The sequence below is a fragment of the Azospirillum melinis genome (genome assembly GCF_013340935.1).
In the GTDB taxonomy this organism is placed as follows: domain Bacteria; phylum Pseudomonadota; class Alphaproteobacteria; order Azospirillales; family Azospirillaceae; genus Azospirillum; species Azospirillum melinis.
Genome location: NZ_WHOS01000018.1, coordinates 57,672 through 112,420 on the forward strand (window position 1 = coordinate 57,672; position 54,749 = coordinate 112,420).

Annotated in this window: 59 protein-coding genes and 2 tRNA genes (2 of these 61 cut by a window edge); 24 read left to right on the forward strand and 37 right to left on the reverse strand. The window is 67.4% G+C overall.

Annotated elements, in window-relative coordinates:
* The 4 genes from GBZ48_RS15585 to GBZ48_RS15600 all read right to left on the reverse strand — a co-directional run.
* On the reverse strand, positions 1-546 hold the 5' portion of the coding sequence (locus GBZ48_RS15585) for a DUF6683 family protein (protein WP_174471863.1). 174 nt of this gene lie to the left of the window's left edge; the window shows 546 of its 720 coding nt (coding positions 1-546); its start codon is at positions 544-546; the stop codon falls past the left edge of the window.
* Between the two features lie 104 nt (positions 547-650).
* Positions 651-905: a hypothetical protein gene (locus GBZ48_RS15590; RefSeq protein ID WP_174471864.1), complete on the reverse strand. Its 255-nt coding sequence runs from the start codon at positions 903-905 to the stop codon at positions 651-653.
* 17 nt (positions 906-922) lie between these two features.
* On the reverse strand, positions 923-2,104 hold the full coding sequence (locus tag GBZ48_RS15595) for a zinc-dependent alcohol dehydrogenase (RefSeq protein WP_174471865.1): 1,182 nt from the start codon (positions 2,102-2,104) through the stop codon (positions 923-925).
* On the reverse strand, positions 2,101-2,961 hold the full coding sequence (locus GBZ48_RS15600) for an SRPBCC family protein (RefSeq protein WP_174471866.1): 861 nt from the start codon (positions 2,959-2,961) through the stop codon (positions 2,101-2,103). Before GBZ48_RS15600 ends, GBZ48_RS15595 begins: the two co-directional genes overlap by 4 nt.
* 151 nt (positions 2,962-3,112) lie before the next feature.
* Between GBZ48_RS15600 and GBZ48_RS15605 the strand changes: the two genes are divergently transcribed.
* Positions 3,113-3,763, forward strand: a complete 651-nt coding sequence (locus GBZ48_RS15605) for an alpha/beta hydrolase (RefSeq protein WP_211105765.1) — start codon at positions 3,113-3,115, stop codon at positions 3,761-3,763.
* Positions 3,764-3,844: 81 nt separating this feature from the next.
* On the opposite strand, the gene GBZ48_RS15610 is transcribed toward GBZ48_RS15605, so the two are convergent.
* From GBZ48_RS15610 to GBZ48_RS15650, 7 genes are all read right to left on the reverse strand, one after another.
* A complete protein-coding gene (locus GBZ48_RS15610; protein ID WP_174471867.1) occupies positions 3,845-4,795 on the reverse strand; it encodes an anti-sigma factor family protein in 951 nt (316 codons plus the stop codon).
* Positions 4,795-5,304: a sigma-70 family RNA polymerase sigma factor gene (locus GBZ48_RS15615; RefSeq protein WP_042703142.1), complete on the reverse strand. Its 510-nt coding sequence runs from the start codon at positions 5,302-5,304 to the stop codon at positions 4,795-4,797. Before GBZ48_RS15615 ends, GBZ48_RS15610 begins: the two co-directional genes overlap by 1 nt.
* Positions 5,305-5,566: 262 nt before the next feature.
* Positions 5,567-7,240: a tetratricopeptide repeat protein gene (locus tag GBZ48_RS15620; RefSeq protein ID WP_174471868.1), complete on the reverse strand. Its 1,674-nt coding sequence runs from the start codon at positions 7,238-7,240 to the stop codon at positions 5,567-5,569.
* 53 nt (positions 7,241-7,293) lie between these two features.
* Positions 7,294-7,369: transfer RNA gene (locus GBZ48_RS15625), tRNA-Ile, on the reverse strand.
* A gap of 144 nt (positions 7,370-7,513) precedes the next feature.
* Positions 7,514-9,544 (reverse strand): RNA polymerase sigma factor RpoD, encoded by a 2,031-nt coding sequence (gene rpoD / locus GBZ48_RS15630; protein WP_174471869.1) that lies wholly within the window; start codon positions 9,542-9,544, stop codon positions 7,514-7,516.
* 199 nt (positions 9,545-9,743) lie between these two features.
* Positions 9,744-12,593, reverse strand: a complete 2,850-nt coding sequence (gene dnaG, locus GBZ48_RS36280) for a DNA primase (RefSeq protein ID WP_246307214.1) — start codon at positions 12,591-12,593, stop codon at positions 9,744-9,746.
* 223 nt (positions 12,594-12,816) lie between these two features.
* Positions 12,817-13,281, reverse strand: a complete 465-nt coding sequence (locus GBZ48_RS15650; RefSeq protein WP_174471870.1) for a GatB/YqeY domain-containing protein — start codon at positions 13,279-13,281, stop codon at positions 12,817-12,819.
* A gap of 366 nt (positions 13,282-13,647) precedes the next feature.
* Here GBZ48_RS15650 and carA point away from each other — a divergent pair, with 366 nt between their 5' ends.
* Positions 13,648-14,820: a glutamine-hydrolyzing carbamoyl-phosphate synthase small subunit gene (gene carA / locus GBZ48_RS15655; protein ID WP_109095485.1), complete on the forward strand. Its 1,173-nt coding sequence runs from the start codon at positions 13,648-13,650 to the stop codon at positions 14,818-14,820.
* 61 nt (positions 14,821-14,881) lie between these two features.
* On the opposite strand, the gene GBZ48_RS15660 is transcribed toward carA, so the two are convergent.
* On the reverse strand, positions 14,882-15,205 hold the full coding sequence (locus tag GBZ48_RS15660) for a hypothetical protein (protein WP_174471871.1): 324 nt from the start codon (positions 15,203-15,205) through the stop codon (positions 14,882-14,884).
* Between the two features lie 5 nt (positions 15,206-15,210).
* Between GBZ48_RS15660 and GBZ48_RS15665 the strand changes: the two genes are divergently transcribed.
* Positions 15,211-15,570: an HNH endonuclease gene (locus tag GBZ48_RS15665; protein ID WP_246307215.1), complete on the forward strand. Its 360-nt coding sequence runs from the start codon at positions 15,211-15,213 to the stop codon at positions 15,568-15,570.
* 9 nt (positions 15,571-15,579) lie between these two features.
* Here the strand turns inward: GBZ48_RS15665 and GBZ48_RS15670 are convergent, their stop codons facing one another.
* Positions 15,580-16,302, reverse strand: a complete 723-nt coding sequence (locus tag GBZ48_RS15670) for a hypothetical protein (protein WP_174471872.1) — start codon at positions 16,300-16,302, stop codon at positions 15,580-15,582.
* Positions 16,303-16,397: 95 nt separating this feature from the next.
* Positions 16,398-17,642, reverse strand: coding sequence for a phosphoglycerate dehydrogenase (gene serA, locus GBZ48_RS15675; RefSeq protein WP_174471873.1), 1,245 nt, complete (start codon positions 17,640-17,642; stop codon positions 16,398-16,400).
* Positions 17,643-17,866: 224 nt separating this feature from the next.
* Here serA and arsC point away from each other — a divergent pair, with 224 nt between their 5' ends.
* From arsC to GBZ48_RS15690, 3 genes are all read left to right on the forward strand, one after another.
* Positions 17,867-18,208, forward strand: a complete 342-nt coding sequence (gene arsC / locus GBZ48_RS15680) for an arsenate reductase (glutaredoxin) (RefSeq protein WP_174471874.1) — start codon at positions 17,867-17,869, stop codon at positions 18,206-18,208.
* 68 nt (positions 18,209-18,276) lie between these two features.
* Entirely contained in the window at positions 18,277-19,209 is a 933-nt protein-coding gene (prmB, locus tag GBZ48_RS15685; protein WP_174471875.1) for a 50S ribosomal protein L3 N(5)-glutamine methyltransferase, read from the forward strand.
* Between the two features lie 147 nt (positions 19,210-19,356).
* On the forward strand, positions 19,357-20,337 hold the full coding sequence (locus GBZ48_RS15690; protein WP_174471876.1) for an alpha/beta fold hydrolase: 981 nt from the start codon (positions 19,357-19,359) through the stop codon (positions 20,335-20,337).
* On the opposite strand, the gene GBZ48_RS15695 is transcribed toward GBZ48_RS15690, so the two are convergent.
* The 12 genes from GBZ48_RS15695 to GBZ48_RS15750 form a co-directional block, all read right to left on the reverse strand.
* Positions 20,328-20,930, reverse strand: a complete 603-nt coding sequence (locus tag GBZ48_RS15695) for a GNAT family N-acetyltransferase (RefSeq protein ID WP_174471877.1) — start codon at positions 20,928-20,930, stop codon at positions 20,328-20,330. The two genes, GBZ48_RS15690 and GBZ48_RS15695, sit on opposite strands and share 10 nt — an antisense overlap.
* Before the next feature lie 72 nt (positions 20,931-21,002).
* Positions 21,003-21,461 carry a MarR family winged helix-turn-helix transcriptional regulator gene (locus tag GBZ48_RS15700; protein WP_174471878.1) on the reverse strand — a complete coding sequence of 153 codons (459 nt, stop codon included), beginning with the start codon at positions 21,459-21,461 and terminating at the stop codon, positions 21,003-21,005.
* Between the two features lie 155 nt (positions 21,462-21,616).
* Entirely contained in the window at positions 21,617-22,036 is a 420-nt protein-coding gene (locus GBZ48_RS15705; RefSeq protein WP_174471879.1) for an organic hydroperoxide resistance protein, read from the reverse strand.
* A gap of 261 nt (positions 22,037-22,297) precedes the next feature.
* A complete protein-coding gene (locus GBZ48_RS15710; protein ID WP_098740197.1) occupies positions 22,298-22,528 on the reverse strand; it encodes a hypothetical protein in 231 nt (76 codons plus the stop codon).
* A 278-nt stretch (positions 22,529-22,806) separates the two neighbouring features.
* Positions 22,807-22,883 (reverse strand) — tRNA-Pro (locus GBZ48_RS15715).
* 94 nt (positions 22,884-22,977) lie between these two features.
* A complete protein-coding gene (locus GBZ48_RS15720; RefSeq protein WP_174471880.1) occupies positions 22,978-23,454 on the reverse strand; it encodes a MerR family transcriptional regulator in 477 nt (158 codons plus the stop codon).
* 103 nt (positions 23,455-23,557) lie between these two features.
* The gene (locus GBZ48_RS15725; RefSeq protein WP_098740199.1) at positions 23,558-23,890 is read right to left on the reverse strand and encodes an integration host factor subunit alpha; all 333 of its coding nucleotides are present in this window, start codon (positions 23,888-23,890) and stop codon (positions 23,558-23,560) included.
* 157 nt (positions 23,891-24,047) lie between these two features.
* Positions 24,048-25,019, reverse strand: coding sequence for a beta-ketoacyl-ACP synthase III (locus GBZ48_RS15730; protein ID WP_281362422.1), 972 nt, complete (start codon positions 25,017-25,019; stop codon positions 24,048-24,050).
* Between the two features lie 3 nt (positions 25,020-25,022).
* Complete coding sequence (plsX, locus tag GBZ48_RS15735) at positions 25,023-26,075, reverse strand: phosphate acyltransferase PlsX (RefSeq protein WP_109051773.1); 1,053 nt, start codon at positions 26,073-26,075, stop codon at positions 25,023-25,025.
* An 82-nt stretch (positions 26,076-26,157) separates the two neighbouring features.
* The gene (gene rpmF / locus GBZ48_RS15740; protein WP_085088893.1) at positions 26,158-26,346 is read right to left on the reverse strand and encodes a 50S ribosomal protein L32; all 189 of its coding nucleotides are present in this window, start codon (positions 26,344-26,346) and stop codon (positions 26,158-26,160) included.
* A 190-nt stretch (positions 26,347-26,536) separates the two neighbouring features.
* Complete coding sequence (locus GBZ48_RS15745) at positions 26,537-27,124, reverse strand: YceD family protein (RefSeq protein ID WP_174471882.1); 588 nt, start codon at positions 27,122-27,124, stop codon at positions 26,537-26,539.
* 167 nt (positions 27,125-27,291) lie between these two features.
* Positions 27,292-27,885 carry a ubiquinol-cytochrome C chaperone family protein gene (locus GBZ48_RS15750; protein WP_343049557.1) on the reverse strand — a complete coding sequence of 198 codons (594 nt, stop codon included), beginning with the start codon at positions 27,883-27,885 and terminating at the stop codon, positions 27,292-27,294.
* 132 nt (positions 27,886-28,017) lie between these two features.
* Here GBZ48_RS15750 and GBZ48_RS15755 point away from each other — a divergent pair, with 132 nt between their 5' ends.
* The 9 genes from GBZ48_RS15755 to GBZ48_RS15795 all read left to right on the forward strand — a co-directional run bounded on the left by GBZ48_RS15755 (position 28,018) and on the right by GBZ48_RS15795 (position 36,669).
* Entirely contained in the window at positions 28,018-28,512 is a 495-nt protein-coding gene (locus GBZ48_RS15755; RefSeq protein WP_109051776.1) for an outer membrane protein assembly factor BamE, read from the forward strand.
* A 65-nt stretch (positions 28,513-28,577) separates the two neighbouring features.
* Positions 28,578-29,693 carry a bifunctional diaminohydroxyphosphoribosylaminopyrimidine deaminase/5-amino-6-(5-phosphoribosylamino)uracil reductase RibD gene (gene ribD, locus GBZ48_RS15760; protein ID WP_174471912.1) on the forward strand — a complete coding sequence of 372 codons (1,116 nt, stop codon included), beginning with the start codon at positions 28,578-28,580 and terminating at the stop codon, positions 29,691-29,693.
* A gap of 78 nt (positions 29,694-29,771) precedes the next feature.
* Positions 29,772-30,359 carry a riboflavin synthase gene (locus tag GBZ48_RS15765; protein ID WP_098740206.1) on the forward strand — a complete coding sequence of 196 codons (588 nt, stop codon included), beginning with the start codon at positions 29,772-29,774 and terminating at the stop codon, positions 30,357-30,359.
* Positions 30,356-31,495, forward strand: coding sequence for a 3,4-dihydroxy-2-butanone-4-phosphate synthase (gene ribB / locus GBZ48_RS15770; RefSeq protein ID WP_174471883.1), 1,140 nt, complete (start codon positions 30,356-30,358; stop codon positions 31,493-31,495). Before GBZ48_RS15765 ends, ribB begins: the two co-directional genes overlap by 4 nt.
* A 21-nt stretch (positions 31,496-31,516) precedes the next feature.
* Positions 31,517-31,981 carry a 6,7-dimethyl-8-ribityllumazine synthase gene (ribH, locus tag GBZ48_RS15775; protein WP_098740208.1) on the forward strand — a complete coding sequence of 155 codons (465 nt, stop codon included), beginning with the start codon at positions 31,517-31,519 and terminating at the stop codon, positions 31,979-31,981.
* A 35-nt stretch (positions 31,982-32,016) separates the two neighbouring features.
* Positions 32,017-32,604 (forward strand): transcription antitermination factor NusB, encoded by a 588-nt coding sequence (nusB, locus tag GBZ48_RS15780; RefSeq protein ID WP_174471884.1) that lies wholly within the window; start codon positions 32,017-32,019, stop codon positions 32,602-32,604.
* A 174-nt stretch (positions 32,605-32,778) separates the two neighbouring features.
* Positions 32,779-33,771 (forward strand): thiamine-phosphate kinase, encoded by a 993-nt coding sequence (gene thiL / locus GBZ48_RS15785; protein ID WP_174471885.1) that lies wholly within the window; start codon positions 32,779-32,781, stop codon positions 33,769-33,771.
* 91 nt (positions 33,772-33,862) lie between these two features.
* On the forward strand, positions 33,863-34,321 hold the full coding sequence (locus tag GBZ48_RS15790; protein ID WP_174471886.1) for a hypothetical protein: 459 nt from the start codon (positions 33,863-33,865) through the stop codon (positions 34,319-34,321).
* 245 nt (positions 34,322-34,566) lie between these two features.
* Positions 34,567-36,669 carry a sodium-translocating pyrophosphatase gene (locus tag GBZ48_RS15795; protein WP_174471887.1) on the forward strand — a complete coding sequence of 701 codons (2,103 nt, stop codon included), beginning with the start codon at positions 34,567-34,569 and terminating at the stop codon, positions 36,667-36,669.
* A gap of 70 nt (positions 36,670-36,739) precedes the next feature.
* Here the strand turns inward: GBZ48_RS15795 and nrdR are convergent, their stop codons facing one another.
* The 3 genes from nrdR to rpiB form a co-directional block, all read right to left on the reverse strand.
* The gene (gene nrdR / locus GBZ48_RS15800; protein WP_098740213.1) at positions 36,740-37,207 is read right to left on the reverse strand and encodes a transcriptional regulator NrdR; all 468 of its coding nucleotides are present in this window, start codon (positions 37,205-37,207) and stop codon (positions 36,740-36,742) included.
* A gap of 32 nt (positions 37,208-37,239) precedes the next feature.
* Positions 37,240-38,541, reverse strand: coding sequence for a serine hydroxymethyltransferase (gene glyA / locus GBZ48_RS15805; protein WP_098740214.1), 1,302 nt, complete (start codon positions 38,539-38,541; stop codon positions 37,240-37,242).
* Between the two features lie 147 nt (positions 38,542-38,688).
* Positions 38,689-39,126, reverse strand: coding sequence for a ribose 5-phosphate isomerase B (gene rpiB, locus GBZ48_RS15810; protein ID WP_174471888.1), 438 nt, complete (start codon positions 39,124-39,126; stop codon positions 38,689-38,691).
* Between the two features lie 585 nt (positions 39,127-39,711).
* On the opposite strand from rpiB, the gene GBZ48_RS15815 reads away from it, so the two are divergent.
* Positions 39,712-40,155, forward strand: coding sequence for a Ros/MucR family transcriptional regulator (locus tag GBZ48_RS15815; protein WP_014247241.1), 444 nt, complete (start codon positions 39,712-39,714; stop codon positions 40,153-40,155).
* Between the two features lie 128 nt (positions 40,156-40,283).
* Here the strand turns inward: GBZ48_RS15815 and GBZ48_RS15820 are convergent, their stop codons facing one another.
* Both GBZ48_RS15820 and GBZ48_RS15825 read right to left on the reverse strand, forming a co-directional pair.
* Positions 40,284-40,766 (reverse strand): hypothetical protein, encoded by a 483-nt coding sequence (locus GBZ48_RS15820; RefSeq protein WP_174471913.1) that lies wholly within the window; start codon positions 40,764-40,766, stop codon positions 40,284-40,286.
* Positions 40,767-41,222: 456 nt separating this feature from the next.
* Positions 41,223-41,453: a DUF6898 family protein gene (locus GBZ48_RS15825; protein WP_174471889.1), complete on the reverse strand. Its 231-nt coding sequence runs from the start codon at positions 41,451-41,453 to the stop codon at positions 41,223-41,225.
* A 169-nt stretch (positions 41,454-41,622) separates the two neighbouring features.
* On the opposite strand from GBZ48_RS15825, the gene GBZ48_RS15830 reads away from it, so the two are divergent.
* The 5 genes from GBZ48_RS15830 (at position 41,623) to GBZ48_RS15850 (ending at position 45,724) form a co-directional block, all read left to right on the forward strand.
* Positions 41,623-42,135, forward strand: coding sequence for a YciE/YciF ferroxidase family protein (locus tag GBZ48_RS15830; RefSeq protein WP_174471890.1), 513 nt, complete (start codon positions 41,623-41,625; stop codon positions 42,133-42,135).
* A gap of 126 nt (positions 42,136-42,261) precedes the next feature.
* On the forward strand, positions 42,262-42,681 hold the full coding sequence (locus GBZ48_RS15835) for a hypothetical protein (protein ID WP_098740218.1): 420 nt from the start codon (positions 42,262-42,264) through the stop codon (positions 42,679-42,681).
* A gap of 81 nt (positions 42,682-42,762) precedes the next feature.
* Positions 42,763-43,173 carry a hypothetical protein gene (locus GBZ48_RS15840; protein ID WP_174471891.1) on the forward strand — a complete coding sequence of 137 codons (411 nt, stop codon included), beginning with the start codon at positions 42,763-42,765 and terminating at the stop codon, positions 43,171-43,173.
* A 7-nt stretch (positions 43,174-43,180) separates the two neighbouring features.
* A complete protein-coding gene (locus GBZ48_RS15845) occupies positions 43,181-43,663 on the forward strand; it encodes a GNAT family N-acetyltransferase (RefSeq protein WP_343049558.1) in 483 nt (160 codons plus the stop codon).
* Between the two features lie 375 nt (positions 43,664-44,038).
* On the forward strand, positions 44,039-45,724 hold the full coding sequence (locus GBZ48_RS15850) for a methyl-accepting chemotaxis protein (protein ID WP_174471892.1): 1,686 nt from the start codon (positions 44,039-44,041) through the stop codon (positions 45,722-45,724).
* 39 nt (positions 45,725-45,763) lie between these two features.
* Here the strand turns inward: GBZ48_RS15850 and GBZ48_RS15855 are convergent, their stop codons facing one another.
* The 5 genes from GBZ48_RS15855 to pdxH form a co-directional block, all read right to left on the reverse strand.
* Entirely contained in the window at positions 45,764-46,585 is an 822-nt protein-coding gene (locus tag GBZ48_RS15855; RefSeq protein ID WP_174471893.1) for a universal stress protein, read from the reverse strand.
* Positions 46,586-46,805: 220 nt separating this feature from the next.
* Positions 46,806-47,918, reverse strand: coding sequence for a hydrogenase formation protein HypD (hypD, locus tag GBZ48_RS15860; RefSeq protein ID WP_174471894.1), 1,113 nt, complete (start codon positions 47,916-47,918; stop codon positions 46,806-46,808).
* Between the two features lie 106 nt (positions 47,919-48,024).
* The gene (locus tag GBZ48_RS15865) at positions 48,025-49,416 is read right to left on the reverse strand and encodes a methyl-accepting chemotaxis protein (protein ID WP_174471895.1); all 1,392 of its coding nucleotides are present in this window, start codon (positions 49,414-49,416) and stop codon (positions 48,025-48,027) included.
* A gap of 245 nt (positions 49,417-49,661) precedes the next feature.
* A complete protein-coding gene (locus tag GBZ48_RS15870) occupies positions 49,662-50,585 on the reverse strand; it encodes a cation diffusion facilitator family transporter (protein WP_174471896.1) in 924 nt (307 codons plus the stop codon).
* Between the two features lie 98 nt (positions 50,586-50,683).
* Complete coding sequence (gene pdxH, locus GBZ48_RS15875) at positions 50,684-51,316, reverse strand: pyridoxamine 5'-phosphate oxidase (RefSeq protein ID WP_174471897.1); 633 nt, start codon at positions 51,314-51,316, stop codon at positions 50,684-50,686.
* 195 nt (positions 51,317-51,511) lie between these two features.
* On the opposite strand from pdxH, the gene GBZ48_RS15880 reads away from it, so the two are divergent.
* Together GBZ48_RS15880 and GBZ48_RS15885 are read left to right on the forward strand one after the other, a co-directional pair.
* The gene (locus tag GBZ48_RS15880) at positions 51,512-51,985 is read left to right on the forward strand and encodes an RT0821/Lpp0805 family surface protein (RefSeq protein WP_109095404.1); all 474 of its coding nucleotides are present in this window, start codon (positions 51,512-51,514) and stop codon (positions 51,983-51,985) included.
* Positions 51,986-52,036: 51 nt separating this feature from the next.
* A complete protein-coding gene (locus GBZ48_RS15885) occupies positions 52,037-53,002 on the forward strand; it encodes a DnaJ C-terminal domain-containing protein (protein WP_174471898.1) in 966 nt (321 codons plus the stop codon).
* Between the two features lie 70 nt (positions 53,003-53,072).
* Here the strand turns inward: GBZ48_RS15885 and GBZ48_RS15890 are convergent, their stop codons facing one another.
* Positions 53,073-54,443, reverse strand: a complete 1,371-nt coding sequence (locus tag GBZ48_RS15890; RefSeq protein WP_211105767.1) for a YihY family inner membrane protein — start codon at positions 54,441-54,443, stop codon at positions 53,073-53,075.
* A gap of 118 nt (positions 54,444-54,561) precedes the next feature.
* Here GBZ48_RS15890 and fabI point away from each other — a divergent pair, with 118 nt between their 5' ends.
* Positions 54,562-54,749: the 5' portion of an enoyl-ACP reductase FabI gene (gene fabI, locus GBZ48_RS15895; RefSeq protein WP_281362424.1), read on the forward strand. It continues 661 nt past the right edge of the window; the window shows 188 of its 849 coding nt (coding positions 1-188); its start codon is at positions 54,562-54,564; its stop codon lies beyond the right edge, outside the window.

Here is a 54,749-nt window from a genome sequence, read left to right on the forward strand (position 1 = left end):
CTCGGCCAGTTCCTGCTTCCCGGCATCGGACGCCCGGGCGGGGCCGCCGGCACCGTTCAGCGCCCTTGCGGCCTGGGCGCGGACGGCGGCGTACATGTCGCGGCCCAGCGTGTCGTTGTCGCCGCGCGTCGCCTGCCACGCGGTGATCCACCACAGCGCATAGACATCCGCGAGATTGTCGGTCCGCAGGCCGACAGGGGCAATCGCCGCCCCGATCCGCTCGATGATGTCGCCGTCGGCGAACAGCCGTTGCAGATCGGCGGCGCCGTTCGGATCGGCCGCCCGCGTCTTTTCGACGAAAGCGGCAAGATTGGCGCTGCGCCGTGCCTTCGACGGCGTGAAGCCCAGCCGCGAGACATCCGGCGGCGTGCTGCGCCGTTCCTGCTCGTTTCTCAGTTCGCGCAGATGGGTGCCGAGGATGTCGGTCTGGGCAATCGACGGCACGAGGGTGCTCCACGCCCAGCCGTCGATGATCGACTGCTGGGCGGCCGCGACGCTGCCGCCCAGCGCGACGGCCAGAACGACCGCGCTCAGAAACCTCCGCATCCCGCACTCCCGACCCGATGCACGAAAGGGGAGAGCGGACGACAGACCGCTCTCCCAGGGAAGACTTTCCATGGGATTATCGCATCCGGAGTATGCCGCAGCGCTCAAACCCGCTCGCCGAAGCTCCGTGCGGCGGCGTCGATCACCAGCGGGTGGGCGCGGAGCGCGATCAGCGCCGCCTCGACCTTGTCGTCGGTGACCTCCAGCGTCACCACCACGTCGGAGCGGTCGCCGCGCTCGGCGTCCCGCTCCTCCCGGCCCCGCTGCACGACATTGCCGAAGCGGTCGCGCAGGCTGCCGACGATCTCGGCCTCCACGCCCCGGCCGCGCTCCGCCGGATAGGCATAGACCAGTTCCATGTGTCTCTCCCTTCGCTTCAACCCTGCGGCGCGAAGACGACGCGCATGCAGTCGTCGGCCTTCTCCTTGAACATGCGGTAGGCCTGCGGGCCGTCGTCCAGCGGCAACCGGTGCGTCATCAGGTAGGAGGGGTCCAGCTCGCCGTTGCGGATGTGCCCGAACAGCCGCTCGGCATAGCGCTGGCCGTTCTGCTGGCCCATGCGGAAGGTCAGGCCCTTGTTCATCGCCGCCCCCATCGGGAACTTGTCGATCAGCCCGCCATAGACGCCGACGATGGACAGGGTGCCGCCCTTGCGGCAGCTCTCGATCATCTGGCGCAGCACCGCCGGCCGGTCGGTCTGCAGGCCCACCGCCTGCTTGGCCCGGTCATAGAAATCCTCCACCGCGTTCGACCCGCTGTCGGCCTCCATGCCGACGGCGTCGATGCAGACGTCGGGACCGCGCCCGCCGGTCATCGCCTGAAGCGCGTCGAAGATGTCGACGCGGCTGTAATCCAGCGTCTCCGCCCCCGCCTTCATCTGGGCGGCGCGCAGCCGGTCGGGTACGCGGTCGATGCCGATCACCCGCTCCGCCCCCAGCAGGCTGGCGCTGCGCATCGCCATCTGGCCGACACCGCCGCAACCCCACACCGCCACCACGTCGCCCGGCTTGATGCCCGCCATGTCGGCGGCCATGTAGCCGGTCGGCACGGCGTCGGACACGAAGACCGCCTTCTCGTCGCTCACCCCCTCCGGCACGCGGAAGGCGTTGAAGTCGGCATAGGGCACGCGGATGTATTCGGCATGGCTGCCGGCGTAGCCGCCGAAGGCATGGCTGTAACCGAAGATGCCGGCGCCGCAATGGCCGTAGGCGGTGCGGGCATGCTCCGGGTTCGGGTTGGAGTTGTCGCACAGCGAGCTTTCGCCGTGCCGGCAGTGACCGCAATGGCCGCAGCCGATGATCGACACCGTGATGACCCGGTCGCCACGGTTGAGATAGCGGACCTCCGGCCCCTTCTCGACGATCTCGCCCAGGAACTCGTGGCCGATGATGTCGCCGGGCCGCATGGTCGGCACATAGCCGTCGATCAGATGCAGGTCCGACCCGCAGACCGACGACAGCGCCACCTTGACGATCACGTCATGCGGATTGACCAGCACCGGGTCGGGCACCCGTTCCACCCGCAGGTCGTTGGTTCCGTTCCAGCAGAGCGCCTTCATTCCGTCGCCTCCCGGAAGGGGCCGGAGGTTCCGCCGCGCGGCTGCCGTTCGATGGTGGACAGTTCGCCCGTCTCCACCCGCTGCTTCAGCCGGCGCAGCGCCTCCTCCGCCTGTCCCGCCGGCGTGACGCCCAGCAGCGCCGCCACCTCGGTCGCCGGCACGCGGTAGACCAGCGTCAGCCGCACCTCCGTCCCGCGGTCGCCGGGCGCCGGGCTCAGCATCAGCGAGGCGCGGTGCGGCAGGGCCGTCTCGCCCACCGTATGCCAGGTCAACAGCCGGTCCTCGTCGACGCGGTCCAGCACGCAGCGCCAGTTCGGCACCTCGCCTGCGGACTCCCCGGCGGCCCCCTTGGCGGCCCCCTTGGCGGCCTGGGTCGCGGATTTGGCGATCCAGCGGCTTTCGGTCGCCGACAGCACGTCGACCCGCTCCAACTGCGGCATCAGCTTCGGCAGGTTGGCGAAGTTGCGCCAGAAGCGGAAGATCGTCCCGGCGTCCGACGCGATGGTGACCACCGCCTGCGTGCGTTCCGGCGTCAGCGACCGGCGGCGGGTGGCCGGACCCTGGTGGCGCCATGCGCCAGGGTCCGGTGCCGTGCCGAGCGACCGCTCGCCGAAGGGCCGCAGCCCGAGGGCACCGGCGGCGAACAGGCCGGCGCCGCCGAGCGCCATCACCGCCCCGCCCCAGCCCGACCGCTGCAATCCCAGAACGCCGAGTGCCGTACCGCCGACCATGGCAAGCCAGCGGCCGCCGGTCGCGGCACCGCCCGGTCCCGCGCCCGCAAGGCCGGAACCCAGGCCCGAGAGGAGAGAGTCCGGCTGCGGCCAGCGGCCCCGCCCGGTCAAACTGTTCGACGCCATCGCCGCTCCTTTCCCGTCTGTGCAAAGACTATGGACAGAGAACAGCCGGGTTGCGGCTTCGTTGCCTCACCTGTCGCCTCACCTGCTGTGGTAAGCGGCAACCGCAGGGCGTCTGCGCTGTTAGTCTCCACAGCACAGATCGGATGGGAGGATGGCCGTGCCTCTTCTGGACGCCACCATGGGCATCGTCGACGCCGAGGGCTTTCGGCCGGTGACACTGGAAACCGACCGCGGCCCTGTCCAGGCCCGCTTCTACCCGGCGCCGGACGGCGAATTGGCGGTGCTGTGGATCGGTGGGGTCGGCGGCGGGTTCGACACCCCGGCGCGCGGGCTCTATCCGCGCCTGGCCGCGGATTTCACCGCCGACGGCGTCGCCTCGCTGCGCCTGCGCTTCCGCGATCCGCGCGACCTGGAGGAGGCGGTGCACGACGCGCTGTGCGGGCTCAGCTTCCTGGGCCGGCAGGGCATCCACCATGTGGCGCTGGTCGGCCATTCCTTCGGCGGCGCGGTGGCGATCCAGGCGGCGGCGTCTAACCGGGGTGCGGTCTGCACCGTGGTGACGCTGGCGACCCAGGGCTACGGCACCGATCCGGTCGGTGACCTGTCCTGCCCCATCCTGCTGATCCATGGCGAGGCGGACGAGATTCTGCCGGCCAGCTGCTCCATCCACGTCCACCGCAAGGCGGGCGAGCCGAAGAAGCTGGTTCTGGTCCCCGGCACCGGCCACGCGATGGAGGAGGCGTCGGAGGCGGTCTGCCGCGAGGTGCGCGACTGGCTGAAGACCTACCTGCTGGAGCGATAAGGTTAGCTGGAACGTAAGGTCTGCTGGAACGACAAGGGGCGCCACCAGCGCCCCTCCCCTCGATCTGCTTGGGAAATTCCCTCAGCTTTCCTTGGCCTTGTGCGTGTCGCTGATCGGCTGCACGCCCGCCGGCTGGTCTTGCTGCTGCTGTTGGGGCTGCTGTTGTTGCTGCTGCTGCTCCGGCGGGGCCTCACGCCGCGGCGGGCCGGCCTTCACGTCCTGATAGACCGCCTTGGCGATCTCCAGCAGCTCCTCCTTCGACAGACGGCCGGCCAGGGCGTAGGCCAGCGGCCCTTCGACCCAGTAGAAGGTCGCCACGTCGCCGTTCTGGGTGAAGCTGAAGTTGGACTGGTTGCCGCTCTGCGGAGCGCCGACGAACAGGGTGATCCGCTTGTTGCCGTCGTTGGCGTACATGTACTGCGCGCCGGCGCCGAGGTCGGTCGGCAGCGAGCGGCCGCCGATCAGGCGATAGCCGACGCGGCCCAGATCCGGCCCGAACACGTCGCGGCCCATCCGCTTCGACAGCCAGCCGTTCAGCTCGTCCTGATTGTCGGCGCCGAGCTCCACCTGGAAGCGTTCGTCCGAGGTGTAGAAGCGGTGCGCCTGGGTGGCTTCCTGGGCGAAGGTGGCGAGCGTCTGGCGCTGCTGGGCGACGGGAGCGCCGACCTGCTGGTCGACCCCGCGGCCCATCCAGCCGCCGGCGGCACCGGCGACCACCAGCATCACCGCCGCGGCGAAACGCACCAGCGGACGGGCATGCCAGGCCGGGCGGTTGTCGTTGAAGGCGACGCGCCCCTTCAGCCGGTCGGACAGTTCCTGGACCTTGTCGCTCGGCGGCTCGCGCAGGACGGTGTCGAACATCTCGTGCAGCAGCGTCGCCTGGGCGCGGTAATCCTCCGCCCGGCGTGCCGCCTCCGGATCCTCGGCCAGCCATCGCTCCACCGCCAGACGGCGGTTGCCGTCCAGCTGCCCGTCGACATAGGCGTGGAGTTCGTCCTCCGTGACCCGTCCCAGTCCCTGATGCGCGTTCATCACTTCACCCGCCGGAGGGTAACGCCACCCTCGTTCGCCAGTTTCGCCCGCACCGCCTCGCGCGCCCTGGACAGGCGCGACATGACGGTCCCGATCGGCACGCCGAGCATGTCGGCGACCTCGTCGTATTTCAGGCCCTCCAGCGCCACCAGAAGCAGCACCTTGCGCTGTTCCTCCGGCAACTCGTCGACCGCGCGCATCATCTCGCGCAGCTCGACACGCTCTTCCTGCCGGGGCGGGCTGACCAGCTTGGATTCGACGTCGTCGACATCGACCTCCTGCGGCCGGGCAGCCTTGGAACGGACCTGATTGACGTGGACGTTGTGCAGGATGGTGAAAAGCCATGCCCGCAGGTTCGTCCCCGCCTGGAAGCTGTCGGCACGCGCCACCGCGCGCGTCAGCGCCTCCTGCACCAGATCCTCCGCATCCGCGCTGTTGCGCATCAGCGCACGCGCGTAGCGCCGCAAGGACGCGATGTGGACTTCCAGATCGACCCCGAATTTGCTCAACCGCGCACCCGATCCTTAACCGATCACGCCACGGCTCACGCCATGGCCTTCCCCTTCTGCCGACAAGGCGGACGGGGACGACGAGGGCGCCGCAACTCCAGAGGCCGGGCCGGCTCTTTCGACCCTGCGGCCGAATGGGAGACCCGATGCATATGGGTGCGAACGCGCGCCGCGCATCCTTTATTCCAGACTTTATGAGGCTTGCAGCAAAATTTGTGCGGTACCGCCACGCTTGTGCCGAAAAGGCTTCAGATCGGCCCCGTCAGTTGCCGGCCAGGGCAATCCGCCGCTCCGCCAGCGCCGCCAGATCGGCCCGCAGCCGCTCCACCGGACCCGACCAGTCGCCGGGAGCCGTCTGGCGGTAGAGCCGTGCCGTCGGATACCAGGGCGACTCCTCCCGCCCGCGCAGCCAGCGCCATTCCGACCCGGCATGCAGCAGCACCGACACCGGCCGCCCCAGCGCGCCGGCCAGATGGGCCATGAAGGTGCAGGAGCTGATCACCACATCCAGCTCGCCCAGGGCCGCCGCGGTGTTGTCCATGCCCTGCAACGAGCAGCCCCAATCGACGGTGCCGGCGGGCAGCGGGAATTTGGCCATGTCGTCGCGCCCCTGCCCGAACTGGAGCACCACCGCCGTCGCTCCCGGAATGCCGAACAGCGGCAGCAGCGGCTCCAGCCGGGGCGAGCGGACGCGGTCATAGCGGAAATGCACGGAACCGGCCCAGACGATGCCGATCTTCAGCCCCTCCAGACCCGCGGCCCTCCCGGCCCAAAGATCCTTCGCCGCCTGCGAGGCGTGGAGATAGGGGATGTCCGCGGGAATGCTGTCCAGCCCGGTCCCCATCCGATGGACCAGGCTCATCACATGGGCATGCATGTCGTAGGGCGGCAACTCGTCGTCATAGCCGAAGGCGGCGTCGACGATCCCCGAGGACCGCAGCAGCCCCAGCAGGCTTTCCTGGCCGCAGAACAGCACCCGCATCCCCTGCGCCCGCAGGATCGGCGCATAGCGGATGAACTGGATCGCATCGCCTATGCCACGGTCGGCATGGATCAGCAGGGTCGCCCCCGGCCGGATGCTGCCGTCCCAGTCCGGCCGGTCGAAACGCCGCGGCGGCTGGAACAGCGGCAGCCGCAGTCTTTCCTCATAGAGCGCCGCCCCCTCGCGCAGGCGCCCCATCAGCATCAGCGCGCTGCCTTGCCCGACCGCAGCCTCCGCCAGGGCCGGGTCGAGGCGACGGGCATGGGCGAAGGCCGCCGCCGACGCTTCCGCCCGATGCCGTTGCAGATGCGCGAATCCGAGATTGCTCCAGCTTGCCGGATCGGCCGGATCGAGCGCCAGCGCCCGGCAGAGCGCCGGCTGCGCCTCCTCGATCCGCCCCGCCTCGACCAGTTCCGTCCCTGCCGCGGCCCAGGCCGGCGCCGTGCCGCGAAGCCGTGCCAACCGGGCCAGTTCCGCCGCCGCCGCCGGCATGACCCGCCGGCGCAGGGTTTCCGCCAGATTGTTCAGGCTGCGCGCATGGTCGGGCGCCAGCAGCAGCGCCGCCCGGTAAAGCGGCAGCGCCGCCCCCGCATCGCCGCTCCCCAGGCGCAGATCGGCAAGATCGCAGAGCAGATCGGGAGCCAGCGCGCCGGCGAGCGCCGCCCGATGGAGGACAGCCGCCGCCTCGTCCGCCCGGCCCAGCCGCTTCAGGCAGGCCGCGAGGTTGCGGGCATAGGCGGGATTGCCCGGCGCGCTGCACAGCGACCGCCGGAACGGCGCCAGCGCCCCCACCGCATCGCCGCTGCCAATGGCCGCGACGCCGAGGATGCTCCAGCCATCGCCGCGCCCCGGATCGAGCGCCAGCGCCTGCCGCAGCGCCTTGCGCGCCACGGCCGGTTCCCGCCGCTGCAACGCCGCCGCCGCCGATTGAATGAGTTGGAGAACGTCGCCCACGAATATGCCCCCGCCATGCCCCCGATCAGAGTGTTGGGTCGGTCGGGGAGGCGTGGTGGGCCCGGCCGGATTTGAACCGACGACAACACCGTTATGAGCGGCGCGTTCTAACCGCTGAACTACAGGCCCTACCGCGGGGCGCACTTTGCGACAAAGCCTTGGGGAAATGCAACCCCTCGTTCATCGTTCCGACGCGGAAACCCGAAAACGAAAACGGGGGCCGAAAGGCCCCCGCTCCGTCTCGAAAAGCAACCGTCCGATCAGGTATCCCAATCAAGTGTCGAGGAAGCTGCGCAGCTTGCGCGACCGCGACGGGTGCTTCAGCTTGCGCAGCGCCTTCGCCTCGATCTGGCGGATACGCTCGCGGGTCACGTTGAACTGCTGGCCGACCTCTTCCAGCGTGTGGTCGGTGTTCATGCCGATGCCGAAGCGCATGCGCAGCACACGCTCCTCGCGCGGCGTCAGCGAGGCCAGGACGCGCGTCGTCGTCTCGCGCAGGTTCGCCTGGATGGCGGCGTCCAGCGGCAGGACGGCGTTCTTGTCCTCGATGAAATCACCGAGATGCGAATCTTCCTCGTCGCCGATCGGCGTCTCGAGGGAGATCGGCTCCTTGGCGATCTTCAGGACCTTGCGGACCTTCTCCAGCGGCATCATCAGACGCTCCGCCAGCTCTTCCGGGGTCGGCTCTCGGCCGATCTCGTGCAGCATCTGGCGGCTGGTGCGGACCAGCTTGTTGATCGTCTCGATCATGTGGACCGGGATGCGGATGGTCCGCGCCTGGTCCGCGATGGAGCGGGTGATGGCCTGACGAATCCACCAAGTGGCGTAGGTCGAGAATTTGTAGCCGCGCCGGTACTCGAACTTGTCCACCGCCTTCATCAGGCCGATGTTGCCCTCTTGGATCAGGTCCAGGAACTGCAGGCCGCGGTTCGTGTACTTCTTGGCGATGGAGATGACGAGACGCAGGTTGGCCTCGACCATCTCCTTCTTGGCGCGGCTCGCCTCCTTCTCGCCCTTCTGGACGGTGGAGACGATGCGGCGGAACTCGTTGATCGGCAGACGCGCTTCCTCGGCGACGTTCGAGATCGACTCGCGCGTCTTGCGGATTTCGCCGTCATACTTCTCAGCGAACTTGCCCCAGGTCTTGGGGTTCAGGCCGCGGATGCGCTCCAGCCAGTTCGGGTCCAGCTCGTGACCGAAATACTGGTTCAGGAAGTCTTCGCGCTTCACCCGGCACTCGGTGGCCATGCGCAGCAGGCGGCCTTCGAAGCCCGTCAGCTTGCGGTTCAGGCCATAGAGCTGCTCGACCAGCTGCTCGATGCGCTGGTTGTTCAGGCGGACGGTGTTCATCAGCTCGACCATTTCGAGCTTCAGCTTGTCGTACTTCTTGTCCGTCTGCTTGCCGACGTCCTCGCCGCGCTGCATCGCGCCCATGCGGGCCTCGTGCAGCTTGTGCAGCTTGTCGTAAGTCGCCTTGATGTTCTCGAAGGTCTCGATGACCTGCGGCTTCAGCGCGGCTTCCATCGCGGACAGCGACAGGCTGTTCTCGCCCTCTTCGCCTTCCTCGCCCTCTTCGCCCTCGCCTTCGGCGCGCGGCGCGCGCGGCTCGTCGCCTTCCTCTTCGGCCGGCGCATCGGCACCGCCGGCGGCGGCGGGAGCGGCGGCGGTGCCGGCAGTTCCGGCGGCGCCAGTGGCCTCAACCACTTCAGCCAGCCCTTCCGGCAACTCCTCACCATCCGGGCCGCCGCCATAGGTGGCGTCCAGATCGATGATGTCGCGCAGCAGCATCTTCCCTTCCATCAGGGAATCATGCCACTCCAGGATGGCGCGGATGGTCAGGGGCGATTCGCAGATCGCGCCGATCATCATCTCGCGGCCGGCTTCGATCCGCTTGGCGATGGCGATTTCGCCTTCGCGCGACAGCAGCTCCACCGAACCCATCTCGCGCAGGTACATGCGCACGGGGTCGTCGGTGCGGCCGATGTCGTCGTCGTCGAGGTTGCCAGACGAGCGGCCTTCGCCTTCGCCCGCACCCTCGCCGCTGTTCTCCGAATCCTGCTCTTCCGATTCGACGATGTTGATGCCCATCTCGGACAGCATCGCCATCGTGTCTTCGATCTGCTCGGACGAGGACGAATCCTGTGGCAGCGCTGCGTTCAGCTCGTCATAGGTGACATACCCGCGCTCCTTGCCGCGGGCGATCATCTTCTTGACGGCCAAACCCATGCCGTCCATCAGAGGACCGTCTGCGGATTCCTCCCGCGTTTCGGAAACTTCCACGCTGTTCGCAGCTTTCGTGGCCATGCGATCGGTGCCCCCGCATTACCCCAGTGAATAAAGACGAAAGGAGCGCCCGGTCCCGGTTTCCCGGCCCGTCCGCCCCACCCCCAACCATGTATCTACCCAGAACCCGCCATCACAGAAACTGTCATGCGGCCCCGTCCTGTTGCCCTCTGTACCCGTCAACCGACATCCGATTGCCGACGATATGCATCATCAACCGTCAGACGTCGTCAAAGTCACTGTCCGCGATACCCAGACCGGACTTTATGACCTCCTGCTGAAGAGCCACGACCCTCGCGAAGTTGGCCTCGCTGTTGTCACGGGTCAGAGCCGCCTTCGCTTCCCTAAGATCGTCGAGCACCCGCTCGTGATGCAGATGCCGCCACGCAGGCCACCATCCCTTCCGAGCATCCTCCGTGGAGGCGTCCGGACGGGCGAAGCCGGCATGGACATAGGTCGACTCGCCTAGCAAAGCACCGACCATCGTCTCATGGCCGGCGGATGACAAGTGGCGACAAAGCGCATCGGCGTCAAGTGTCGAGTCGTGGTTGCGGTCGTCGGAAAGGCATTCGATGACCGCCCAGCGCAGTTTTTCCAGTTCCGGGTCACCGAATGGCAACAGCCCCAGCGGCTCCGCCAGTTCGCCGAACAAATCCGGATGGTTGATCAGCGTGGCCAGCAGGATGCGCTCGCGCATCGACGCGAGGCGGGAGGCGCGGCCGCGCCCCTCCCCCGCCGGCTTTGAGGTCAGGCGTCCGGGCGTGCCCGGCACATGGCGCCGCGGCGCCTCGCCGAAGCGTCCCCGCCCCTGCCCCGGCACCCACGGCCCGCGGTTGTAGGCCGGCCGCGCCGGAGCGAAGGCCTCGTCGACGCGGCGGCGCATCTCGGTGCGGTAGAAGCTCTGGACGTCGCGGTCGGCGATGGTGGCGACGCGGGCCTCCAGCGCCGCCTTCACCGCGGCCTTGGCCTCCGGCGTGTCGGTCGGCCGGCCCTCGCTCTCCATCCGCCACAGGGCGTCGGACAGCGGGATGGCGGCCTCCAGCACCGCTCCCATCGCCTTCGCCCCCTGGGCGCGGATCAGGCTGTCGGGGTCCTCACCCTCCGGCAGGAAGGCGACGCGGGCCGACTGGCCGGGGGCGAGGTGCGGCAGGATGCGCTCCACCGCCCGCCAGGCCGCCCGCCGGCCGGCATTGTCGCCGTCGAAGCACAGGAAGGGCACCTTCTCCGCCGCCGGGATCAGCTTCCACAGCTCCTGCACCTGGGTCTCGGTCAGCGCGGTGCCCAGCGGCGCCACCGCCCCCTCGAAACCGGCGCGGACCAGCGCGATCACGTCCATATAGCCTTCCGCGACGATCACCGGCTTGCCGTCCGCCGCCGCCTGCCGCGCCCGCGACAGGCCGTAGAGCAGCGTGCCCTTGTGGAAGAGCGGGGTGTCGGCGGTGTTGACGTATTTCGGCCCGTCGCCCTCCAGGATGCGCCCGCCGAAAGCGACCACCTGCCCGCGCCGGTCGGTCACCGGGAACATCACGCGGTTGCGGAAGAAGCTGTAGGGCGACCGGCCGTCGTCCGGCCGCTTCAGCAGCCCGGCATTGACCATGTCCTCGTCGGAGAAGCCCTGCTTGCCAAGATATGTGCGCAGCGCATTCGAATCGCCGGGCGCGTAGCCCAGCCGGAACCGCGCGATGGTCTCGCCGTCCAGACCGCGCCGTAGGAAGTAATCCAGCCCCGACCGCCCGGCGGAGGTGTGCAGCTGCTGTTCGAACCAGCGCGCCGCCTGCTCGACGAGGTCATGCAGGGTCTTGCGCCGTTCGTAGCGCTGGCGGTCCTCCTCCGTCGGGCGCGGCACCGGCAGCCCGGCCTCGCCGGCCAGATGTTCGACCGCCTCGGGGAAGCCGAGATTGTCGTGGCGCATGACGAAACCGATGATGTCGCCATGGGCGCCGCAGCCGAAGCAATTACCAGTGAGGATATTGTCTTCCAGCACAAAGGCATGCTCACCGGGAACTTCGGCGCAGAACACCTCCTCCTCGCGATCGGTTTCCTCGACGGATTCCACGACCCAACGCAGACGGGCGAAAGACTTTCGGGCTTGCTCATACCGTTCCCGTGCCTGATCGCCGAGGAACAGCGACGCGTCCATGGTGGACGGCACAAAATGAATGCGGAAGATGTCGCAGGGTTCCGCCGCCAACCCGCGGCGATTCGCTACGGTTATGCCATAAGTGCCGATCCCCAAACGAAGAGCGGCGGTGCGGACCCACTCCAGATGTGCCCGGTCGGCACTGTGGAGCATAACGGTGCCATCCTTCGCCACATGACCGTCGGCAGCGATGTAGCCGGCCAAAAAGCCAAGCAAGTAAGAATCGGTGCTGTCGTTCAGAGCCGGCAGCGCCTTCATGTGTCCGAATGCCTTGCCGCCGTAAATGCGCAGATAAGGCTTGCCATGCTCGGTCAGCTTTGGCTGTGGCGTCCGATCCGGAAACCAACCGGCCAACACCTTGTCCTTTTCGCCATGCAGATGCACATGACCATATCCCTTTACGACGGAACCATCGCCGAACACGATGCCATGGGTAATACCGTCGGGATCGAGAGACCAGTCGCACCGCGGCTCCGGCAGAACCGCCTCCAGCCGGTGGCCGCGGCGAAGCTGGCTGGTCAACACGTCGCCAATGACGCCTCGGACGAACCAGCGATGACCTGCGGTCGCGTGCAGCTCCTTGGTCTGCCCATTGCGTGTCAGTGTGACACGCATGAGCTTTTGAATGCCGTAGGATTTGAAGTCCGCCGGAACCCATTTCCCACCGCGGGTCAGAACCGTCTGGGTTGTGCCGGCAAGCTCTGCAATGGGATGGACCCCATCCGGCAGGGTCACGGGGGTTTCCGCTGCCAAGCAATGGAAGAAGCCCTTCTGGTCGTTGACGTAGAAGGACGGCGACTTCTCATTGTGGAAGGGACAGGGGGCCTTGTACTCGCGGCCGGCGCGGATCAGCCGCAGCCGCTTGGAGACCACTTCCGACAGGGTCAGCCGGGTGCGCAGTTCTTCCAGGAATTGGGGCGGGAAGGCCATGGTCGAACGGTCACCGGATACGATAAACGGGAAGCGAAGGCACAGCGCTATGGCAGCGCCATAGTATGGGAACCGGAACCGCCGTCCCCAAGGGCGTTGATGAGGACGCAGATGGAACGGAACGACGGCATTCGTCCGACTGGGCCGGACCCGGCCGATCGGGGCGCCCGGCCTCGTGCGAAGCTTGGCTGCCCCGAGGCGGCCGGCGCCCCGTCAGACGGCCTTACTTGCCGGACAGCCGGGCCTTCACCAGACCGCCGGCCTTGGCGAAATCCATCTGGCCGGCGTGGCGGGCCTTCAGCTCGGCCATCACCTTGCCCATGTCCTTGATGCTGGCCGCACCCAGCTCGGTCACGATGCCGTCGATGGCGGCGGCGACCTCTTCCTCGCTCATCTGCTTGGGCAGATAGCGCTCGATGACCGCGATCTCCTCGCGCTCCTGCTGGGCCAGCTCGGGGCGGCCGCCCTGCTCGTACATCCCCGCCGATTCGTTGCGCTGCTTCACCATCGTCTGCAGCATCGACAGGATGCCGGCGTCGTCGATGCCGTCGGTCACGCCGCGCCCCCGGGCTTCGATGTCACGGTCCTTCAAACCGGCGAGGATCATGCGGATGGTGGACACCGCGCGCGTGTCCTTCGCGCGCATCGCATCCTTGAGGCCGTCGTTGAACTGCGTGCGCAGCGTCATGTCCCAGATTCCTTGGTTCGTCGGGCCAGGAGGAAAGGCCCCGGCCGGACAGCCGACTATTCCCAAAATGGCCGCCGATTTCCATGGCAAAAGCCCCGACCGCCCAATGACCTCCACCCGGACCGCCGACCTTGTCCGCGGATCAGGGCCGCCTTGCAAAGCTATTGCTGGAAATCCGGCATCCAATCGTCATATAGGATGTCCGGCCCATCCGATCAGCCCACTCGATCCCACATAACCGTCCGATTCCGGCGGAGGTGGGGTGCGAGCGGCTACGTGTGCGCGCCCGGCGGGACGCTAGGCCGTCGCCGTTCCGCCGATCACCCGATCCGTCGCCGGCCGCGGTTTTTGGGAAGGTTCACAGGAATGACTCTCGCCACTCCCCCCTCCGACAATGCGGTTCACACCGGCGTCCTGGTCCTGGCCGACGGCACCGTGTTCCGCGGCCGAGGCATCGGCGCCACGGGGGATTCGGTGGGCGAGGTGTGCTTCAACACCTCCATGACCGGCTATCAGGAAATCCTGACCGATCCCAGCTATGCCGGCCAGATCATCACCTTCACCTTCCCGCACATCGGCAACACCGGCGCCAACCTTGAGGACATCGAGACGATCACGCCGGCCGCCCGCGGCCTGATCCTGCGCGCCGACATCACCGATCCGTCGAACTGGCGCGCCACCCGCCATCTCGACGACTGGCTGAAGAGCTACGGCCTCGTCGGCCTGACCGGCATCGACACCCGCCGCCTGACCCGCCGCATCCGCGACCTGGGCGCACCCAACGGCGTCGTCGCCCATGCGCCGGACGGCAAGTTCGACATCGAGGCGCTGGTCGCCAAGGCCAAGGGTTGGCCGGGTCTGGAGGGCATGGATCTGGCCAAGGACGTGTCCTGCCGCCAGACCTACGACTGGACCGAGGCCGGCTGGACCATCGGCGGCGGCTATGCCACCCTGGACAAGCCGCAGTACCATGTCGTCGCCATCGATTACGGCGCCAAGCGCAACATCCTGCGCTGCCTCGCCGCCGCGGGCTGCAAGGTGACGGTGGTGCCGTCGACCGCCTCGGTGGAGGACGTGATGCGCCACCAGCCGGACGGCGTCTTCCTGTCCAACGGCCCCGGCGACCCCGCCGCCACCGGCGAATATGCCGTGCCGACGATCAAGGGCCTACTCGACACCGGCGTGCCGATGTTCGGCATCTGCCTCGGCCACCAGATGCTGTCGCTGGCGCTCGGTGCCAAGACCACCAAGATGCAGCAGGGCCACCGCGGCGCCAACCATCCGGTGAAGGATCTGGCGAGCGGCCGGGTGGAGATCACCAGCCAGAACCACGGCTTCGTCGTGGTCCCGGAAACCCTGCCGGCCGACGCCGAAGTCACCCATGTCAGCCTGTTCGACGGCACCAACGAAGGCATCCGCCTGAAGGGCAAGCCGGTCTTCTCGGTGCAGTATCACCCGGAAGCCTCGCCCGGCCCGCAGGACAGCCACTATCTGTTCGACCGCTTCGTCCAGCTGATCGCGGAGAAGAAGGCGGCCTGACGCCATACCGCCGGCAGGTCATAAAAAGGGGGGAGCCGTTCGCGCGGCTCCCCCCCTTTTTCTATTTGGCATTACGGTCCTTGTCAGGGGCCAGCGTTGCGGCGGTCGCCGTGCGCGGCTGCACCCGCTGGATGCCACCATAGCAACTGGTGCCGCCACGCCCGCCGGGCGATCCGGCGGCCTGGCCGTACTGGGTGCAATCGGCGGTCTGGCCGGCGGCAGTCTGACTGGCGGCGTTTTGGCTGGCGGCTGCCTTTTCGCCGTCATGCTTCTGGTCGCGAGGCTGTGATTTGGGATCGTTCACAGTGGCCTCCTGGAGGTTGCGGACCATATCGTTTATGGCCTCTCCTGGATTGCCAACATGGTCAGCGATCAGCGGTTCCAACAGATATGCGTCTTCCCGACCATCCGTTTTCCCATAAGCCACAGCTGGCCGCCGAGCCAGACGGCCCCGCCTGCCCGCTCTGCGGCCGGCCGATGGTGCCGGGTGCCAGCCTGAACGAACACCACCTGATTCCCCGCACCTATGGCGGGCGCGAAACGGTGACGATGCACCGCATCTGCCATGCGAAGATCCATGCGGTGCTGACCGAACAGCAGCTGCGCGACCAGTATCACGAGATCGACGCCCTGCGCGGCCATCCCGACATCGCCGGCTTCATCCGCTGGGTCCGCCGCAAGCCGCCGGAATTCAACGACGGCCACGCCACTGACCGCCAAGCCAGAGACCGGCGGCGGCGCAAGCGCTGAACGCCCCCCTCAGCCCTGGCGGACGGTCCGCCGCGTGGCGGGTTTCGGCAGGTAATTGCGGGCCTCGCCGTTGCAAACCCGGCTGACCCGCTCATATTCCTCCACCGTATCGACCTGAGCCTGCCGGCGGTCGCGCTCGCGGCCGAACTCCTGCATGATCCGCCGCATCGCCGATTCGAGCGGCCGGCGGACTGCCGCCATCGCCTGCGACTGGCTGCGCGACCGCACCGGCGCCATCTCGGCGATCACCTGATCCAGCCGGCTGCGGATCTGCGGCATCATCTCCTGAAGCAGGGCCTCGTCCACCGCGACATGGCGCATTTCGTGGGCAAGCACCTCGCCATGCAGGCAGGAGCCGGCGGGAATTTCCCGGGCGACATGGACGATGCGCTGCTGGAAGCCGAAACTGATGGCAAGCTTGCTGGCCGAGGCGCAATAGGTGCCGTCGCCCATCGTCTTGAACAGGGCCGACACCTGGGACTGCTCGCCGTACCGCGCCTGGGTCAGCCCCAGCACATGGCTGTCGGTGGTGCTGACCGGACCCGGCGTGCGTCCCGGCAGGCGGGTGAGCTGCGGGATCGACAGCGCATCGTCGCGCTGGATCGGCGCCAGCACGGTGTCGAGGTCCAGCGTCGTCGGCGGAAACCCGGTGCAGCCATTCGACTGCGCCGCGGCGGGCGACACAGACAGCAGGACTGCCGGAAGGGCAAGGAACAGGAGGCGAACGGTCATCCCAGCACTGTTACCGGGAAACCGTTCCCCTACAAGAGATATGGAAGGGCCGCATCGCCGGTCTGCGGTGGCGGCCCTTCCACTCAATGCTGCCCTCAGTGCTTGGAGGGGAACAGGAAGCGCGCCTTCAGGGTGCCTTCGATGGCACGCAGGTCGTTGACGACCTCCAGCTCTTCGACGTCGCCGTTGACGTCGACCACCACATAGCCCAGCTCCGGATCGGTCTGGAGATACTGGGCGGCGATGTTCAGGTCGCGGCCGGAGAACACCTCGTTCACCTTGCGCAGCATGCCCGGACGGTTCTCGTGGACGTGCAGGAAGCGGGTGCAGCCGGCCTGCACCGGCAGCGCCACCTGCGGGAAGTTGACCGCCCCGACGGTGGAGCCGTTGTCCGAATACTCAAGCAGCTTCTGCGCCACCTCGGTGCCGATGTTGGCCTGGGCCTCCATCGTCGAGCCGCCGATGTGCGGGGTGAGGATGGCGGTCTTGATGCCGCGCAGCGCGCTCTGGAACTCTTCCTTGTCCGAGCCCGGCTCGACCGGGAAGACGTCGATGGCGGCACCCAGGATGTGGCCGGAATTCATCGCGGCGGCCAGCGCCTCGATCTCGACCACCTGCCCGCGGGCGGCGTTGATCAGGTGGCTGCCCTTCTTCATGGCGGCCAGCTCACGCTCGCCGATCATGTCGCGGGTCTGCGGGGTGTCGGGCACATGCAGGGTCACCACGTCGGACACCGACAGCAGCTCCTCCAGCGAGTCGCAGGCCCGCGCATTGCCGAGCGCCAGCTTGCGCACGGTGTCGTAGAAGCGGACCTGCATGCCCATCGCTTCCGCCAGGATCGACACCTGGGTGCCGATGTGGCCGTAGCCGACGATGCCCAGCGTCTTGCCGCGGATCTCGTAAGAATCCTTGGCCGATTTCATCCAGCCGCCGCCATGCACCAGCTGCGACTTCTCGAAGATGCCGCGCATCAGCATGATGATCTCGCCGATCACCAGTTCCGCCACCGACCGGGTGTTGGAATAGGGGGCGTTGAACACCGGCACGCCGTGGCGGCGCGCCGCCCTCAGGTCGACCTGGTTGGTGCCGATGCAGAAGCAGCCGACGGTGATCAGCTTGCTCGCCGCCTCGAAGACCTTGGCGGTCAGGTGGGTGCGCGAGCGGATGCCCAGGATGTGGACCGAGCCGATGCGTTCCAGCAGCTCGGACTCGTCCAGCGCGCGCGGCAGCCGCTCGACGGAGGCATAACCGCCGCGGGCCAGCTCGTCGATGGCGTTGTCGTGGACACCTTCCAGCAGAAGGATGTTGATCTTGTCCTTGGAGAGCGAGAGCTTGGTCACGGCCGGCTTCCGTATCTGGGCATCGGTTCTGTCCCGCAAGGCCAGCCCACCGGGATACGGCGCGCAGGGCCTTTCGGAAAAGCGAGCGCGCAAAATAATACCAAAGGCAGCCCTTGTCACCTGACGGATGTTGCGCCGCGGCGTCCGTTTCCGCATGCCGGATTGGCGCGCAACGCGGGTTGGGTGTATCAGTCTGACCGCGCTTCAAACCTGGAAAGCCTGTCATGAGCGACGTGACGATCTATCACAACCCGCGTTGCAGCAAGTCGCGCGAGACGCTGGAGCTTCTGCGCTCCCGCGGCGTCGAGCCGACGGTGATCGAGTATCTGAAGACCCCGCCGGCCGTGGCGGAGCTGTCAGCCATCCTCGCCAAGCTGGGCAAGGGGCCGCGCGACATCACCCGCGCCAAGGAAGCGGCGGAGGCCGGCATCGCGAAGGACCTCGACGGCGAGGCGCTGGTCGCCGCCCTGTCCGCCAATCCGGCGGCCATCGAACGCCCCATCGTGGTCAAGGGCGACCGCGCCCGCGTCGGTCGCCCGCCGGAGTCGGTGCTGGACCTGCTCTGATCCGCTTCGATCCGCTTTGACTTGCTCTGCCCCCTCAACCCCCGCCCCTTCACCGGAGCCCGCCGCCCGTGACCAGCAAGCACACCGCAGCATCCGCCGCCGCTGAGCTGTCGACCATCCGCGATTTCCTGCGCTACGGCGTCAGCCGCTTCAACGAGGCCGATCTGGATTACGGCCACGGCACCACCACGGCCTTCGACGAGGCGGTGTTCCTGGTGCTGGAGTCGCTGCACCTGCCGGTCGACCAGCTCGACCCCTATATGGACGCCCGGCTGACCGCGGCGGAGCGCGAGGCGGTGGCCGGCATACTCCATGCCCGCATCGACACCCGCAAGCCGGCGCCCTATCTGCTGAACAAGGCCTATATCCAGGGCATCCCCTTCTATGTGGACGAGCGGGTGATCGTCCCGCGCTCCTACATCGGCGAACTGCTGTTCTCCGACATGTTCGGCGGTGACGACTTCACGCTGGTGGAGGACCCGACCTCGGTCGAGCGGGTGCTGGATCTGTGCACCGGCTCCGGCTGCCTCGCCATCCTGGCCGCCCGCATCTTCCCGGAGGCCCAGGTCGACGCGGTGGACCTGTCGCCCGACGCGCTGGAGGTGGCGAAGCGCAACGTCGCCGACAGCGGGTTCGGGGACCGCATCACCCTGCATCAGGGCGACCTGTTCGCCCCGCTGAAGACGCGGAAATACGACGTCATCATCACCAACCCGCCCTATGTCGACGCCGAATCGATGGACGCCCTGCCGCCGGAGTTCCGGGCCGAGCCGGCACTGGCGCTGGCCGGCGGCGACGACGGGCTGGACATCGTCCGCCGCATCCTGAAGGAAGCGCCCAAGCATCTGACGCCGGAAGGCGGCCTGCTGTGCGAGTTCGGCACCGGCCGCGAGATTCTGGAGGCGGATTATCCCCACCTGGACTTCCTGTGGCTGCAAACCGCCAACAGCTTCGGCGAGGTGTTCTGGCTGACCCGGGACCAGCTGAAGGCTGGGAAGTGAGCCGAACGTAGAGTGCAATTGCCCCACTTCGGTCCCCCCATCCGGGGAAGACCGGGTGGGGGCCCGGCTTCCCCAGGAACCCTTCTCCCGCCCACCGGTTGTCCTCTCACGATGTTGCACCGCAGCAGCCCCGAGAGGACGCCGCCGATGACCGACCGCCGCTCCACCATCCTCAAGACCCTGGGCCTCACCGCGCTGACCCTGGGCGGATTGGCCGTCGCCAACACGCTTGCCGCCCGCGCGGCCGAACGGCGCTATCCGCCCGAGGGCCGCTTCCTGACCGTCGATGGCGTCCGGCTGCATTACATGGAGGCTGGCGAGGGCCCGCCGGTCGTGCTGCTGCACGGCAATGTCTCCGCCCTCGGCGATTCGCTGGCGAGCGGGCTGTTCCAGCGTTTGGCCCGGACCCACCGGGTGATCGCCTTCGACCGGCCCGGCATGGGCCACAGCAACCGCCCGCGGGATCGCGCCTGGACGCCGGAGGATCAGGCCGACCTGCTGGCCCAGGCCTTCGCCGCGCTGGAGATCGAGAACGCCGTGGTCGTCGGCCATTCCTACGCCACGCTGGTGGCGCTGGCCCTGGCCCTGGACCATCCGCAGGCGGTGAAGGGCCTGGTGCTGATGGCCGGCTATTATTTCCCGACCAAGCGGGTCGATGCGGTTCTGGTGGCGCCGCTGGCGATGCCGGTGCTGGGCGACCTGCTGCGCCACACCCTGTCGCCGCCGGTTTCGATGGCGATGATGCCGGGGCTGCTGAAGACGCTGTTCTCGCCCCGTCCGGTCCCGGAGCATCTGACCGAGAGCTTCCCCGCCGCCCTGACCATCCGGCCGGGCCAGATGCGCGCCAACGCCCAGGATGGCGTGACCATGGCGCCGGCCGCCGACCGCCTGCAGCACCGTTACGCCGACGTGACCGTCCCAGTGGCGATCTTCGCCGGCCATCACGACCGCGTGGTCGAGCAGGAGGAGCAGAGCGGCCGGCTGCATCATGTGCTGCCCGACAGCACGCTGCATTGGGTGCCGGACTCCGGCCACATGGTCCATTATGTCGACCCGGAACTGGTCGTGCGCCGGATCGATGAACTGTCAGCCTTGAAGGCGACTCCGCGGATCGTCGCTCACAGATAGCGCCGCATCAGGATACTGCCGCCCTGGTGCGGCAGCCGGGGGTGCCAGGGGATGGCGGCGCTGCCGATCTCCTCGAACCCCTCGCCGACATAGAGACGGCGGGCCGGCTCGTTGTCGGCCCAGACATGCAGGGTGACCCGGTCGAAGCCGCCGGTCCGCGCCCGCTCGTAGAACCAGCCGAGCAGCCGGCCGGCGATGCCATGGCGCCGGTGCGCGGGATCGACCGCCAGGGCGGACAGGAAATAGCTGCCCCAGTCCAGCGTTTCGGAGAATTCGCCCATATGGGCGACGCGGTCGGGCGGCAGGCCGCTGTAATCCTCCGTCCGGATCCAGTCGGTGGGATAGCCGTGGGCGATGCCGATCACCTGCCCATCCAGTACGGCCACGCCGCTCTGGCGATGCGACAGCGACCCGCTGCGCCCGGCCAGACCGGGCACCAGCATCTCCGCCGCGGTCATGCCCGGCATCAGCCCGTCGAGCAGGAATTCGTAGACGCCGCCGCCGGCGATGTCGATCAGCCGTGCCAGATCCGGTGCGTCGTCGGCATCGGCGGAACGAAGGCGGAGACGGTCGTCAGTCGGTGCGGAACTCACGGACGGAACCCTTGGATCGGGAAAGCGGCTGGATAGAAAAGGCTCTCCCGCCGACGATTTCCAGTCCCAATCTTATCTGTCCCAATCGGCCGCCCGGTTCAGATCGTCGCGCAGCCGCAGCAGCGCATCGCGGAGCGACATCAGCTCCGCGGCGGAGCATCCGGCGGCAGCGGCGATTCGCGTCGGCAGGCATTCGGCCTGCGTCCGCAAAGCCGCCCCTTCGGCGGTCAGGCCGATGCGGACCAGCCGCTCGTCCTCCGGATCGCGGCTGCGGGTCAGCAGGCCCTGCCCTTCCATCCGCTTCAGCAGCGGGGTCAGCGTGCCGCTGTCCAGCCCAAGCCGCTCGCCGAGCAGCTTCATCGACTGGCCGTCCTCCTCCCACAGCAGCAGCATGATCAGATACTGCGGATAGGTCAGGCCAAGCTGCTCCAGCATCGGGCGATAAACGCGGCTCATCGCCAGATTGGCGGAATAGAGCGCGAAGCACGCCTGATTGGAAAGCAGAAGCGGATCGTCCCTGTCGGCTGCCATGATGTCTGAACCTTGAAAAGACGGTGCGCCGCCGGGATGCCGCGCCTCGGTCGATCGTGCGTTCTGCACAATCGCGCGCAACAGCCCGGCGGTGCAATGCCGAAGACTTTTCGCTTCAGGCGATGGCCTCAGGCCCAGCCCTCGGACAACGGCCCTCAGGCAAGGGTCGTGGTGACCGGGATGTTGCCCTTGGTGGCGTGGCTGTACGGGCAGACCTTGTGGGCGCGGGCCAGCAGATCCTCGGCGGCGGCCTTGTCCATGCCCGGCAGCGAAACCACGAAATCGACCGTCAGGCCGAACCCTTCGCCATCGTCGCGGGCACCGATGCCGACCGTGGCATTCACCGTCAGATCGGCCGGGACGGCGATCTTGTCGCGGTTGCCGACGAACTTGATGGCGCCGATGAAGCAGGCGGAATAGCCGGCGGCGAACAGCTGCTCGGGGTTGGTGGCACCACCCTGGCCGCCCAGCTCCTTCGGCGCGGCCAGCGCGACCGACAGCAGGCCATCCTCGCTGACGGCCTTGCCGTCACGGCCACCGGTGGCGGTCACCTTGGTCGAATACAGGGTCTTCATGACGCGTGCTCCTTCATTGATCGCTGAATTGCGGAGTTTGGTCTCCTGGGCGCCGGTTCGAACCGGCGCCCCGTGATCTTGTGAGAGGAACAATGACGCACAATTGAATTGCGCGCAATGCATTTGATTGTGCGCTATCCGATTGTGCGCAATGCATCCGGCGCATGGCTCCGGATGTGAGACAGCGCGGTGGAGGCCGGGAGAGCGCTGGCCCTGCCCGGATTCTCCGACCGCAACGCCTTCAGCGACGTGAAGGCCCCCCTATTCCGCTACCCTGAGGTCGACCTTGCCACGCCGCTCGTCGGTCCTGCGTCCCATGGTGATGTTCTTGGGCGCCCGCACGTCCCGGTTCCGCCATGTCCAGCATTCGCCGGTCTCATCCTGGAAGCAGACCCAGCACAAATCGTGCTCGGCGCCATAGTCGATGAGGAAATGCGCAAGGGCGGGGCCCTTCGGAGTGTCCATGGGAAGCGGCGGATTGAGCTGGAGCATGGTGGCCTCGTTGCGACACTGTGGAGCATGAACGCGCCGAAGCGTGTGCTCGGTCCCGCTTCGCTTCCGGACACTCCCATTGCGCCGGTCCCTGTCCGGTTCGGCATGGCTGGCCGATCTCGTCAATGGAACGCATTGCCGGCCGGCCCCGTGCGCCTGTCTTACCGCCCAAGACTTCCATGCAGTGCCAATAGAAGACGCGCCGGCTCTCCGGGGCTCAGACAAAGAAAAAGCCCTGGAACCGTTAGGTTCCAAGGCTTTTTCGTTCCCTCCGGAACTGGTCGGAGCGACAGGATTCGAACCTGCGACCCCCAGACCCCCAGTCTGATGCGCTACCAGGCTGCGCTACGCTCCGTCAACATCACCGCAGTGCTTGCGGCTTGGCTCCGGAAGGGAACGGGACTATAGCCGCGGGCTTTCGCCGATGCAACATCTCCCGTGATGATTTTTCAGCTTTTTTTGCCCCCTATTTCGGACAGGCGGGACAGCACCGATCGCAGCGATTTCAGCTCGTCCAGAACCATGGTGATCTCGTGCCGGACCGCATCCGACAGCGGCGGATGATCCTCGCCCCCATCCCTGTCGTCATCCCTGTCATCGTCGGTGACATCGCCGCCGAACCCTTCCGCATCGACCGGCCCGCCGCCATCGTCGACATCCTCGGGCAGCGGCGGCGTCGGGTCGGACATGCGCCCTTCCTTCAGCAGACGCTGGACACCCTTGATGGTGTAGCGGTCCTCATACAGCAGAACCTGGATCCGCCGCAGGAGTTCGACATCCTCCGGCCGGTAATAGCGCCGGCCGCCACCGCGCTTCAGGGGGCGGATCTGGGGGAACTTCGTTTCCCAGAACCGCAGCACATGCTGAGGCACGTTGAGGTCGGTCGACACCTCGCTGATGGTGCGATAGGCCGTGGCGGATTTCATGGTGCGATCAGGCCGCCGTCCGACAGAGGTCGCCTGCTGCGATCCACAGGAAGGCACGGCACGGCGACAGGCAAGGCGGAGAGGTCATCGCAATCGACCGGCGTCAGGACAGCGCCCGCGCAGGCGTCGGTGCCCCACCCTCCTGAACCTCGTTGATTCGGTGTTTCAGCACATGGCTGGCACGGAAGACCAGAACACGGCGCGGCAGAATCGGCACCTCTTCCCCAGTCTTGGGGTTGCGGCCAACCCGTTCGCCTTTCTGGCGGACCTGGAAACTGCCGAAGGACGAGATCTTGACCATCTCCCCCCGGGACAGGGCATCGGAAATCTCGTCCAGCACCGTTTCGACCAGATCGGCCGATTCGTTGCGCGAAAGTCCAACTTCCTGGTAGACGGCTTCGCTCAGTTGGGCGCGCGTTACGGTATTTTGCGACATTGTCAGACCTCCCCCCGCAACCGTTGCAAAGACGGTAATCCGGCGAAAGAAGGTCCGTCAATTCAAAAGCTTGGCAGCCTCATACGGCCCGGCCGAAGCCCGGCCGGGCGTGCAGCGCAGCATGACGGATGCGCGATATGCGGAGGACGCTGGCGCCTTACCAGCGGACCAGCGCCGACCCCCAGGTCAGGCCGCCGCCGATGGCTTCCATCAGGATCAGGTCGCCGCGCTTGATGCGGCCGTCCGCCACCGCTTCGCCCAGGGCCAGCGGGATCGAGGCCGCGGAGGTGTTGCCGTGGCGGTCCACCGTCAGCACCACCTTTTCCGGCGACAGCTTCATCTTGCGGGCCAGCCCGTCGATGATGCGGCGATTCGCCTGGTGCGGCACCATCCAGTCGATGTCGGTCGACTCCAGGCCGTTGGCGGCCAGAGCCTCCTCGACCACCGCCGACAGCTTCGACACGGCGTGACGGAAGATTTCCTGACCATGCATGCGGACATGGCCGATGGTGCCGGTCGACGACGCGCCGCCATCGACATAGAGCAGGTCGTACTGGTTGCCATCGGAATGAAGGTGGGTGGACAGCACGCCGCGGTCGCTCGAATCGCCCTTGGCCTCGTAGGCTTCCATGACGATGGCGCCGGCGCCGTCACCGAACAGCACGCAGGTGGTGCGGTCGTTCCAGTCCAACAGGCGGGAGAAGGTCTCCGCCCCGATCACCAGGGCGCGGCGCGCCTGACCGTTGCGCAGGAAATTGTCGGCCACCGACATGGCATAGACGAAGCCGGCGCAGACCGCCTGGATGTCCATGGCAAAACCGGCGGCGCCCAGCGCGGCCTGCACCTTGGTGGCCGTGGCCGGGAAGGTGTTGTCCGGGGTGGTGGTGGCCAGGATGATGCAGTCGATGCTGCTGCCCGGCACGCCCGCATGCTCCAGCGCCCGCGTCGCCGCGGCGATGGCGAGATCGGAGGTCTTCTCCCCCTCGGCGGCGATGTGGCGGGATCTGATGCCGGTGCGCTGGACGATCCATTCGTCCGACGTGTCGACCCGCTGTTCCAGATCTTGGTTGGTGACGACGTTGGACGGCAGGAAGATACCGCAACCCAGAACTCGGGAACGCATGACCATTGTTCAGCCCGCCGCCGCCTTCGTGTCGGGAAGAGGGTTCGCGTCGGCTATGCGCCCCATCTCTTCCTTGATGCGTTCGTTGAAGCCGTGCGTCGCCAGATTGATGGCGACCGCAACGGCATTGGCGAAGCCGACAGCGTCGGTGCCGCCATGGCTCTTCACGCAGACGCCGCGCAGGCCCAGGAACATTGCGCCGTTGTAGCGGCGCGGGTCGATCCGCTCGCGGAAGCGCTTGAAGGCGCCGCGGGCCAGCAGATAGCCGATCCGTGCCAGGAAGGACGTCGCGAAGGTGCGGCGCAGGAATTCGGAGAACAGCTTCGCCGTCCCCTCCGCCGTCTTCAGCGCGACATTGCCGGTGAAGCCGTCGGTGACGATGACGTCCACCGTGCCCAGCCCGATGTCGGTGCCTTCGACGAAGCCATGGAAGCGGCCGGGAAGCGGCATGTCGCGCAGGCTGGCCGCCGCGGCACGCACCACCTCGTTGCCCTTCATGTCCTCCGAGCCGATGTTCAGCACGCCGATCGACGGCTGCGGCAGGCCCAGGATGGCACGCGCGAAGACGGCCCCCATCACGGCGAACTGGACGAGGTTTTCAGGCTGGCACTCGGCATTGGCGCCGAGATCCAGCATCACGCTCTCGCCCCGTTGCGTCGGGAAGAAGGAGGCCATCGCCGGCCGGTCGATGCCCGGCAGCGTCTTCAGCACGAACTTGGCCATCGCCATCAGGGCGCCGGTGTTGCCGGCCGACACCACGCAGGCCGCCTCGCCCGCCGCAACGGCGTCGATGGCAAGCCTCATGCTGGACTGGCGACCCGCACGCAGCGCAACCGCGGGCTTGGCGTCCCCGGCCACGAAGTCGGCGGTGTGGCGGATTTCCGCCACCGCCTTCAACGCAGGCCGCTGGTTCAGCAGCGGCTCAAGCCGCTGCTGGTCGCCATACAGCAGAAAACGCACGTCGGGATGGCGTTCCCGCGCGATGTCCGCCCCGGCAATGACCATGTCGGGACCGTGATCGCCACCCATGGCATCCAGGGCGATGGTCAGGCGCTGGCTCACCGCGAACAGGCTCCCCGGCTTGGACCCCGGCAGGGGCGACGGGCGCCCCCGATCAACGGGACCTCAGACAACGCGATGCGGATCAAGCGGCCGCGGTGCCGCTCTGAACCACTTCACGCTGGTCGTAATGGCCGCAAGACCCGCAGACGTGGTGCGGACGCTTCAGCTCGCCGCAGTTCTGGCACTCGTTGTAGGCCGAGGTCGGCAGAGCGTGGTGCGAACGACGCATGTTGCGCCGCGACTTGGAGGTCTTCTTCTTCGGAACAGCCATGACCGTAAACTCTCTTCATTGGAAAGGGCGGCCCGAACAGGGGCCGCCCAGCGCGAGCGGCATTCAATAAGGCAAATGCCCCCAAAGGGCAAGCCCGAACAACCCCTATTTCGCAACCCCGAGCCGCTCATTGGTGGGGGTGGAAGTGCCGGCCCTTATACAAGACACGGAGAGGAAAGCAACAGACGGATCAGTCCCGCGGCTTCAACTTCTGCAGGACGGCAAAGGGATTCGGCTTTTCAGGCTCTTCGGCCGCCTCTTCCTCCGCCGTCTCCCCCTCCTCATGCTCACGGTAGCCCTCGAAGTCCACGCCCTCGGCATGCGGATAGGGGTCGAGCCCCAGCGACAGGTGCTGCGCCGTCAGCTCGCCGATGTCGATTCGGTTGTTCTCCATCGGCTCGGGAACATCCTCGTCGGACAGGGAGGCGTCGAAATCGATCTCCAGCCCCGGATCCTCGATCATCGACTCCGGAGCGAACAGCGCCTCGAAGCGTTCGCTGACATGGGCCGGCACCGGTTCCAGCGTCACGACGCAGGTCTGGACCACGTCGGCCTCCAGCTGTCCGGAGACCCGGATCATCTGGCCCCCGCGCACGGCGCGCAGCTTCACCGTGGCGGTCAGGCTGCCGATCGCCTCCAGCTCCAGCCGTTCGGCGAGCGCGCGGCGCTCCGCCTCCGTCGCTTCGATGGTTTCGCTCACCTCGGCACGACGCACCGTGTCGGCATTGACGACGCGCGAGAATTCCGGGGCCGGCAGGGCGCCGTTGGCAGGGCTCATGGCAAAGACTTTCCGATCGAAAACCAAAACGGCCGGCGCGGCGAACGCCCGGCGACACCCGAGTCACATGCAGCCCGCGGCCCGGAAAGGCAAGCCCCCAGACGCGGCGGCAGGCGTCGGCGAGACTCAAGATACCCCAGGGCGACTCTTCATATATAGGGAAGCGGTCAGGCCGGCACCGGTGCGAAGCGGATCTCGCCCCGCATCAGCGACTCCAGCGGCTGGGCGTCGAGCGTCGCGGCACAGCTGCGGACATAGGCGGCCATGGTCGGCAGCACCCCGTCCGGCACCGGATCGACCGTGCCGTAGAGGTTGTTGTCCAGCGCCACCTCCAGCCTGCGTCCGTCGGAGTCGGCCAGCGCCTCGTCATAGGCGCGGATCCGCCCGGCCATCCCGCGCGCCATCGTCTTCACGCGCCGGGCGATGCCGCTGTCGCCGGCCCCCATCTCCAGCAGCGACTTCTCGAAATCGTCGACCATCGTCTCGTAGAGGCGCTGCGACAGTTTGCCCGCCTCCGGCCCCTGCCCCTTCAGCCGGCGCATCACCAGCAGCATGTGCAGCGCCACCATCTCGAACCGCCCGTCCAGGCTGTCGGGTACGGAAAGCGCGCTGTAGAAGCCCGGTTCGCGGGCCTGCCCGACGATGGCGGTGAACAGGCCGCCCACCGCGGCGGCGGTGCGGACACGGTCTCCGCCCCCCACACGACCCGACAAAGGGCCCAGCAGAGGCCCCAGCAAACGGCCGATAAAGCTTCCTGACACGAACGGCAGCCCTTCCCCGACTCGGAGTCTCGTTGACAGGGCGAAGCAGCCGGTGCGATTGTCCCGCCCGGAGACTGTCCACAGCCGTGAACGGCCTCGTTGCCCCGCCGGCTCCATCATAGCCCGAGCACCATGACCAGATCGAACTTTTCCGCCCCCCGCACCGTCATTCGCACCGCCCTGCTGGGCAGCGTCCTGCTCGCCGGCCTCGCCGCGACCGGCTGCTCGCCCACCGTCGCCACCCGCGGCAACCTGACGGACCCGCAGCTGGTGGCGGAACTGCAGCCGGGCCAGAGCCGGCGCGACGACGTCGCCGCGGTGCTGGGCACGCCGACCTCGGTCGGCACCTTCGATCCGAACGTCTGGTACTATATCGGTCAGAAGACCGAGAAGACCGCCTTCTTCGAGCCGGAAGTGACGGAACGCCGCGTCGTCGTCGCCCGGTTCGACGACAACGGCGTCCTGCGCGAGATCAAGACGCTCGACAAGTCGAACGGCCAGGACATCGATCTGGTGGAGCGCACCACGCCCACCGCCGGCCGTGAAATGGGCTTCCTGGAACAGATGATGGGCAACGTCGGCCGCTTCTCCGCCAAGGACACCAAGGGCAAGGGCCCCGGCAGCTGAGCGGCCGGCCGATAGCCCGGCCCGCCGTGCCCGTTCCTTCCGATACGGACGCCGACCTGCGCCACATGCGCGCCGCCCTGTCGCTCGCGGCGCGCGGGCTTGGGCGGACTTGGCCCAATCCCGCGGTCGGCTGCATGCTGGTCCGCGACGGAGCCGTCGTCGGCCGCGGCTGGACCCAGCCCGGCGGCCGCCCCCATGCCGAGACGGAGGCGCTTGCCCGAGCGCGAGCCTTTTCCGGCGGAGCGGAAGGCGCCACCGCCTACGTCACGCTGGAGCCCTGCAACCATTATGGCAAGACGCCGCCCTGCGCACTGGCGCTGGTCGAGGCGAAGGTGGCGCGGGTCGTCGTCGCCTGCCAGGACCCCGACCCGCGGGTTGCCGGCGGTGGGCTGACGCGGCTGCGCGATGCCGGCATCGCGGTCACGACTGGCATCTGCGAGGCCGAGGCGCTGGCCCTGAACGAGGGCTTCTTCAACCGCATCACGCAAGGCCGCCCGCTGGTCACGCTGAAGGTCGCCAGCACGCTGGACGGCCGCATCGCCACCGCCACCGGCAAGTCGCAATGGATCACCGGCCCGACGGCGCGCGCCTGGGGCCACCGGCTGCGCGCCAGCCATGACGCCATCCTGGTCGGCATCGGCACCGCCTTGGCCGACGATCCCGAGCTGAGCTGCCGCCTGCCCGGCCTGGAAGACCGCAGCCCGGTGCGCGTGGTGGTGGACAGCAGCCTCCGCCTGCCGCCCACGGCGAAGCTCGCCACCGGAGCCCGGACCATCCCGACCTGGGTCGTCACCGGCCCCACTCCCGATTCTGCTGCCTATTCCGCCCGAGCCGAGGCTCTGACCGCGCTCGGCGTCGAGCTGATCCCGGTCGCCGCCGGACCCGACGGACGTGTCGATCCCGCCGCCGCGATGACCGCCCTCGCCGCCCGCGGCATCACCCGCGTGCTGGTGGAAGGCGGAGCGTCGATGGCCGGCGCCTTGCTCGGCGCCGGTCTGGTCGACCGGCTGGAGTGGTTCCGCGCCGCCTCGCTGATCGGCGGCGACGGATTGCCGGCGGTCGCCGGCTTCGGAGTCGAGGCGCTGGCCGCGATGGCGCGCTTCGAACGCACCGCCGTCCGCAGCGCCGGCGCCGATCTGGCCGAAAGCTATCGCCGGATCGGCCCCGAAGCGTCGGTCTAGCCCGCGCAACAGACCGTTGCGCCACTTGCGGTGTCGCGCCCGCTTCCCCTGGCCGCGAAACCTGCTAAATTCCCCCGCATGTTCACCGGAATCATCACCGATGTCGGGCGCGTCCGGGCCGTGGAGCGGCAGGGCGACACCCGGTTCACCATCGAGACCGCCTTCGACACGGAGACGATCGCGATCGGGGCGTCCATCGCCCACAACGGCGTCTGCCTGACGGTCATCGAAAAGGGACCGGGGGCCTACGTCATCCAGGCTTCGGGGGAAACCCTGTCGAAGACGACGCTCGGCGGCTGGGAGGCCGGCACGCGCGTCAACCTGGAGCGCGCCCTGAAGGTCGGCGACGAGCTGGGCGGCCACATCGTGTCCGGCCATGTCGACGGCGTCGGCCGTCTGCTGTCGATCCGCCCCGAAGGCGAATCGCTGCGCCTGACCTTCGAGGCACCGGCAACTCTCGCCAAATACATCGCGCCCAAGGGCTCGGTCGCCATCGACGGCGTGTCGCTGACCGTCAACGAGGTCGAGGGCAACCGCTTCGGCGTCAACATCATCCCCCACACCCAGACCGCCACCACGTTCGGCGGGCTGACGGAGGGCGATGCGGTCAATCTCGAAATCGATATGCTGGCGCGCTATGTCGCCCGGCTCGCGGGGCAGGAATGACGTCCGAGTTTCACCACTACCTGTCGACGGCCGAAGAGATCATCGAAGAGGCGCGTCAGGGCAGGATGTTCATCCTGGTCGACGACGAGGACCGGGAGAACGAGGGCGATCTGGTGATCCCCGCCTCCTGCGCCACGCCGGACGCGGTGAACTTCATGGCCAAGCACGGGCGCGGCCTGATCTGCCTGACCATGGACCGGCCGAACATCGAACGGCTGCGACTGCCGCTGATGGCGCAGCAGAACGCGTCGCGCCACCAGACCGCCTTCACCGTCTCCATCGAGGCGCGCGAAGGCGTGACCACCGGCATCTCCGCCGCCGATCGTGCCCGCACCATCGCCGTCGCAATCGACCCGACGTCCGGTCCGCACGACCTCGCCACCCCCGGCCACATCTTCCCGCTGCTGGCGCGTGACGGCGGCGTGCTGGTCCGCGCCGGCCATACCGAGGCCTCTGTTGACATCGCCCGGCTGTCCGGCCATTCCTCGTCCGCCGTGATCTGCGAGATCATGAACGACGATGGCTCCATGGCCCGCCTGCCGGATCTGGTGCAGTTCGCCCAGTTCCACGGGCTGAAGGTCGGCACCATCGCCGACCTGATCGCCTATCGCCGCCGCACCGAGACCATCGTCGAGCAGGTTCTGGCCGGCAATCTCGACAGCCGCTATGGCGGGCGCTTCCAGTCCTACGTCTACATCAACAAGATCCAGTATGCCGAGCACATCGCGCTGGTGCGCGGCGACATCTCCGGCGACGAGCCGGTGCTGGTGCGCATGCATGCCCAATCGGTGCTGGACGACGTGCTGGGCGACCGCAACTCCGGCCGCGACAACGACCTGCATGCCTCGATGGAGCTGATCGCCAAGGAAGGCCGCGGCGTCGTCGTGCTGCTGCGCGAGCCGAACCCGAACGGCCTTTCCACCGTGCTGAAGGCGCGGCTGGAGGGTCAGGCCGGCAGCGTTCCGGAACTGCGCGACTACGGCATCGGCGCGCAGATCCTGCTGGATCTGGGCGTGCGCAAGATGACCCTGATCTCCAACCGCAAGAAGCCGATCATCGGGCTGGAGGGCTACGGCCTGACCGTGGTCGGGCACCGCGCCATCAATCCGGGTGCCGCCGACCCCGGCGAGGACTGAGAAGGGACAGGTCTCCGCCGGATGACCGACACGCCCCACATCATGGTCGTGGACGCCCGCGTCCACGAGGACATCGCCGATGAGCTGGCGCGTGGCGCCGTCGCGGAACTGGACCGCGCCGGGGCCACGCACATCCGCTATGGCGTGCCCGGCTGTCTGGAACTTCCGGCGGCGATCATGTACGCCATCCGCTCCATGGATTTCTTCACCGCCCGCAAGCGTTTCGACGGCTATGTCGCGCTCGGCTGCGTGATCCGGGGCGAGACGACGCGGTACGACACGATCTGTGCCGAAAGCGCCCGCGGCCTGCAGGATCTGGCCCTGCGCTACAGTCTGGCGGTCGGAAACGGCATCCTGACGGTGGAAAACCGCGAGCAGGCCTGGGCGCGGGCCAATGTCGGATCGGTCAATACCGGCGGGCGCGCCGCGCGGGCCTGTCTTGACATGATTGACCTGAAGCGCAAATTCCGCCTCTATCCGCGCTGACCCCGACATCTCCTCTCTTTTAGCGACTGCAGATCATGAGCAACGACGACGCGGGCAGCCCCGTGACACCCGAACGCGCCTCCGGTCAACCGAAGGGCGGCAAGTCCAAGTCCCGCAAGAACAAGACCGGCGGCGGCTCCGCCAAGGCGCGCCGCAAGGCCGCCCGCCTGGCCGCGGCCCAGGCGCTGTACCAGATCGATCTGGCCCAGGCCCCGGTCGAGAATGTCGTCGGCGAGTTCGTCGCCCACCGGCTTGGCGAGGAGATCGACGGCGACAAGTTCGTCTCCGGCGATCCGCAGCTGTTCGCCGACATCGTCCGCGGCGCGATCCACCGCCGGGCCGAGGTCGACGGGGTGCTGGGCGCCGCCCTCGACCCGCGCTTCCCGCTCGACCGGCTGGAGCTGCTGCTGCGCGCCATCCTGCGCGCCGGCGCCTATGAGATCGCGGTGCATATGGACACCCACCCGCGCATCCTCATCAGCGAGTATGTCGACGTCGCCCGCGCCTTCTTCTCCGGCCGCGAGCCGGCGATGGTGAACGGCGTGCTCGACCATGTCGCCCGCGCGCTGCGCGCCGACGATCTCGCCAAGCCCGATCCCGGCCGCAGCGCGGCCGAGGAGTAAGGAGAGACCCTCTCCCGCCCCGGGAGAGGGAGAGACCCGCCGAAGGCGGGAGGGGGAGGGGCGATCCGGACATGGATCCCCTTTGATCCTTGCGAAACCCCTCACCCTTCCCAAGCTCCGCTTGGGCCCCTTCCCTCTCCCGGAGCGGGAGAGGGAACGTGAAGGCGCTCCTCAATGACCAGTCCCACCCTCGGCGAGTTCGGCCGCATCACCCGCTTCTTCAAGCCGCTGGCCGCCGGTTTTCCCGGTGCCCGCGGCCTGCGGGACGATGCCGCCGTGTTCGGCGTGCCGGACGGGCGGGAACTGGTCGTCACCACCGATGCCATGGTCGCCGGGGTGCATTTCTTCCCCGACGATGCGCCGGCCGACATCGCCGCCAAGCTGATGCGCAGCAACCTGTCCGACCTCGCCGCCATGGGGGCGGAGCCGCTGGCCTACACGCTGGTGACTGCCCTGCCCCGCGGCCTGGACGAGTCCTGGCTGGAGGGCTTCGCCGCCGGGCTGGGCGAGGAGCAGCGACAGTTCGGCATTGCGCTGGCCGGCGGCGATTCGGTCTCCACCAGCGGCCCCATCACCCTGTCGGTCACCGCCTTCGGACTGGTCCCCACCGGCCGCGCCCTGCCGCGCTGGGGTGGGCAGCCGGGCGACCGCGTCTTCGTCACCGGCAGCATCGGCGATGCCGCGCTCGGGCTCGAAGTCGCCTATGGCCGTCTCGACATCCCGGATCAGGACACCCGTGCCCATCTGCTGCGCCGCATGCGCCGGCCCGACCCGCGCATGGGTATCGGGCCGCGGCTGATCGGTCTGGCCAGCGGTGCGATGGATGTGTCGGACGGGCTGGTCGCCGACCTCGGCCATCTCTGCGAGGAATCCGGCTGCGCCGCCCTGCTCCACGTTGATGCGGTCCCGCTGTCGGAGGCCGCCCGCGGCGCCATCGACGGCGATCCGGTGAGGCTCGCTCTCGCCATCACCGGCGGCGACGATTACGAGCTTCTGTTCACCGCCCCGCCGTCGGCCGGTGACGCGCTGGCGACCCTGGCCGCCGAATGCGGGGTCGCGATCACCGAGATCGGCGAACTCCGCCCCGGCACGCCCGGCGAGGTCGCGGTGCTGGACGGTGCCGGCGGGCCCTTGCCGCTGACCCGGCGCGGCTGGGACCATTTCTGACCGTCCGGTCCCGACGCCCGGCATTTAAGACAATCGAAAGCATCCGCGGCGCAGGGTTCGGCGATTCGCCGTTTGCGTAAGGTGTGTTGCCGTGGTCAAGGCTCTGATCGTCCTCGTTCTCGGCATCGTGTTGCTGGGCGGCGCCAGCTTCGGCGGATGGTTCGTCTATCAGAAATACTTCACCGAACATCCCGACGCACCGCCGAAGAAGGTGGAGCCGCCACCCAAGCCGCCGACCGCCTTCGTCCGCCTGGCCCCGCTGGTGGTGCCGATGATCGGCCCGACCCGGGTCGAGCAGTTCGTGACCGTCGTGGTCGCGGTGGAAGTGCTTCTGGAAAAGCAGCCGATGGTCCAGGCCAACCAACCGCGCCTGACCGATGCCTTCCTGACCGCGCTCTATGGCGGCATCGCCGACAAATCGATCCTGAACGGGGCTTTGGTCAATATTCCTGCCGTAAAGGTCAAGTTGGTGGAGGCCGCCGGCAAAGTCGTTGGCAAGGACGCGGTCTATGACGTGCTGGTCCAGGCGGTTACGCAGCGCAATCTCTGACCGCCGCCCGCAGCACCCGCAATTTGCACCCATTTTGCGGTGCGTTATCCCGACACTACCCATAAAGGCCAGGGGTACCCCCGGCCATTTCGCCGCGTCGCGCCGCCCCGTGCGGCGGTTGCAAAGCGGCCGCACCGGGCGCATGCTTTTCCCGATAATACTTGCGCCCGACTTCTCCCCCACTTGACCACTGTGGTGGGACCAGCCTTTCCGGGGCGCGACCTTAAAATCAATCGGGGGATGCGATGGCTCTAGCGTTCATCGTCATCATCGCCGCCGGCCTGCTCGCGCTGGCCTACGGTTTTCGTACCGGAAAAGAAGTCATGGCCGCGTCGCCTGGGTCCGAACGGATGCAGGCCATCGCCGCCGCGGTGCAGGAAGGGGCGCGCGCCTATCTGAACCGCCAATACACCACCATCGCCATCGCCGGCGCCGTCCTGCTGGTCATCCTGTGGGTGACGCTGGGCTTTCCGGTGGCCTTTGGCTTCCTGATCGGCGCCGTGCTGTCGGGCAGCGCCGGCTATGTCGGCATGAATGTCTCGGTCCGCGCCAACGTCCGCACGGCGGAAGCCGCCACCCGCGGCCTGGCACCGGCGCTCGACATCGCCTTCAAGTCGGGGGCGATCACCGGCATGCTGGTGGTCGGGCTCGGGTTGCTGGGCGTCGGCGGCTATTTCGGCGTCCTGACGCTGGTTTACCATGTCAGCGATCCCGTCGAGGTCCGCACCGTGCTGGAGGCGCTGGTGGCGCTCAGCTTCGGCGCCTCGCTGATCTCGATCTTCGCCCGGTTGGGCGGCGGCATCTTCACCAAGGGCGCCGACGTCGGCGCCGATCTCGTCGGCAAGGTGGAGGCAGGCATCCCGGAGGACGACCCGCGCAACCCGGCGGTCATCGCCGACAATGTCGGCGACAATGTCGGCGACTGTGCCGGGATGGCCGCCGACCTGTTCGAAACCTACGCCGTCACCATCGTCGCCACCATGCTGTTGGCGGCGATTTTCTTTACCGGCGGCGTGTTGCGGATGATGCTGGTCTATCCGCTGCTGATCGGCGCCGTCTGCATCCTGGCCTCGGTCGCCGGAACCTTTGCGGTGAAGCTCGGCCCCGACAACAACATCATGAAGGCGCTCTACAAGGGGCTGGCCGTCGCGGCCGGCATCTCGCTGGTGTTGATCCTGATCGTCACCGCGATCCTGTTCGGCTTCACCCGCGCCATCACCATGACCGACGGCGTGTCGATCACCGGCTTCAACCTGCTGGTGTCGGCGCTGGTCGGGCTGGGCGTCACCGGCCTCTTGGTCTGGATCACCGAATTCTACACCTCCACCGCCTTCCGCCCGGTGCGCAGCGTCGCCAAGGCGTCGGAAACCGGGCACGGCACCAACGTCATCCAGGGTCTTGCCGTGTCGATGGAATCGACCGCCCTGCCGGTGATCGTCATCTGCGCCGGCATCCTGATCGCCCACGGGCAGGCCGGCGTCTTCGGCATCGGCATCGCCGCGACGACGATGCTGGCGCTGGCCGGCATGGTGGTGGCGCTCGACGCCTATGGGCCGGTCACCGACAATGCCGGCGGCATCGCCGAGATGTCGGATATGCCCGCAAACATCCGCGTCACCACCGACGCGCTGGACGCCGTCGGCAACACGACCAAGGCGGTGACCAAGGGCTATGCCATCGGGTCCGCCGGTCTGGCGGCGCTGGTTCTCTTCGCCGCCTATGTCCAGGACTTGGGTCATTACTTCCCGAACATCCCGGTCGAGTTCCGGCTGAACGACCCCTATGTCGTCGTCGGGCTGCTGGTGGGCGGCCTGCTGCCCTATCTGTTCGGGGCCATGGGCATGACCGCCGTCGGCCGCGCCGCCGGGTCCGTCGTCGTGGAGGTGCGGCGCCAGTTCCGCGAAATCCCCGGCATCATGGAGGGCACCGCCAAGCCCGATTACGGCCGTGCGGTGGACATGCTGACCAAGGCGGCAATCAAGGAGATGATCATCCCCTCGCTGCTGCCGGTTCTGGCCCCGGTGGTCCTCTATCTGGTGATCGCCGCCATCGGCGGGCGGGCGGCCGGCTTCGCGGCGCTGGGCGCCATGCTGCTGGGCACCATCGTCACCGGCATCTTCGTCGCCATTTCGATGACGTCGGGCGGCGGCGCCTGGGACAACGCCAAGAAGTTCATCGAGGAGGGCAATCACGGCGGCAAAGGCTCCGACGCCCACAAGGCGGCGGTGACCGGCGATACCGTCGGCGACCCCTACAAGGACACCGCCGGCCCGGCGGTGAACCCGATGATCAAGATCACCAACATCGTGGCGATCCTGCTGCTGGCGATCCTGGCCCAGGTGGGATGAGGGCTAGGGTGAAGGTTTGGGTGAGGGGCCGGTGCGGGGCAGGACAACCGCCTGCCCCGCACCGAAGCATTTACAGTCCCGGCGAGGCTTCCGGCGCCAGAGTTTCCACGAACTCGTTGAAGTCGGAAGCCTCGCGGAAGTCCTTGTAGACGGAGGCGTAGCGGATATACGCCACCTGATCCATCGTCTGCAGCGCTTCCATGATCTTCTCGCCGATCTGCTTCGACGGGATCTCGCTCTCGCCGGAGGATTCCAGCTGGCGGACCATGCTGTTCACCACCCGGTCGATGCGGTCGGCGTCGATCGGGCGCTTGCGCAGCGCGATCCTCATCGACCGCAGCAGCTTCTCGCGGTCGAAACCTTCGCGCTGGCCGTTGCTCTTCACCACCGTCAGCTCGCGCAGCTGGACGCGTTCGAAGGTGGTGAAGCGGGCGCTGCAACTGGGACAGAAGCGCCGCCGGCGGATTGCCGAGTTGTCTTCGGTCGGGCGCGAGTCCTTGACCTGGGTGTCCTCGTTTCCGCAGAACGGGCAGCGCATCTGGTGGATTCCCCCCTTTACGGCGTGGGCGATTACAGCGTGGGATAGATCGGGAACTGACGGCACAGGCCGCGCACACGCTCGCGCATCGCCGCCTCGACCGCCGTGTTGTCACCGGAGTTGCTGGCGGCCAGACCGTCCAGCGTCTCGACGATCATCTCGCCGACCTGTTTGAACTCGGCGGTGCCGAAACCGCGGGTGGTCGCCGCCGGGCTGCCCAGACGGACGCCGGAGGTGATCATCGGCTTCTGCGGATCGAACGGAACGCCGTTCTTGTTGCAGGTCATGCCGGCATGCTCGAGGCTGGCTTCCGCCGCCTTGCCAGTCAGGTTCTTCGGACGCAGGTCGACCAGCACGATGTGGCTGTCGGTACCGCCCGACACGATGTCCAGCCCGCCGGCGATCAGCGTCTTGGCCAGCACTTGGGCGTTGTCGACCACCGCCTGGGCGTAGGTCTTGAATTCCGGACGCAGCGCCTCGGCGAAGGCAACCGCCTTGGCGGCGATGACATGCATCAGCGGGCCGCCCTGCAGGCCGGGGAAGACGGCCGAGTTGATCTTCTTGGCGATGTCTTCCTTGTTGGTCAGCACCATGCCGCCGCGCGGGCCGCGCAGCGTCTTGTGGGTGGTGGTGGTGACCACGTCGGCATAGGGGAACGGGTTCGGATAGACGCCGCCGGCGATCAGGCCGGCATAGTGGGCGATGTCGACCATGAAGATCGCGCCGACTTCGTCCGCGATGGCGCGGAAGCGCTCATAGTCCAGGACGCGCGGATAGGCGGAGCCGCCGGCGATGATCAGCTTCGGCTTGTGCTCGCGGGCCAGCGCCTCGACCTGATCGAAGTCGATGAGGTGGTCGTCCTTGCGCACGCCGTACTGCACGGCCTTGAACCACTTGCCCGACATGTTGGGGGCGGCGCCGTGGGTCAGGTGGCCGCCGGCGGCCAGCGACATGCCCAGCACGCAGTCGCCCGGCTGCAGCAGGGCCAGCAGGACCGCCTGGTTGGCCTGGGAACCGGAGTTCGGCTGCACGTTGGCGAAATCGCAGCCGAACAGCTTGCAGGCACGCTCGATGGCGAGGTTCTCCGCCACGTCGACGAATTCGCAGCCGCCGTAGTAACGCTTGCCCGGATAGCCTTCGGCATACTTGTTGGTCAGGACCGAGCCCTGCGCTTCCAGCACCGCCTGGGAGACGATGTTCTCGGAGGCGATCAGCTCGATCTGCTCCTGCTGCCGGACCAGCTCGTCGCGCACCGCGCGGGCCAGTTCGGGATCGGTCTCGGCAAGCGAGGCGGCGAAGAAGCGGCCGATCTCTGCGGTGTTGCTGCTGGTCATGGCTGGAGGTTCCTCATCGAAGGGGCGTCAGGCAGGACAGGCGCGCGGCCCGCCTGCCTTCGTCGGGTCTTTCCGGGCTCTGTCGCGTCCCGGTTGCGGGCCTTCACGGCCAAATAATGGGCCAGGAAAAGCGGCGCGAAGACGCGCTCAGCCCATCTTGGCGATGCGGCGGCTGTGACGCTCGCCACCTTCGAAGTCGGTCTTCAGGAAGATCTCGACGCAATCCTTGGCGATCTCCGGCCCGACGATGCGGGCGCCCAGCGCGATCACGTTGGCGTCGTTGTGCTCGCGCGACAGGCGCGCCGTAGTCACGTCATGCACCAGGGCGGCGCGGATACCGGGATGGCGATTGGCGGCAATGCTGATGCCGATGCCGCTGCCGCAGACCAGCACGCCGCGCTGGGCCCGGCCGTCGGTGACGGCGGCGGCCAGCGCCGCGGCGAAGTCCGGGTAATCGACCGAGGCCGGACCGTCGGTACCGAGATCGAGGACGGTGTAGCCGGCGCCCTCAAGCTGCCCTGCGATCTGAGCCTTCAGCTCATAGCCGGCGTGATCGGAAGCGAGTGCCACGGTGCGGACGGTCATGACGGCGGAAACTCCGGTGCGGTCGGTAACGGATACGGGCAGTACGGATGCACAGGCGGCAACCGGGCCGGCGAAGCGGCCTGCAATCGGGCAAAAGACGCCGGCACCCTACCAGATGTCGGTGCCAACCGCCACTGCCACACCATGACGTGGATGCATAGCTAAACCCAACCCCGACCGGCGGCGGTCGATCTGGCGGTCGATTTCCGGCGCGCGATCGGCCGGCGCACAGCCGGAACGGCGCCGACGCCTACCACCGCGAAAGTTCGGCCTCTGTTTTCACCTCTTCGTTGCCGAAGGGGCAAAACAAGGGAGATAGCCGATTCGTTATATGCCGGGGGAATCCGCCAATTGCCGCAACGGAGCCGGGGGAAAATCGCAAGCCGGCGCCTACTAGACGCCCCTTAAAGCTGCGGCACAGCCACAACCGCGCAACGATTTTCAGCGAAGGCTGATTTACGCGGTGTTCCTTTGTTCTGGCCGACAAGAGCAACTAATTTGATGCTTGCCGAAATTATATTGACACCCAAATCACGGTATGCAACTTGGTTCCTACGGACAAATGAAAAACCAGGACACAGTGCAATGAGCGACCAGCTTCGCGCCGATGTACCGGACAATGCGCTGCTGCGGATGACCGCCGACATCGTATCGGCGTATGTCAGCAAGAACGTGTTGCCTGCTCAGCAAATCCCCGACGTGATCAATACGGTCTACTCGTCGCTGACCGGTCTGAATGGTCAGCCCCGTGAGGTCGCGGCGGAGCCGCTGAAGCCGGCCGTTCCGATTCGTAAGTCAGTGACGCCCGAATACATCGTCTGCCTGGAAGACGGGAAGAAGTTGAAGATGCTGAAGCGGCACCTTCGCTCGACCTACAACATGTCGCCGGACGAGTATCGCGCACGCTGGGGACTTCCGCCCGACTATCCGATGGTCGCGCCGAACTATGCGGCGCAGCGTTCGGAATTCGCCAAGCGCATCGGCCTGGGCCGCAGTTCCGGCCGCCAGACCCGCCGTAAGGCCGGTTGATCGAGTAAAGTCCGTATGCAACACGGGCCGATCCACCAGGGAGTCGGCCCGTGTGCGTGTCCGGTCGATGGCAAAACCATCCGACTGGTTGAAGGTGCGAATCGGTCGCGGTACGCGGTCCGCAAGCCTCAGTTGGCGCATCCCTTGCGGCCCGACAGTCGGCAGTTGAAACGGTCGACATTTCGACTCAATTCGCGCCCGGTCGACACATTTTCTTCGTTCAGGCAGGTCAGATAGCTCATCGACTTGTCGACGTAATCCTTCACCTCGCCCTGACAGGACGACATCTTGTCGGCGCTGAGGAAGGTCGCCTGATCGTCCATGCACAGCGGCACGCCCGGCTTCAGGCAGCCCGCGGCCGGCGTCGTCGGTTGCGGGGCGGTCAAGGGCGGACCACCGTTTGCCGTCCCGCCAGCGGCGCCGGCAGCGCCGGGAGCGGACTGACGGCCGCCATGGTCCTGTGCGCCATGGCCCGGCTTCTGGGTCGGCTGGGACGAGGCGGCCAGCGCCGCCTGCGGGATCGCCAGGATCGGCAAGGCAGCAACCGAAGCGGTGGCCGTCAATGCCGCCGACATCAGCGACACGCGCAGGAAAGCCGTCACGCCCAGCATCCTGAAGCCCGGCGACCTGAAGCCTGCCGCCCTGAAACCCGCCGCCTTAAAACCCAACATGGCCTCGATCCTCTGGCGTTTCATTTTTCTGCCCGAAGGCCGGCGCGGAAAACAGCCCGGCCGACACCCGGCTTAACCGGCTGAACGGCGCAGGAAAAGGGGCTTTCCTTATGCGCCATTCGTTCAGAGATGCGCGGTTCTACAAGCGTTACACCCCCTGCGCCAGTGTCAACGGGCAGGCATAGGTCTACTGTCGGGGTCGAGCGGTTCGCTCTACGACCGGCGGGCCGACCCAGCGTCGGGGCCGCCGGCGGAGGCATGCCGGCGCTCACCATCAGCAAAAGCCAGACTTCGATACGCGCCGCCCGGCCCCGTCCGGCGGCGCGTTTTCTTTTCGCATCTTGCGAAGAAGGGCAGTCCACGGCAGACACACAACTCTTGGGTGTTCTGGCTGGATCAATAAAGTCCGCCGCCCCGCTTCGGCCCCGGCTTGACCGGCGCGGCGGGTCCGACGCCCTTGTTCTGCACGAAGCGCAGCTTGTTGATCGCCGTCCGCTTCAACAGTTCCTGGCTGCCGGTTGCCGGACCGGCCACCGTCACCTCGACGCCGGTCCTGGCATCGATGGCGGTCACCCGCAGATAGCTGCCGACCCGCTGGAACTCGAACAGCACGTCACCGTCGGTCATGCCCAATGCCCTCCCTTGGCCCGGTTCCACATCGCCCGGCCCTCCTTACCCTAAGGTCAGTCCACGTTCGAGACCGCAACACCCGGCGGCCATCGCTGTTGTCCACCCAGCCATTCGGCGCGCAGGAGCCCCGCTCCGCCAACCCCCACTGCGAGGAAGGACCACCAAAATGGCCGCCAAGACGATGCAGGATCTGCTGATCGAGGATCTTCGCGACATTTACCACGCCGAGAAGCAGATCGCGAAGGCCCTGCCCAAGATGGCCAAGGCCGCCAGCTCCGACCAACTGCGCCAGGCGTTCGAAACCCATCTGGAACAGACCCATGGGCAGATCGAGCGGCTTCAGCAGGTGTTCGAGGAGTTGGATACCCGTCCGCGCGGCAAGCATTGCGACGCGATGGAGGGCCTGATCAGCGAAGCCCAGGAAATCCTGGAAATGGGTCTGGCGCCCGAGGTGCAGGACGCCGCCTTGATCGCCGCCGCCCAGAAGGTGGAGCATTACGAGATCGCCAGCTATGGCACGCTGCATGCCTTCGCCACCGCCTGCGGCCTCGACAAGGTCGCCCAGCTGCTGGATGAGACGCTGCAGGAGGAAAAGGACACCGACACGCTGCTGAACAAGCTGGCGATCGGCGACGTCAACAAGAAGGCGATGGCGGCAAGCGCCAAGAAAGCCGCCTGACCCCATAATCCCTCAAGTCTTCCGTGACCAATCGTCCCCGGCCCTGCATAAGGGCCGGACCCCGGTTGCAAGCGCCGCGTCGGACCGATAGCATCCCCGCTGTCCGGTCCTTCGCGGTGTTCTGTCATGCGTCGCCTTTTGTGTGCCTTCGGCCTTGCCCTGTTCCTGACGCTGCCGTCGGCGCCATCGGCCGTTGCGAACGAGGGGGCGCCGGGCGCCCTTCCGCCGTCGGTGCGGATCAAGCCGCTGATGGTCCCGGTGGTGAATGCCGGACGGATCGAGAAATACACCCAGGTCGAAGTGAACCTGGAGATCGGCAACGCCCTGAAGCTGGGCGAGGTGCAGCTCAGCATCCCGCGCCTGCACGACGCCATCCTGACCGCCATCTACAAGGGCGTGGATGAGGGCTGGATCGTCCGCGGCAACATCGCGAACGTCCCCGCCCTGCGCCGCCGCATCGACGAATCGGTGATCGCCATGTTCGGCAAGGACGTGGTCAGCCGCATCCTCATCACGCCCATCGCGCGGCAGTCGTCGCTGCAATAGACTGCTCCCCGGAAAGCCTCGTCATTCCAGGCTCCGTATTAAGGCCCCATGCTAAGGCCCCATACTAAGGATCGACTCGTCATGCCCCTCGTCTATGTCGCGCGCAGCGCCGCCCTGACCAAATGGGCGTCCGACGTCGGACAGGGAAAGCACATCTACAAGCTGGGCATCGCGGAGGATGAGGCCGCGGTCAAGGCGGCGGTCGCCGCCGGCTGGGGTGGCGAATCCGACTGGAAACTGATCCAGATCAAGCCGGTCGATGAGCTGGACGAGGAAACCGCGCTGGCCCGGCTCAGCCGGCGCGAGAAGGCGATCGATCCCACCTATTACCCGCGGTTGAAGGGGGCGGCCGGCGTGTACCGCATCACCCTGACCAACGTGCAGAACAGCCTGCTGGTCGCCAAGGCGATGACCGCCGACGAGCCGCTGACCGACATCAAGGTGAAGCCCAAGGACATCGCCGACTACATGATCCGCAACGCGATTGCCTGAGCGTCCTGTGAAGACCTCCCCGCCGCCCATCCGCCGCGTCGCTTTCGATGCCCTGACGCTGCGCGACCTGCACGACATGCTGGCCCTGCGCAGCCGTGTGTTCGTGGTCGAGCAGGCCTCCCCCTACCCCGACATCGACGGCCGCGATCCCGGAGCGCTTCACCTCATCGCGCTGGACGAGGCGGGCGTCATCGTCGGCTGCGCCCGCTGCCTCGGCCCGGATGGAGATGGGCCGGATGAAGAGAAATCGGACGCGCCGGTTTCCTTCGGCCGTCTGGCGGTCGACCCGTCGCAACGCTCCACCGGGCTGGGGCGGGCGCTGGTGGCGGAGTCTCTGACGGTGCTGGCGGAGCGCTGGCCCGGCCGCGACGTGGTCATCGGCGCGCAGCAACATCTCGAACGCTTCTACGGCAGCTTCGGCTTCGTCCGGGACACCGACCCGTACGACGATTTCGGTATTCCCCACATCGACATGCGGCTTCGGCGCTGACGCTTCCCTTGCCGGCGATCCGCCGCTGAAACTGCGTCGAGACACCTCCCTTACAGCCGCCCCACCATCGCCAGCACGGCGATGCGACACAATGCCCCATGCATACAGGGGCATTGCTGCCCGCGGCTGCCTGCGGCCTGGGGAAGACAACGGGGCGTTGTTATTCCTTCGTTTGCTGGCGAGGCGTAAGCCTTACGTAACAGACCGATGATTTCGTCATACGTAGAATTTTCGATGATCGAAATCGAAATCGTTGACGTATCAGTTCTCACATTCGATAGGGTAAGGCATTCACCCTTTCGTATGCAACTCCGAAGGCGAGGCGACTGTCCCCGCGAATCAAAAGGCCTGTCCGGCTACATAAGGGGCAAGACGATGTCCTGGTTCACCAATCTCCGCATTGGCGGAAAGCTGCTGACGGCATTTGCTGCATTGATCGTCATCATTGGCGCAATCAGCATCGCCAACTATTCGACTCTATCGTCGATCCAGTCCTCCATCGGCTGGACGATCCACACCTACCGCGTGATCCAGACCACCGATGCGGCGATGACGGCGATGGTCGATCAGGAAACCGGTCTGCGCGGCTATCTGGTCAGCGGCGATCCGGCCTTCCTCGAGCCCTACCGCTCCGGCGCGCAGGCGTTCGAGCGTGCCCTGGCCGAGGTGAAGTCGCTAACCGCCGACAACCCGCAGCAGCAGGCCCGGCTGGAGGAGTTGCGCAGGCACGCCGCCACATGGCGCGAGACGGTGGCGGAAAAGGAAATTGCCCTGATGTCCAAGGCCGATACGCGTGAGGAGGCCCGCGCGATGGAGGCGAAGGCGTTGGGCAAGGCGTCGATGGACGGCATCCGCGCCCTGGTCCGGCAGATCGAGGACGCCGAGCGTGCTCTGCTGATCGTGCGCGACGCGGAGCAGAAGACCGCCTTCTCGACCGGCTACCTCACCGCCATCGCCGGCGCGCTCATTTCCCTTCTGGTCGCGGTGGCCGCCGGGCTGGTGCTGCGCGGGTCCATCGCCACGCCCATCGTCGCCATGACCGCCGCCATGGCACGGCTGGCCGGCGGTGACCGCGCGGTCGAGGTGCCCGGCGTCGGCCGCAGGGACGAGGTCGGTGCCATGGCCGAGGCGGTGGATGTCTTCAAGCGCAACGCCATCGAAGCCGACCGCCTTTCCGCCGCCCAGCGCGCCGAGGAGGAGGCCAAGGCCCGCCGCTCCGCCCGTCTGGAGGAACTGATGCGCGCCTTCGAGGGCAACGTCACCGCGGTGGTGCAGAGCCTGTCGGGTGCGGCGAGCCAGATGCAGCAGTCGGCCGGCGCGCTGACCAGCACCGCCGACGAGACCAACCGCCAGAGCACCACGGTGGCGTCGGCCGCCGAACAGGCTTCCGCCAACGTCCAGACCGTCGCTGCCGCGGCGGAAGAGTTGTCGTCCTCCATCGCCGAGATCGGCCGTCAGGTCGCCCAGTCGACGCGCGTCGCCGAACAGGCGGTCAGCGGCGCCAACCGCGCCAACGGCGTGGTGTCCGGCCTCGCCGAAGGGGCGCAGAAGATCGGCGAGGTGGTGGACCTCATCAACAACATCGCGGCGCAGACCAATCTTCTGGCGCTGAACGCGACCATCGAGGCCGCACGCGCCGGCGAGGCCGGAAAGGGCTTTGCCGTCGTGGCCAGCGAGGTGAAGAGCCTTGCCAACCAGACCGCCAAGGCGACCGAGGACATCACCGGCCAGATCGCCACCATCCAGGGCGCGACGCGCGAGGCGGTTTCCGCCATCGACGAGATCGGCCGCATCATCACCGAGATCAGCCAGATCTCCGCGACCATCGCCTCGGCGGTCGAACAGCAGAGCGCCGCGACCCAGGAAATCAGCCGCAATGTCCAGGAAGCGGCCCAGGGCACCCAGCAGGTGACCGGCAACATCGTCGGCGTCACCCGCGCCGCCGGAGACACCGGCCGCGCCGCCGGCGAAGTCCGCAGCGTCGCCGACCATCTGACCGGCGAATCCACCCGCCTGCGCCAGGAGGTGGAGAGCTTCCTCAACGGGGTAAAGGCGGCGTGATGAAGCGGGGGGCGACGCGGTGCCCCCCTGCCCCAGTCATCAATGCGACAGCAGCAGCGGCACCGGGCAGGTGCGCAGCACATGCCGCGTCCCGCTGCCGCGGTGCAGGAACGGGAAGCCGTAATGCCCGTGGGCGCCCATCACCAGCAGGTCGGCGCCGGTGTCCATGGCCCGGGCCAGCAGGGCGTCCATCGCACCGATGTCGGTCACGGTGAAATGGGTCTGCTCCGCCGTCACGCCGTGGAAGGCGAGATGGTCGAGCACGCCGACGCGCGGCGTCTCGGACGCGGAGGAGGAGGCCTGGGTCAGCACGGTGATGACCGTCACCTCCTTGGCCTTCTCCAGCATCGGCATGGCGTCGGACAGGGCGCGGGCGGCCTCGCGCTCGGCATTCCAGGCGACGGCCACACGCTGGCCGATGGCGGCGAAGCGGCCGGCATAGGGGATGACCAGCACCGGCCGGCCGGAATTCAGCACCACCTGCTCGTTCAACTCCTCCGGCGCCGCCTGCGATCCCGCCTCGCGGTCATACTGGCCCAGCACCGTCAGGTCGGCGAAGCGCGACCAGATGATGACCTCGCGGATGACATGGTTGTACTCGCCATGGGTCAGGCCGTGCCAGTGGCCCTGCAGCCCGGATGCGGCGAGCTTTTCCTTGAACAGTGCCTCGCTGCGGGATGCCGCCTCACCCAGATGGTCGCTGGACCGGCGGGCGATCACGCTGGTGGCGTTGCGGTCGCCCTGCGCGAACAGGCCGCGCAGGAAGGCGCCATGACGCTGGGCCAGCGCGATGGCGGCATCGAGACGCGCCTCGACATGCGGGCTGCTGTCGAGATGGACGAGGATGTGCTTGTAGGTCATGCGGGCCCTCCCGGTATGAAATGCGAAGTCTTATGACGTCTGCGGTTCTCCGCCGGGCCGGCCGATGTGGGCGATCTGTGGGATGATCGGCGGGCCGGCGGATTGTTTCATATGCATCATGTTCAGCCGGGCGGCGTTCGTCCAGCAGCGTTCTGCCGGCCTGCGGCGAGAGGTCGCACGGGGCCGAAGCAGCCGTCCGGAAAACCGATCCGGGAACCGGTCAGGCGTCGCGGAACCGTCCGTAGGTGTAATGCGCGGCGCACGCGCCCTCGGCCGAGACCATGCAGGACCCCATGGGGTTTTCCGGGGTGCAGACGGTGTCGAACAGCTTGCAGTCGACCGGCCGCTTCACCCCACGCAGGATGGCGCCGCAATCGCAGCCCTTGTGGTCGGGAACGCTGGCGCCGGCGATGGGAAAGCGCCGTTCGGCGTCGAAGGCGGCATAGGCGTCGCGCAGCTTCAACCCGCTGTGCGGGATGCTGCCCAGCCCGCGCCATTCGAAGGACGGCCGGGTCTCGAAAATCTCCAGCACCAGCGCCTGGGCCTTGCGGTTGCCGTCGGCGGTGACGGCGCGGGTGAACTGGTTCTCGACCTCGGCCCGCCCGTCGTTGATCTGGCGGACCAGCATCAGGATGGATTGCAGCACGTCGAGCGGCTCGAAGCCGGAGATCACCACCGGTTTGCCATGCTCCGCCGCGGCCGGAGCGTAGGCCTCCGACCCGATGACGACCGAGACATGGGCCGGACCGACGAACCCGTCGAGCGACAGACCTTCATCGGCCCCGGCCAGGATGCCCTGGATGGCCGACGGGGTGAGCACATGGTTGCAGAAGACGGAGAAGTTGGTCAGCCCCTGCGCTGCGGCGGCACGGACGGCCAGCGCCGTCGGCGGAGTCGTCGTCTCGAAGCCGATGGCGAGGAACACCACCTGCCGGTCCGGATTCTCGGCGGCGATGCGCACGGCCGCATCGGCGGTCACCACCATCCGCACGTCGGCCCCCTGCGCCTTGGCCTTCAGCAGGCTGAGCCGCCCCGATCCCGGCACGCGCATCACGTCGCCATAGGTGCACAGCGTCACCTCCGGCCGGCGGGCGAGCGCGATGGCGTCGTCGATCCGCCCGACCGGCAGCACGCAGACCGGGCAGCCCGGCCCGTGGATCATCCGCACATTGCCGGGCAGCAGGTCGGGGATGCCATAGCGGGAGATGGCGTGGGTGTGGCCGCCGCAAAACTCCATCAGGTGATAGGAGCGGTCGGCCCGCACCTCCCGCGCGATGGCGGCGGCGACGTTGCGGGCCAGAACCGGATCGCGGAACTCTTCGACGTATTTCATGGTCGCTCCCTCTGCCCCGCCATTTCACCCGCAAGGCTGATCGTATGCTTTGATACGGATCAAGAGGGAAGTCCGGGAAATCGTCCCGCCATCAGACCTTGACCATTCACACCTTGTAGGCCAGCCGCAGCCCGCCCCAATGGCGTCCGCGCACGGTGACGGGAGCGGAGACGTCCTTCATCAGCGTGAACTTCCCGCCGCCCATGTCGCGCCGGTAGGTCTGGAGCAGAAAGGGCTTGGTGCTGCGGCCGGCGGCCAGCCCGACGCGGTCGTTGAAGATGCGGCGGTTGCGGCAGTTGGCGGCGTTCCAGACCGGGTCGCGGCCCTGGGGCTGGCTGAACTGACGGTTGTGGGTGGGCAGATAGCCGTTCTCGTCCACCGCCACGCAGAAGACGATGCGGCCGTTGGCCGACAGCACCGGCTCCTGGATGCCGGGCAGGACGCGGTCGCACAGCTCGGTGTAGCGGGTCATCATCTGCTGCGGGGCCGATCCGGCGACCGGCCGGTACTGGCGGTCGAACAGGTCGGATTCGCTGATGTCGCCGCGGGCCAGCGCATCCTCGAAGGCGGCGGAGACCTTCGCGGCGGCATCCTTCACCGCGGCGATGAAGGGGGTGTCGACCGTCTCGATGTTCAGTTCGGCGGTAACGCCGATCAGCCGCTCGCTCATCCCGACCAGATTGTTCACCCGGTCGCGCGCCTGGGCCAGATTCTCGCTGGACAGCTTCACGCCCACCGCCAGATCGGCGATCTCGCGCTCCAGCTCACCGCAATTGCCGCCGATCTCGGCCGACGCGGCATCGATCTTGTCGGTCTCGCCGTTCAGCTCGCGCATGGCACGGCCGACGGTCTCGATCACCGTGCCGATGGCGGTGGTCCCTTCGCTGACCGCGCGGGCCTTGGCGGCGCTGGCGGCGCTCTCCGCCATCAGGCGCTGCGCCTGCTCGTTCAGGGACTTCAGCGTCGCATCGATCTCGGTCGTCGCCTCGCTGGTCTTGGTGGACAGCGACTTCACCTCGTTCGCCACCACGGCGAAACCGCGCCCGGCATCGCCGGCGCGTGCCGCCTCGATGGTGGCATTCAACGCCAGCAGGTTGGTCTGCTTGGCGATGGTGAAGATCTCCTTGGCGACCTTGCCGACGCGGTCGAGCGCGTCGCGCAGCCCGGCGATCTGCCCTTCGATCCCCGTCACCGACGACACCAGGGAATGGATGTCGGACAATGACTTCTGCACGCGGTCGTGGGAACTGTCGACCTCCTGCCGCGCCTGTTCGGTGACCGAGCGCGCGATGGCGGAGGCCTGGGAAATCCGGTCCGTGCTGCGCGACATCTTTGCGCCGGTGTCACGCAGTTGGGTGAACACCTCCGACTGGTGGGTGACGCGGGCGTTCACATCCTCGATGTGGCCGGCGATATCCGCGATCTCGATACCGAGATTGCCAGCCTCTTCCGCGATGTCCGCGATCAGATGCGGACGAAGCCCAAAGCCACCATCCATTATGTTCACCATTCTTGCTGTTTTATAACCGAGCGCTTTCTCCCAAGAACTATTATTGCGCTTTTGATACAGATTCGCAACGAACGGGGTGACCGAGTCGAACCCGGCACCCCTGTCCATTGGTAGGATACCTTAAGGAGAAGCTGCGCCCAGTGATTGTGCGGTAACAAAAGTTGGACGCGAAATGCGGGTTATCCCGCAATACGGTTCCGTATCACGGACTGGCTTGCGCAACTTTTCCGCCGTCAGCCGGCAATGCGGTGATCCAGCCTTTCGTCGACCAGACCGGCGGGCTCCTGATGGACCAGCACTTCGGCATTGGTGAAGGCGTCGCGCAGCCGCGTCTCCACCCGGTCGGCGATCTCGTGCGCGGCGGTCAGGGTCAGGCCGCCGTCCAGTTCCAGATGCAGCTCGATGAACCGGCCGGTGCCGGCATTGCGGGTGCGCAGGTCGTGCAGGCCGCGCACCCCCGGCTCTGCCAGTGCCAGTTCGGCGATGCGGTCGCGCTCCTCTTCCGCCAGTTCGCGGTCCATCAGCACGTCCAGCGCGTCGCGCGCCACGCCGCGGGCGCCGTTCAGCAGGAACAGCGCGATGCCGATGCCGAACAGCGGGTCGACCACGGTCAGCCCGGTGGCCTCGGTCAGCAGGATGGCGACGATGACGGCACCGTTCATCAGCAGGTCGCCGGAATAATGCAGCCGGTCCGCCCCGATGGCGACCGATCCCGTGGCACTCTGCACCCGGCGCTGGAAGGTGATCAGCCCGGCGGTCAGCAGGATCGACAGCAGCATCACCGCGATGCCCATCGTCCCCTCGGCGATCGGCTCCGGCCGGACCAGCCGCCGCACCGCCTCGATGCTCAGCAGCACGGCGGAGCCGCCGATGAAGGCCGCCTGGGCAAGCGCCGCCAGCGCCTCCGCCTTGCCATGGCCGAACCGGTGGTTGGCATCGGCCGGGCGCAGGGCATGGCGGACCCCCAGCAGCGTCACCACCGAGGCCATCAGGTCGGTGCAGGAATCGATCAGCGAGGACAGGATGCTGACCGACTCGGTCAGGAGATAGGCGCCCAGCTTCGCCGCGATCAGGGTGGAGGCCACCGACACGCTGGCATAGGTGGCGTAGCGGCGCAGGCGGTCCGCCGATGCCGCGTTTTCCGCATTGTCGCTCACTCGTCCCCCCACTCCGCAAGACTGGCCGGCATGGCCGGCGCGACCGTAGCGGCCCGTCCTTACAGGTCGCTTACGGCCGCACCGCACTGAACTTCCCCTTACGGATAAAGATGCTCGGTCGTCCAACCCGGCGCATCGGCGTCCGTTCCGTCCGCCCGCTGGCCCTCCGCCCGCTGGAACACCAGCCGGTCATGCAGGCGGAACGGACGGTCGCGCCAGAACTCGATGCGCGACGGCAGGACGCGGAAACCGGTCCAGTGCGGCGGCCGCGGCACCGTGCCGATGGCGTATTTGGCGGCGAACTGCGCGACGCGCTTCTCCAGCTCCCACCGGCCTTCCAGCGGGCGCGACTGCTGCGAGGCCCAGGCGCCGATCCGGCTGTCGCGCGGACGGCTCTCGAAATAGGCGTCGGCCTCGGCGTCGGTGACGATCTCCACCGGCCCCTCGACCCGCACCTGACGGCGCAGGCTCTTCCAGTGGAAGCACAGGGCGGCGTTCCGATTCGCCAGCAGCTGCGTGCCCTTCCGGCTCTCGGTGTTGGTGTAGAAGACGAAACCGCGCGGATCGATCCCCTTCAGCAGCACCATCCGCACCGACGGAATGCCGCTGGCGTCGGCCGTGGCCAGCGCCATGGCGTTGGGATCGTTGGGCTCGCTCTGCTCCGCCTCCCTCATCCAGTCGGCGAAGAGGTCATAGGGGGAGCGGGGATTGCGGTCGTTGCTGTCCGTCATTCCTGGGTCCTGTCTCGATGGGTCCAGCACCTCCGGGCGGGTGGCGCGCGGCCGGTGCGGGAGCGGGCTTTTGTGCAAAAGCGAAAGGGTCACAGCCTCATCACAATTCACAGCAAGCATAGGGTCGCTTATATCACTGTCCACCGCGAAGCCACCGATTGGCTCCGCGGCAACCAACCTTTTCGAGGCGCAAGGATGTTCGTGAAGAAAGTCGTTCCGGCCGTGATCGTCGTGGGCCTGCTGGCCGGGTGCCAGACGGGCGGGCAGAAGGAAACGGTCGGCACGGTCGGCGGCGCGGTCGCCGGCGGCCTGATCGGTTCGCAGATCGGCGGCGGAACGGGCAAGCTGGTGGCGACCGGCGTCGGCACGCTGCTGGGCGCCTTCATCGGCAAGGAGATCGGCGGTTCGCTCGACAAGGCCGATGCCGGCTATGCCGAGACCGCGGCCCGTCAGGCCTATGCCGCTCCGGTCGGCGACCGCATCAACTGGAACAACCCGCAGTCGGGCAATTCCGGCACAATCGTGACCACCCGCGACGGCTACAGCAACACCGGCACCTATTGCCGCGAATTCCAGCAGACCATCGTGGTCAAGGGGCGGACGGAGCAGGCCTACGGAACCGCTTGCAAACAGGCCGACGGTACGTGGAAGATCATCGGCAACTCGTAACACCGCCGACCCGCAACCTTTGAGCCCCCCTGGGGCGGGAAATCTCTGCCCGTGGCTACGCGCGATCCCTACAGCGTTCTCGGCGTCAGCCGGTCCGCCAGTGCCGACGACATCAAGAAGGCATACCGCAAGCTCGCCAAGCAGCATCACCCGGACCTGAAGCCGGGCGACGCCGCCAACGAAGAGCGGTTCAAGGAAATCTCGGCCGCCTACACGCTGCTGTCGGATGCCGAGAAGCGCGCCCGCTTCGACCGCGGGGAGATCGACCCGTCGGGGCAGGAACGGCACGCGGGCTTCGGCTCGCGCGGCCGGACCGCCGGCAGCCGCGGCAAGGCCTACAGCAGCACCGCCGACGACAGCTTCTTCGGCGGCGGCGACGACTGGTTCTCCGACCTGTTCGGCGGCGGCCGGCGCCGCCCCGGCGGGCCGGGTGCCGGAGCGGGGGCCGGCGCGGGCGGCTCCGCCGGGCCGAAGGTGCGGGGCAGCGACATCTCCTATTCCGTCACCGTCCCCTTCATCGAGGCGGCGAATGGGTCGAAGCGCCGCATCAACCTGTCCAACGGCAAGAGCATCGACGTCGCCATTCCGCCGGGGACGGAGAACGAGTCGAAGCTGCGCCTGAAGGGCCAGGGTCTGCCCGGCATGGGCGGCATGCCCAACGGCGACGCCATCGTCGAGGTGCATGTCGAATCCCACCCCTTCTTCACCCGGCAGGACAGCGACATCCATGTCGAGGTGCCGATCACCCTGAACGAGGCGGTTCTGGGCGCGACCGTCAATGTCCCGACGATCAGCGGCAAGGTCGCGGTGAAGGTGCCGCCGGGCGCCAACACCGGTTCCGTGCTGCGCCTGCGCGGCAAGGGCGTGGTCAACCAGGCCACCAAGCAGCCGGGCGACCAGTATGTGAAGCTGAAGGTCGTCCTGCCCGACCCGCCCGACGGCGAGCTGGTCAAGTTCGTCGAGGAATGGGCGAAGACCCGCAGCTACGACGTCCGCAAGAAGGCCGGGCTGGAGTAACCGCCGGCGCCGGGTTTCCCTCACCCCTCAGGGCGCAGAACCGCTTCGGCCCTCGGCCACTGCCTGCCCCCTATTTCTTCACCGCCCGCAGCGGCACCGGCCCGGCGCCTGCCTGTCCCGCCCCTTGCCCCGCCGGCTGACCTTCCGGCGGCGGATCGTCGTTCAGCAGGGTCTTCAGCGGCACATTCAGCAGATCGCCCTGCCGCGCCTCGGCGGCGTCCAGCAGGCGGGCGGTGCGCTCCTGCCAGGGCAAATCCAGGCCGCCCAGGCCATGGACGGAGCCGCGCATGCCGATGCCCAGCGCCTTCATCAGCTCCAGCAGGGTCGCCTCGCCCATGTCGCGGGTGACCACCCAGGCGTCGCGGGTGGTGTGGGCCACCCAATGGGCATCGCGCAGCTGTTCCAGGATGCCGTCGATCAGCAGCGTGCCCACCGGCACCCGCCCGACCAGCGTGCGGCGGCGCATGCCGACACCGAGCCGGCTCGCCTCCATCAGCTCATGCAGGACGGCCAGCGCCAGCGCCAGCCGCTGGGCCGGCAGCAGCCCCTCCATGCCGCCGCGGGTGACCTTGCCCGCCCGCCATTCCGGCAGCGACGCGGCGACCACCGCGCCGAACAGCACCGTTGACCACGCGATGTAGAGCCAGAACAGGAAGATCGGCACCACCGACAGGGCGCCGTAGATGGTCTGGTAGGCCGGGTATTCGCGCATGTACCAGCCGAAGATCGCCTTCGACCCTTCCAGCAGGATGGAGCCGATGGCCCCGCCGCACAGCGCGTCCAGCCAGAACACATCCCGATTCGGAATGATCAGATACAGCAGCGAGCATCCGACCAGCTGCAAGGCGAAGGGCAGCAGCATGCCGATCCCCGCCAGCGGATGGACAACCCCTTCCAGATGCGCCACCTCCAGCGCCGTCCACAGCGTGCTGGACAGGGACAGGCTGGCGCCAGCGAACAGCGGAGTCAGCGACACCACCGCCCAGAAGGACAGGATGCGCGTCACGTAGGACCGCGGCTCGCGCACGCGCCAGACCGTGGCGAAGGACCCTTCGATGGTCCAGATCAGCAGCACCGCCGACACCGCCAGCCCGATCACGCCGAAAATCGGCATCTGGCCGGCGTTCGCCATGAAACGGCCGAGATATTCCAGGATCGCGTCGCCGATCTCCGGCACCAGATTCTTGACCAGCGCAGTCTGGATCCGCAGCTGCAGGGCGCTGAAGGCCGGGAAGGCGGAGAAGATGGCGAAGCCGATGGTCATCATCGGCACGATGGCCAGCAGCGAGGTGTAGGTCAGCGCCGCCGCGGTCTGGAAGCAGTTGTCGTTGTAGAAGCGCAGCATGGAATGACCGAAGAAGCCGCCAAGCTCCCGCAGGCCGGTCAGAATGCGGCTGCGCTCCTCCTCCTCGCGGCCAGGATTGTCCTTAGGATGAGACATGCGACGCCTCCTGCGGCAAGACAGCCCGCGTCGGTTTGACCGTTGAGCGCTTTCGTGTAGGATGCGCCCCACTTTTCGCGGCTGGAGCCGCAGCACATCCGTCGTTCACGAGGTTCCGATGTCCAATCCGATGCCGCTCATGGCCGGCAAGCGTGGCCTGATCATGGGCGTGGCCAACGATCGTTCGATCGCCTGGGGGATCGCCTCCGCCCTGGCCCAGCACGGGGCGGAGCTTGCCTTCACCTACCAGGGCGACGCGCTGCTGAAGCGGGTGAAGCCGCTGGCCGAACAGGTCGGCGCCAAGCT

Bases quoted from the DNA above. Each gene is read 5' to 3' on its own strand.
- nrdR (WP_098740213.1), bottom strand. From the start codon at position 37,207: ATGCGCTGCCCGTTCTGCGGAAACGAGGACACCCAGGTCAAGGACTCG.
- GBZ48_RS15710 (WP_098740197.1), bottom strand. From the start codon at position 22,528: ATGCTCCAGCTCAATCCGCCGCTTCCCATGGACACTCCGAAGGGCCCC.
- arsC (WP_174471874.1), top strand. From the start codon at position 17,867: ATGAGCGACGTGACGATCTATCACAACCCGCGTTGCAGCAAGTCGCGC.
- GBZ48_RS15835 (WP_098740218.1), top strand. From the start codon at position 42,262: ATGCGTCGCCTTTTGTGTGCCTTCGGCCTTGCCCTGTTCCTGACGCTG.
- GBZ48_RS15880 (WP_109095404.1), top strand. From the start codon at position 51,512: ATGTTCGTGAAGAAAGTCGTTCCGGCCGTGATCGTCGTGGGCCTGCTG.
- GBZ48_RS15665 (WP_246307215.1), top strand. From the start codon at position 15,211: ATGCGTCTTCCCGACCATCCGTTTTCCCATAAGCCACAGCTGGCCGCC.
- GBZ48_RS15840 (WP_174471891.1), top strand. From the start codon at position 42,763: ATGCCCCTCGTCTATGTCGCGCGCAGCGCCGCCCTGACCAAATGGGCG.
- GBZ48_RS15830 (WP_174471890.1), top strand. From the start codon at position 41,623: ATGGCCGCCAAGACGATGCAGGATCTGCTGATCGAGGATCTTCGCGAC.
- ribB (WP_174471883.1), top strand. From the start codon at position 30,356: ATGACGTCCGAGTTTCACCACTACCTGTCGACGGCCGAAGAGATCATC.
- thiL (WP_174471885.1), top strand. From the start codon at position 32,779: ATGACCAGTCCCACCCTCGGCGAGTTCGGCCGCATCACCCGCTTCTTC.
- rpmF (WP_085088893.1), bottom strand. From the start codon at position 26,346: ATGGCTGTTCCGAAGAAGAAGACCTCCAAGTCGCGGCGCAACATGCGT.
- GBZ48_RS15825 (WP_174471889.1), bottom strand. From the start codon at position 41,453: ATGACCGACGGTGACGTGCTGTTCGAGTTCCAGCGGGTCGGCAGCTAT.
- GBZ48_RS15745 (WP_174471882.1), bottom strand. From the start codon at position 27,124: ATGAGCCCTGCCAACGGCGCCCTGCCGGCCCCGGAATTCTCGCGCGTC.
- GBZ48_RS15600 (WP_174471866.1), bottom strand. From the start codon at position 2,961: ATGGCGTCGAACAGTTTGACCGGGCGGGGCCGCTGGCCGCAGCCGGAC.
- GBZ48_RS15650 (WP_174471870.1), bottom strand. From the start codon at position 13,281: ATGACGCTGCGCACGCAGTTCAACGACGGCCTCAAGGATGCGATGCGC.
- GBZ48_RS15890 (WP_211105767.1), bottom strand. From the start codon at position 54,443: ATGTCTCATCCTAAGGACAATCCTGGCCGCGAGGAGGAGGAGCGCAGC.
- carA (WP_109095485.1), top strand. From the start codon at position 13,648: ATGACTCTCGCCACTCCCCCCTCCGACAATGCGGTTCACACCGGCGTC.
- GBZ48_RS15795 (WP_174471887.1), top strand. From the start codon at position 34,567: ATGGCTCTAGCGTTCATCGTCATCATCGCCGCCGGCCTGCTCGCGCTG.
- pdxH (WP_174471897.1), bottom strand. From the start codon at position 51,316: ATGACGGACAGCAACGACCGCAATCCCCGCTCCCCCTATGACCTCTTC.
- GBZ48_RS15725 (WP_098740199.1), bottom strand. From the start codon at position 23,890: ATGTCGCAAAATACCGTAACGCGCGCCCAACTGAGCGAAGCCGTCTAC.
- GBZ48_RS15705 (WP_174471879.1), bottom strand. From the start codon at position 22,036: ATGAAGACCCTGTATTCGACCAAGGTGACCGCCACCGGTGGCCGTGAC.
- GBZ48_RS15605 (WP_211105765.1), top strand. From the start codon at position 3,113: ATGGCCGTGCCTCTTCTGGACGCCACCATGGGCATCGTCGACGCCGAG.
- GBZ48_RS15595 (WP_174471865.1), bottom strand. From the start codon at position 2,104: ATGAAGGCGCTCTGCTGGAACGGAACCAACGACCTGCGGGTGGAACGG.
- dnaG (WP_246307214.1), bottom strand. From the start codon at position 12,593: ATGGCCTTCCCGCCCCAATTCCTGGAAGAACTGCGCACCCGGCTGACC.
- GBZ48_RS15670 (WP_174471872.1), bottom strand. From the start codon at position 16,302: ATGACCGTTCGCCTCCTGTTCCTTGCCCTTCCGGCAGTCCTGCTGTCT.
- GBZ48_RS15755 (WP_109051776.1), top strand. From the start codon at position 28,018: ATGACCAGATCGAACTTTTCCGCCCCCCGCACCGTCATTCGCACCGCC.
- ribH (WP_098740208.1), top strand. From the start codon at position 31,517: ATGACCGACACGCCCCACATCATGGTCGTGGACGCCCGCGTCCACGAG.
- glyA (WP_098740214.1), bottom strand. From the start codon at position 38,541: ATGACCAGCAGCAACACCGCAGAGATCGGCCGCTTCTTCGCCGCCTCG.
- GBZ48_RS15855 (WP_174471893.1), bottom strand. From the start codon at position 46,585: ATGACCTACAAGCACATCCTCGTCCATCTCGACAGCAGCCCGCATGTC.
- GBZ48_RS15690 (WP_174471876.1), top strand. From the start codon at position 19,357: ATGACCGACCGCCGCTCCACCATCCTCAAGACCCTGGGCCTCACCGCG.
- rpoD (WP_174471869.1), bottom strand. From the start codon at position 9,544: ATGGCCACGAAAGCTGCGAACAGCGTGGAAGTTTCCGAAACGCGGGAG.
- GBZ48_RS15765 (WP_098740206.1), top strand. From the start codon at position 29,772: ATGTTCACCGGAATCATCACCGATGTCGGGCGCGTCCGGGCCGTGGAG.
- GBZ48_RS15590 (WP_174471864.1), bottom strand. From the start codon at position 905: ATGGAACTGGTCTATGCCTATCCGGCGGAGCGCGGCCGGGGCGTGGAG.
- GBZ48_RS15720 (WP_174471880.1), bottom strand. From the start codon at position 23,454: ATGAAATCCGCCACGGCCTATCGCACCATCAGCGAGGTGTCGACCGAC.
- GBZ48_RS15730 (WP_281362422.1), bottom strand. From the start codon at position 25,019: ATGGTCATGCGTTCCCGAGTTCTGGGTTGCGGTATCTTCCTGCCGTCC.
- GBZ48_RS15865 (WP_174471895.1), bottom strand. From the start codon at position 49,416: ATGGATGGTGGCTTTGGGCTTCGTCCGCATCTGATCGCGGACATCGCG.
- GBZ48_RS15850 (WP_174471892.1), top strand. From the start codon at position 44,039: ATGTCCTGGTTCACCAATCTCCGCATTGGCGGAAAGCTGCTGACGGCA.
- ribD (WP_174471912.1), top strand. From the start codon at position 28,578: ATGCGCGCCGCCCTGTCGCTCGCGGCGCGCGGGCTTGGGCGGACTTGG.
- GBZ48_RS15610 (WP_174471867.1), bottom strand. From the start codon at position 4,795: ATGAACGCGCATCAGGGACTGGGACGGGTCACGGAGGACGAACTCCAC.
- hypD (WP_174471894.1), bottom strand. From the start codon at position 47,918: ATGAAATACGTCGAAGAGTTCCGCGATCCGGTTCTGGCCCGCAACGTC.
- rpiB (WP_174471888.1), bottom strand. From the start codon at position 39,126: ATGACCGTCCGCACCGTGGCACTCGCTTCCGATCACGCCGGCTATGAG.
- nusB (WP_174471884.1), top strand. From the start codon at position 32,017: ATGAGCAACGACGACGCGGGCAGCCCCGTGACACCCGAACGCGCCTCC.
- GBZ48_RS15700 (WP_174471878.1), bottom strand. From the start codon at position 21,461: ATGGCAGCCGACAGGGACGATCCGCTTCTGCTTTCCAATCAGGCGTGC.
- GBZ48_RS15820 (WP_174471913.1), bottom strand. From the start codon at position 40,766: ATGCTGGGCGTGACGGCTTTCCTGCGCGTGTCGCTGATGTCGGCGGCA.
- GBZ48_RS15815 (WP_014247241.1), top strand. From the start codon at position 39,712: ATGAGCGACCAGCTTCGCGCCGATGTACCGGACAATGCGCTGCTGCGG.